Below are 57,671 nucleotides of genomic sequence, written 5' to 3' on the forward strand. Positions count from 1 at the left end.
TGCTCGTATCGAGCAGTTGTCTTTGATTACAGCTTCAACACATTGAAGCCTAAACTTGTAATCATACTTGTTTCTTTTGTTCATAAAAATGCCCCCAATAAGTGTCTAACTTTTTGGGGGCAGTCTACTTGGGGCCTCTTTTTTATTCTATATAAACCAAATTATTATAACCCCAGGTTTTAACCTGGGGTATTAAAAACTTAGTTCTCAAAGAAGAACTCCTTCAACGCATATAGCGCTTTCTCACCAGCTACTGGATTGACAAATACAAAGTATAAGTCGTTCACGCCTGCTGCATCAACTGGCATAGCAACCTGGCCTGCTTTCTGAATATCAACGCTACCCACTAATTTGCCAGTTGGGCTACCAAGGTGCAACTCAAGTTTTCCTCCAGCCGTTTGGCCTGCTAAAACAAAAGCAGAAACCTTGATTTGCTTAATTCCAGTCAAATCAATTTGATTGAAAGATGCATAACCTTGATCACCAAGGGCAACCAAAATCTCGCCAAGTCCATCAACTTTCGTTTTCATCGTTTTTGCATTCGCATCGCATGAACTAGCAGCTACTTTCGCATCGCGTAAGGTTACCACTTTTTGACCCGTAGCAGGAGCCATTTTGCCATTTCCTTTATCCGTATAAGATGCAGAGAAAATAAACGTTCCTGGCTTGCCTTTATCCGAAGTCACATAAGAACCTTTCACCGGTTGTGATGCTTTCTTCGCATCCGAAAGTCCTAAGATATAAATAACCATTTCACGCGCATCTGATTTGGAAACTTGTGGATGGGCTGCCATCACTTGTTCACCCCATACGCCGCCGCCGCCACTGATTACCTTCTTCGATAACTCATCGATGTTCTGAGAGCTCGCACGGTATTTCTTCGCGATTTCCTTATAAGCGGGTCCAATCGATTTCTTATCCAAGGCATGGCAAGTTTTACAATCGGACAAATCAATTAAACGCTTTCCGTTAGAGAAGGTTGTATTGCTTTTGTGTCCTTGTTCGATGATTGTTTTGTCATAACCTTCCAAGTAATTGATATTTAACACAACGTCTTCTTCCGCAATTTTACTTGCTGCCAAAGAACCATCTTCTTTATCGACTACCGCAACTTGGTAGTTGACCGTTTTGTCATTCCAATAGAAGGTTTTATTTCCTTCAATTTGAACATCGACTTTCGGTACATCATTTCCTACTTTAACACGAATCGAAGCCGTATTAGCATTTCCTTTGTTGTCCTTCACTTTTAAGACAACATTGTAAATACCCGCTTTGGTATACGTATAGGTAGGATTTGCTGCCGAACTTGTTTGGCCATTACCGAAATTCCATTGATAGGTGATCGGATCTTTATCAAAATCCATCGTACCTTCTGATGAGAATTTTACTTGCATTGGTGCTGCGCCTTCTTTTTTATTTGCGGATGCAACAACTTTGGGCGTACGGTTACCTGCATTGTATTCCAATTTAAATAAAACGGCCTCTTCGTTTTGCGCGAACCAGTTTGGACCATATTCCAACCCATAGATGGATCCTTCCTTCGAGAAGGCAAAGTCCATTGGATGCGAGAATGTCGTTCCTGGTAAGAAACGCTCCATACCCAAATAATCTCCATTAGCCTTCATGCTCACGGTATAGACCATATCGCGTGCCCAATCATAAGCAAACAATTTACCATCATAGTAATTTGGTAATTTCACCTTTGAATCCTTTGGATAGTCGCCACTATAATATACTCCGGCAGCCATCGCATTACGAGAACCTTTTCCCATCACTGGAAATTCCGGCGAATCGCCATATGGATAATAAATGAATGCTTTTTGTGCATTTGGCAAATGCGCCAAACCTGTATTGTGTGGTGAATCATTTACAGGTGCTTTGGGATTAAACTTAGCCCAAGTGCTGTCTTTTGCAAAATCACGTTGGTTGTACGGGCGATTATCAGCGACAAATAGAGGCCAACCAAAATAGCCGGCTTCACGTGCTTGGTTCACTTCATCATGTCCTTTTGAACCATATTTAGGAGAATCATCTCCCGCATCAGGTCCTACTTCACCCCAATACAAGAAACCGTTGTGCTGATCTACTGCAATCCGGTAGGGATTACGATTACCCATCACATAGATTTCGGGTTTTGTGTGATACATACCTTTAGGGAATAAATTCCCTTCCGGAATCGTGTATTTGCCATCATCCGTTGGCTTAATGCGTAAAATCTTTCCACGGTAATCATTCGAGTTCGACGATGTTGCACGTGCATCCCAACCTGAACGTTTGTCGCGGTTATCCATCGGACCGTATCCATTGGAATCAAATGGATTTGTATCATCACCGGTTGACAAATATAAATTACCCGTCTTATCCCAAGCAATCGAACCACCGGTATGGCAGCATCCGTCACGCTTCACAGGAACACGTAATAATACCTTTTCGCTATCCATCATTAAGGTGTCTTTCACGTCGTCATAGACAAAGCGAGAAAGGTGTTGTGCAGTATCCGCTTGACCCGTTTGTGGCGAATAGAATAAATAAATCCAATGATTTTTGTTGTAGTTCGGGTCAACATTCACACCCATTAAACCGTATTCGAATTTAGAAAATACGTTCAAGTCGGCAACCACTTTCACCTTCCCTTTCTTCGGATCATACATCTTCAGTTTTCCTTTTCTTTCCCCGTAGAATATTTTACCTCCATCCGTCAAAGCCAATTCCGTAGGCTCATCTAAGTTTTTATCTAAGATTGTTTTAGTAAAACGGTTGTCTTCTGGAAGTGGACCTGTACGTAAAGCCTTATTGAAATTAATGGCAGGACCTGAAGCCGCCCATTGCAAACCACCCCAAATATGTTGTAATACTAAAGGCTCATCAAAGGTCTCATGCGTATGTCCCCAGTTGGTGTAAAATGCACGCCCACCATCGAATTCGTGGTACCAGGCCATGGGGTGATAATCCCCCATTTTACCGTCTTTGTATGTTTTCTCATCCAAAGTCACAAGTACCTTTACATCCTTGTTGAAGTTTTTGAAATCGTAGAATTCATCGGTGCGATCAAATGTTGTAGGCATATGAGCCGTTGAGATGTGTGTCTTATCAACCGCCGTAAATGTCCCTTTTTGAACATTGGGACGCCCTGGATGGGATGCAAATTGGCCGCCAGCTAATTTGTTGTACCATGGCCAATCATATTCGGTATCCGTCGCAGCATGTACCCCAAAATAGGCACCACCTGCTTGAATGTATCGCTCGAATGCGTTTTGCTGTTGGTCGTTTAGGACATTTCCCGTCGTACTCATAAACACGACCACGCGGTATTTTTTTAAGTTTTTTTCCGTGAATACAGCTGGATTTTCTGTCGTATCGACTGAGAAACCTTTTTCCTTTGCCATTTTAAATAAGGCGATTTGACCTGGTTTAATGGAACTGTGACGGAAACCTTTGGTTAATGAAAAGACCAAAACTTTTTGACCTTTTAATGGGTTAGCCTCTTGAGCAAAGGCAATGGTGATCGATGTAATGCTAATAATAACAGCAAACATCACTCGGCCTAAGCCGAACAAATTCTTTTTCATAGTTGATAATTTTAACAATAGGTCTTGCAAGATAGCCTAAATGCCAATTTTATTCATAAATTTCCTCAAATATTTCTACCATGAACAAACTAGTCACAACAATTGCACTCATTTTTGTAAGTGTTTATGCTTTTGGTCAATCTTGCTGTTTCGTAACGAAAGACGAAATGCAATTGATGGCTTCGAACAAGGCCTTCCAACGCTCCCACAAATTACCAAAACCTTATCATCATGTGAGTCAAGCTGGCGGCGAGATGATCACGTTTTCGACGCCGGATGGCCAACAAGCGAATGCATTCTTCATTAAAGCTGCTAAGCCAACGAATTACACCTTATTCGTTTTTCAAGAATGGTGGGGGTTGAATGATCACATCAAGCGTGAAGCAGAGCATTTCTACACAACCTTAGGAAACGTAAATGTCCTAGCGATCGATATGTATGATGGCAAAGTAGCCACAACCCGCGAGGATGCTGGCAAATACATGGGCGGAGCCAATCCTTTGCGTTTAGAAAATATCATCAAGGGTGCTATCGACTACGCAGGACCTCAAGCCAAAATCGCCACAGTAGGTTGGTGTTTTGGAGGTGGACTTTCTCTAAAAGCATCCATTTTAGCGGGATCTCAGGCAGCTGCTTGCGTGATGTATTACGGAATGCCGGTGAAAGACGTGGACCAGTTGAAAACACTTCAGACGGATGTTTTAGGTTTATTCGCGGGTCGGGAAAAATTCATTTCTCCCGCTATCGTTGCTGAATTCGAAGCCAATATGAAGCTAGCAGGAAAAACAGTAGCCGTTAAATCCTTCGATGCGGAACATGCTTTTGCGAATCCGTCGAATCCGGCTTATGACAAAGTTGCTACAGAAGAAGCTTGGAACATGGCAATAAATTACTTCAAAGCCCGTTTAAAATAACATGCGCAAATTTATCCTCTTATTGATTCTGGGAATGTTTTTCGCGGGACCTACTTACGAGGCATCCGCGCGTGCGACCGTGTTTAGCTATGCCAAACCAAAGGTCTACAAGAAGAAAAAAGGCTTTCTCTGGGGACTATTCAAAAAGAGACCCAAAAAGTGCGATTGCCCTAATTTATAATCGGGTTTAACCAAGAGTCTGCTCGGCTACCTGCTGGCTTACTAGCCAACCAGCGTTTTCGGTCAGCCTCTTGGTTTTCATTTTGGGGTTCACATACCTCGATATCAGCATCCATAAAGATTATCGTCATTACTTCACGCATGGTTTCGGAATGATTCCCTGGCGCAGCATGAAGTGTCCAACCCATGTGAAATGTCGCATCTCCGGCGGCCATTGTTTTTTGAGCCACTATAGGGAATCCTTGATCATGAACAAAAGAAGCAATCGTCGCCTCTGATTCATCCGAAATAGGCATAGGGGGCAATTTCACACCTTGTGTACCGGAGGCAAACGTCAACATCCCCATTTCTTCTGTTATATCCACGAGTGGCATCCACATCGTAACGGTTTTCGGATTACTTAAGGGCCAATAGTATTGATCTTGGTGCCAGGGCGTATGCCCACCTCCCGCTTCTTTGAACAAGGCTTGGTCATGGTATAAGCGAACCTGCTGAACGCCTAATAAATCCGCGGCAATTTGACCAAAACGCTTTGCGAGGACAAATTCTTTAATCTTTGCATCCTCTTCCCACAAATTCATCATTTGTAAAAATGCTTTCCCATACGTATCACGTTCTTCCATGGGCTTTTGCTTCTTTCGAAAATCGTCGGCCCATTCCACGATAGCATCCCGATAGGTACTTAATGCTTCTTTAGGCATTAATCCTGACAAATAAATATGACCGTTGCGCTGAAAATCAGCAATTTGATGGGCTTGAAGCGGATAGTTTGTTTGCAACATAGAAGAAGATTTCCTGCAAAATTCTTGAAAATAGATGGCTTTGAACACATCAAACTTAGCAAAAAATAATGCAATTTTACCTAATAATGATTTACCGACTTATTAGTCAGCTAAAATGAAAGCGAGTTTAGAACATTTGGACCCTCTAGAAAACAGTTCTTTCCAACTGAAGGAAGTTATTCAAAATCGATTTGATGCCCCGTATCATTATCATCCTGCATTTGAGTTGACATTGATTATTTCCGGAGAAGGCAAACGTTTCGTAGGAAACCACATCACGGATTTTCATCCAGGGGATTTAGTTCTGCTGGGGGCAAACCTACCGCATTGTTGGCAAAATCACCGCCAAGACTGGCTAACGGAAACGGAAGATGCCCAACAAGCACAGGCATTAGTCATACACTTTACGCAAGATTTTTTAGGGGCTGACTTTTTTAATAAACCGGAGTGCCGGGCCATTAAGCAATTATTAGAGAAATCCCGTGGGGGCTTCGCTATCCAAGGACCGACGCAAGATCGCGTCGTGCGGGAAATGTTGGCACTGAAGGAATTGAATCCCTTTGCTCGTTTAATGTCCTTGTTGAATATTTTACATCTCATCAGCACGTCGGGTGCGGATACACAAGCGATTGATACGAATGAGGTAAACTATCAGCTATCAAGTACCGACTTGGATCGAATCAACCGTATTTATGCCTATGTGATTGCTAATTACACGCAGGAAGTCCATTTAGATGAGGTCGCACACTTAGCCAATATGACAGAAACGGCCTTCTGTCGGTATTTTAAAAAGGTGACGAAAAAAACATTTGTGTCTTTGGTGACAGAATTTCGCATTAAACATGCGTGTGAATTATTACGTTCCAGTAATAAACCGATGGTCGAGATCTGTTTTGAGAGTGGATTCGGGAATCTATCGCACTTTAATAAACAGTTTAAGCAATACATGAACGAGACGCCCTTGCAGTACCGAAAATTAGTTCGGGAATGGGAGGTGGAGTAAACGCTGCCGGGGTCTTCAGACCCCGGCAGCGTTAGCAAAAATCAGTTTTAAGATGAGAATCACCTAATAAAAAACTGATAATAAACTGATTATTTTTTCGCAGGAAAAAGAAGGCTCAAACCGATGCTCACGCTCAATATTCCAAGAATAACCCCAAGAGAAGCCAGGGTTCCAAAGCCCCATTGTTCCAAATAATGGTGCCCAATCATCTTCAATCCGACAAAACTGAGCAACACCCCCAAACCCATCGGCAGGAAGCGAAACAAACCCATCAAGCTCGACAAAAAGAAGAACAAAGACCGTAAACCCATCACGGCAAATACATTGCTAAAGAATACAATATAAGGATCTTTCGAAATCGAAAATATCGCAGGAATCGAATCCACGGCAAATAATATGTCCGTAAAAGCAATCACAACCACAATGACGAAAATCGGGGTAATGAATATTTTACCTGTATGCTTCATGCGTACAAAGAATCGACCAATCACATTTCGCTTGTATACATTAAAGTATTTAGACAACAGTTTGACAACCGGATGATCACCTGGATCAATCGACTCCTCGTGCTCTTTGGAAAATAAAATTTTCACCCCCGTGTACACTAAAAACGCCCCAAACAAATAAATAATCCAATCGAACTTCTGCAATAAAGCCGCACCCAGGAAGATAAAAATCAAGCGTAAAACAATCGCTCCCAAAATACCCCAAACCAATATCTTCTTGTAATAGCGCTTTTGAACGCCAAAAGAGTTGAAAATCAAAATGAAGACGAATACATTATCTGCCGACAAAGAGTATTCAACCAAATAGCCGGTGATAAACTCCAACGATAAATTATCCTGAAAAATGGCCAATTGATCGAAATAAGATCCAGACCCTAAATCAATGTGTGGCGCATAAGCCTGTTGAACCGCTTTCAATCCAGCCATATCCTGAATACCGTGAACCATCGCCCCATTGTAGCCCAAAAACACATAAAAAATAATGGCTAATAATACCCATGCTCCACTCCAAAAACCCGCTTCCTTAAAACTTACCTCAGCCGCACCTGCCTTTTTGAACACGCCCAAATCCACTAACATGACAGCAATAACAGCCACCGAAAAGACAAGAAAAAATAGCGTTTCACTCATAAATAAGTATTTTTACATTTTGAAGGCACAAAGGTCGTAAAATTTGGCCAATATTATATGTACGAAGGCAAAAAGGTAATCGTCGTAATGCCCGCTTACAAAGCAGCATTGACACTTGAAAAAACTTACAAGGAAATCCCGCACGATTGGGTGGATGAAGTCATTTTAGTTGATGACTACAGCCCCGATAATACGGTAGAAGTGGCCCAACAAATTGGCATCAAACACATCATCCGCCACGATAAAAACAAAGGTTATGGCGGAAACCAAAAATCATGCTACACGAAGGCATTGGAATTAGGTGGCGACATTGTGATTATGCTTCACCCCGATTACCAATATACTCCCATGCTCTTAAAAGCCATGATTTCCATCATCGGAAATGGCCTATACCCGGTCGTTTTTGCGTCGAGAATTTTAGGCAAAGGAGCCCTGAAAGGTGGCATGCCTATTTATAAATACATTGCCAATCGCATCTTGACATTATTCCAAAACATTCTGATTGATCAAAAGCTATCCGAATACCACACGGGATATCGCGCGTTTTCGAAAGAAGTACTCGAAGCCGTGGATTTCACGAAATGTGATGATGATTTCGTCTTCGATAATCAAATGATTTTACAAATCTTCTGGAAAGGTTTTGAAGTTGGCGAAGTAACTTGCCCAACTAAATATTTCGAAGAAGCTTCATCCATCAACTTTAAACGCAGTTCGATCTACGGGCTTGGCGTAATCTGGTATTCCATCCGATACCGCCTCGCAAAATGGGGTTGCAAATGGGAACTGATGAACTAAGTAAAAAAAGGCATTGCAATCGCAATGCCTTTTTTATTTATAAACGAACCGAAAGACCCATTAAGAAATTGAAGCCCGCCTGCGGATAATAAAAATTCTCCGTCGTCGTCGCTCCTGCATATTGATAACTATACGTATAGCCATTGGAGACATATTGCTCATTCGTAATGTTGTTCAACAATAAACTATAGGCAAATCGCTTCTTAAATCGATATTGAATGCGAATATCACGTGTTAAATAAGCCGGAATTGATCGAGCATCAGAAGACGTATTATCTAAATATTGCTTCCCTACATATTTACGTAATAAACTTGCCTCAAACGGACCGTTCGTATAAGTCCATGTTATACCTGCAATCATCGAGGGAGAAAAAGCAATATCCGTCGTTCCATGATCAATAACTACCGTTTCATAATTTTCATAATCAATCATTTTCTCCTGAAAATTCCTGATTCGATTTTGACTCAACGTCGCATTAGCCTCCAACTTAAACCGCTTCGACACCTGATAGTTCAGGATTGCTTCCAATCCCAAGCGGTAACTGGATGCCACATTTGTTCGAATCGCATCTCCTGTCGAGTTTACAGCACCCGTTAATACCAATTGGTCTGAATAATTCATCCAATACCCATTCAATTGATAGGCTATTTTCTTCCGTGCGCCTTGCAATCCTAACTCCAAATCTTGTAAAAATTCAGCACGCGGTGTTGTCCCTGGGTTATCGACAAAATCCTGTCGGCTGGGCTCCTTACTTCCCACGGCATACGATGCATAAACCTTAGCGCCCGGAGAAATTTGATGCGTCATACCAATCTTCGGATTCACGAATTGATAAGACCAAACTTGACTTATATCCTGCATCTTATCGGCCGTTCCAGCCATCTTATGCCCTACCGAACGGTATTGCAAATCCAAATAGGCATTCCAAGCAGATGCAATTGCCCAATTCGCTTTGGCATAGAGATTCAAATCCGTTTTCTGAGACCTACTACGATACCATTCATGTCCCGCATAGGCAAGCGGCTGAATCAATAAGCCATAATGCCGACCTACATAACGATTCCAAGCTCCCCCAAAGGTCAATTTAACCCGTTGAGAGCCTTCATATTTTAACGCAAAGGTCGAACCGTAAAAATCATTATCGAGCCACTTTTGGCGCACAACATCCACAATAGGTTTGTCCGCAATCCCATAAGCACTTAAATCCGCCGATGGCTTAAATTCCTCAAAATAACCGCGCCCATAGGTATAATGGAAGTTCCAATCCAAATCCCAGTTGGGCGATATCCGATGATTCGTCAACAACTGCAAATGATCCTGCGCATAATTATCTGTCTGATTCGCGTAGGTATAATAATTGTAGGTTCGGCCACTTGAAAGTAAATTATCGGCCTCCGCTGCCGATAAATAATTTCGGTCAATATATGCCTGCATATCTGCAACAGAACCTGAAACACGCGATTCCGGTGTACCATACCAAGACTGATAGGTCTTTTCCCGTCCCGTAAAATAATTCAAACGAATGAAGGAATTCTTCGCAAAATAAGCGGCCGATAAATATGCCGACTGCAAGTTTGACGATGCCCGATCGATGTAGCCATCAGAAACAATTTGCGACAAACGACCATCTACCGTAAATTTCCCATTCATCAAACCCGTCCCTACTTTTAAAGTCGTTTTCAGGGTCCCAAAAGAACCTCCTGAGGCATTTAAATCAGCATAGGCCTTCTCTTCAAAGGTATTCGTCTGCATATTCACAGACCCGCCAAACGCACCTGCGCCATTGGTCGATGTTCCGACCCCGCGCTGAATCTGAACAGAATTAACGGAAGAAGCAAAATCAGGCATATTAACCCAATAAGTACCTTGAGACTCTGAATCATTCACAGGAATTCCATTGATGGTCACATTCACTCGTGTGGCATCACTACCACGAATTCGAATACCCGTATAACCAACTCCGGCACCGGCATCGGAGGTTGTGACTACTGATGGCGCGAAATTTAACAACATTGGCATATCTTGACCCAAATTACTTTTCCCTAATTCTTGAGCGGAGACATTGGTATATGCCATGGCAGAATTTTCATCCGCTCGGGTAGCCTTTACGACAACCTCGTCCTGTAAATAACTCGAACGTTGAAGTAGAATCCGCGCAGCATTTGATGCTGCAACTTCTTGAGCTTGATAGCCCACAAACGAAACGGTTAATTTCGTTGCTGCCGAGAGGTCAGATAGGGCAAAATGCCCCTTGGAATCCGTCAGTACACCTCGTTGGCTTCCTTGAACGCGCACCGAAGCACCCCATAAAGGCGCATTCGTTTCTTGATCGATAACGATCCCTTCGACCTTTTGGCCGAATAATACATGCGTAATAAATATAAAAAACAGCGTCGTTAGCTTTTTCATTTTTTTGAAAAGTTTAACAACAGGTAAAGGAGTCAAATCCTGTGTGATTTAACAATAACCCTTATTTTTTTGATTTTTTCCGAGTTTTCAGCGCTAAAAACTCGACAAAATCCCTTCGACGGCATTACCCGTATCAGGTTCAATGGGTATAATCTCAGCCTTTTTTAGAGGCACCCCTTTTTGTGGATGCACAAAGTTACAAATTTTTCTACCTTTGCAAGCCATTCGCCTGTTCAGAATTTTATGATTGTCAAAGAGTTTCTTTCCCTATACAAATCAGACGGGATTGTTCAACACATCGCTGAACAAATTCATCGTCCTGAGCCACAAAACACCTACATCAAAGGGCTTTGTGGTGCCTTGGATACCGTCCTCATGGCATCATTGCTGAAAGAAAACAATCCTTTCTTAATTATCTGCGAGGCAAAAGAAGAGGCACAATATGTGCTAAATGACCTGCAATCCCTGTTGGGCGAATCCGCCGTCATCCTCTTCCCGATGTCCCACAAAAGACCTTACGAATGGGAGGAGGTCGACAATGCCAATGTACTCATGCGGGCAGAAGTCCTCAATGTACTGAGCAATTACAGCGGACAAGCCTTAATCCTTGTCAGCTATCCCGAAGCCATGACGGAAAAGGTGATTAACCGGAAATCATTGGTTAAAAACACACTTTCCATTCGTGTGGGGGATAAAATCGATCGGAATTTTGTCGCGGAAACGCTGAATGAATATGATTTTGAACGTACCGACTTCGTCTACGAAGCGGGCCAATATTCCGTACGCGGAGGTATTTTGGACGTATTTTCTTATGCGGCGGAATACCCTTACCGACTGGATTTCTTCGGAGATGAGGTGGATAGTATTCGTACCTTTCATCCAGAAACACAATTATCCATCCAATCCGTTTCGGCCATGCACCTCATTCCCGATGTGCAAACGAAATTGGTTCAGGAAACGAGGGAATCTTTCTTCACCTTTTTACCTGCGACGACACGCATTTGGTTGAAGGATTTTAGTATGCTCATCGATGCGATTGAGACGAATTTTGATAAGGGTGAAGCCGCTTATTTGGCGAACAGCAGTTCGGATATCAATGTATTGAACAAACCGGAGGAGCGCTGGGAGACGAATAAAAGTATCAAAAAATCCTTGCAGCAATTCAGCTGTGTGGAGTTTGGTAAACGGACACACCTGAAGAACAGCCAGGCGATTGTCTATCCTTCTAAAAACCCAGGTGTATTCCAAAAAGATTTCGAACGCTTAGCGAATACGCTGTTGGACAACCAAACAGCCGGATTTCAAAACATCATTTGCTCGGAATCGCCAAGGCAACTGGAACGACTTGACGTGATTTTCAACGAAATCAATACCAGTATCCAGTTTAAACCCTTGCAGATTTCCTTGCGGGAAGGTTTCATTGACGAGCAAACGAATATTGCCTTTTATCCCGACCATCAATTATTTGACCGCTTTCACCGCTCCAAAGAGAAAAATAAGTTCTCCAAAAGTAAAGCGCTTACCTTAAAGGAATTGCGCAGCCTGCAAGTGGGTGATTTCGTCACACACGTGGATTATGGAATCGGCCGATTTGCTGGATTAAATTTGATTGAAACGTCGAATGGCGAACAAGAAGTCATCCGACTGATTTATCGAGACGACGACGTGCTATCTGTTTCTATCCATTCTTTGCATAAAATTTCCAAGTATGCAGGCAAGGAAGGCGCCCCGCCGACCATGTCGAAGTTGGGAACGCCAGAATGGGAAAACAAGAAATCGCGCGTTAAAAAACAAGTCAAGGACATCGCGAAGGAATTGATTTCCTTGTATGCCAAACGTAAAAATGCCCCCGGTTTTGCCTTTTCACGTGACACCTATCTCCAAGCGGAATTAGAGTCATCCTTCTTATATGAAGATACACCTGACCAAGCCAAAGCTACAGCAGATGTTAAGGTCGATATGGAAAAACCTCACCCGATGGACCGTTTGGTCTGTGGCGATGTGGGCTTTGGTAAAACAGAAATTGCGATTCGTGCCGCATTTAAAGCCGTAGCCGATTCAAAACAAGTAGCGGTATTAGTACCAACCACGGTACTTGCCATGCAGCATTACCGAACTTTTCATGATCGTCTAGCGGCATTCCCATGCAAAGTTGAATACGTAAACCGATTCAAGTCGGCGAAGCAAATCAAGGAAACACTGGAACGGGTTACGAATGGACAGACAGATATTTTAATAGGTACCCACCGATTAGTCAACAAAGACGTGCATTTTAAGAATCTGGGCCTTATGATTATCGATGAGGAACAGAAGTTTGGGGTGAAGGTGAAAGACCGTTTAAAAGAAATGCGTGTGGATGTGGATGTGTTGACATTGACGGCAACCCCTATTCCTCGAACATTACACTTCTCCTTGATGGGAGCGCGGGATTTATCGATTATCGCGACCCCACCACCCAATCGCCAACCCGTTGAGACGAAATTAGTCGTCATGACCGATGAGTTATTGCGAGATGGCGTTCGAGATGAGTTGGCCCGCGGAGGACAAGTCTTTGTGGTCCACAACCGGATCAATGAATTAGAAAGCACGGCAAATCGCATTCTACGCTTAGTTCCCGATGCGAAGATCGGTGTGGCACATGGGCAGATGGAAGGCGATAAGCTCGAGAAAATCATGATGGATTTCATCGAGGGGAATTATGATGTTTTGGTCGCTACCAACATCATCGAGTCCGGATTGGATATTCCGAATGCCAATACGATTTTCATCATCAATGCGAATCATTTTGGCTTATCAGACTTACACCAAATGCGCGGTCGGGTTGGGCGATCCAACAAAAAAGCTTACTGTTATTTAGTTACCCCATCCCTATCCGCTTTAACAAGTGATGCGCGCAAGCGATTGAGCGCGTTGGAGGAATTTTCGGATTTGGGCGATGGGATCAAGGTTGCGATGCGCGATTTGGACATTCGGGGAGCGGGGAATTTATTAGGTGCGGAGCAATCAGGCTTTATCAATGATTTGGGATACGACATGTATCACAAAATTTTGGATGAGGCGGTGCAGGAATTGAAGGAGAATGAGTTTAAGGCCCTGTTTGAAACAGATTTAAGTGAAATTGCGGAGGCCTTGAAGGTCGATTGCCAAATAGAAACCGATTTACGGGTATTGATTCCGGAAGATTATGTGTCGAGTATTTCCGAACGATTAGGTTTGTACACACGCTTGGACGAAATCGATGACGAGACGAGTTTGACAGGATTTGTCACCGAAATGGAAGATCGTTTTGGTAAAATGCCTTTGGAAGTCCAAGACATGATTGACTTGGTGCGCTGCCGCTGGAAGGCACAAGTCTTGCGCGTGGAAAAAATCACCTTGAAGAGCAATATTTTGAAATTGTATTTCGTTTCAAAAGAGATTCCGCAGGAGATTGTGCTTAAGGTTATTCAATTTGTTAATGGCAAAAAAGGACAATGTCAGCTTCGTGAAAAATCTGGAAAAATGATTTTACAAGTGGACAGAATAAGCACCATTCCAGAATTAAACACTATTTTGGTGGATATTTTAGGATAGCATAGCAGGATTAAGTTGATTTTTATACCTTTGTTTTTCAAATTCTGACGAAAGAGCATATAGATGATTGCTAAATTATTAAACGTACTAGGCCTTTGTGCTAGCTTATTCATGTTGACTTCCTGCCCAGGTGGCTTGAAAGGTGGACTTGCGAGTGGATCGAAGCCTAACAGTGTCAATATCGGTAATGTTTCAACAACAACCGGATTAGCCTACAATACCAAAAACGGTTTTCAGGTAGACAAAAAATTCACCGGACAGTTAACCGGTCCTAACTTAGTTTTCATTGAAGGCGGTCGTTTTACGATGGGTTCTTTGGAAGAGGATGTGTTAGGATTACATGACAATATCGAACGTACAGTGTCTGTTCAATCCTTTTATATGGATGAAACGGAAATTGCCAACGTGCATTATTTAGAATATTTAAGTGCCGTTAAAAAGGATTCGACACAAGATTTTTACGAATCAGCGTTGCCTGACACAACGGTTTGGCGCAATGATTTGGCCTTTAATGACCCTTATGTAGAGCAATATTTACGTTTCCCTGGTTTCCGCATGTACCCTGTTGTGGGAGTTTCATGGAAACAGGCGACAGATTATTGTATTTGGAGAACGGCAGCTGTTAACAATAATTTAGCCGCAGCACCCGCTTCAAAAATGAAATTACCGAAGAAATCAGCGGCTGGCGCAGCAACAACGGCAGCGGCACCAAGAACCAATGCGAATGCGCGTTTGACAATCGAATCAGGGCGTGTGTTACCATCTTATCGTCTTCCGACAGAAGCGGAGTGGGAATATGCGGCGAAGGCGATGATTGGTACGCAGCAACAAGATGAGAATCAGGTAAACCAACGTATTTATCCATGGGATGGTCCATCCTTGCGTGAGTCATCGGGTAAAGGTCGGGGAACGATGCTTGCCAACTTCAAACGTGGACGTGGGGATTATGCCGGTATTGCAGGTAAGTCGAATGATGGAGCCATTATTACAGCAGAAATTTACAAATACGCACCAAACGATTTTGGTTTATACCAAATGGCAGGTAACGTGAATGAGTGGGTACAAGATTTGTATCGTCCATTATCTTTCCAAGACTTCAACGATTTGAACCCGGTTCGTCGTAATGATAAGGAAGATAAGGAGTCACGTTATGACAGCAAGAACAATCAATCCTTGATTACGAACAAAGTGCGTGTGTACAAAGGAGGATCATGGGCAGATGTGGCATATTGGTTAGCGCCAGGTTCACGTCGTTTCTTAGATGAAGATTCAGCAACGGCAACGATTGGATTCCGTTGTGCGATGATTTCAGCAGGAACAAACAAATAATAAAAGCTTATTTCAAGGCTGCTAGTGTGAAAAAGGAAACCTCCTTGGCACCAGCAGCCTTTATTTTTTCTGCTGCGGCTAATAAGGTTGCCCCTGTCGTTAACGTATCATCTACGATTAGGACATGTCTACCTCTGACATCAGCCAAGACTTCAAATGAATCTTTTAGGATTTCAAAACGATGTGAACGGTCCTGACCGATGAGTGAGTTCGTTTGGCTAAATTTCTGTAGGGCCTTCGGGAGGATGGGAATTTGCAATCCTTTGGCTAGGCCATTTCCAATGCATTCGGCTTGATTATATGAGCGCTCTTGTAGCCTTTTCGGGTGCAAGGGAATGGGAATGATGCAATCGACCTCATGAAAAAAATGGAACTTTTTCAATGATTGCCCTGCCCAAAGTCCCAAATATTCGCCTAAATCTTCTGCCCCTTTGTACTTAATCGCGTGCATGAGGTACTGCACGCGCCCTCCAGATGCGAAAATAAAAAAGGTTTGAACCTCCTGATAGACGAACAGTCCATCAAACTTCGCGCGCAGCCACCAAGGGGAATTTTGTGTGTAATCGACTCGAGCTAAGGAGATTCGGCAATAGGTACAGATAAATTCTTCTGACTCAAAAAGGGGGTCTTCGCAAGCGAAACAGAGCTTTGGATAAAGCAATTGTAAAAAGGCATTAAACATCTGAGAAATATTTTTGTATTTAATTAAGTTTCAGTAATTTTGCACCCCTAAACGAGTACCTAGACAAATCATTGTCCAAGTATTTGATTATTAACAAACGGATTAAAAAATCATTTCATAATTAACCTTTTAAAATGGCACGCGATTTAAAATTCACTAGAAACATCGGTATTGCTGCGCACATTGATGCGGGTAAAACCACAACCACGGAACGTATCCTGTATTATGCAGGGGTTTCCCACAAAATTGGTGAGGTACACGATGGTGCGGCAACAATGGACTGGATGGAGCAAGAGCAGGAACGTGGTATCACGATTACTTCTGCGGCGACAACAGTAGGTTGGAAATACCGCGATCAAGATTACCACATCAACATTATTGATACTCCAGGTCACGTTGACTTTACAGTAGAGGTAAACCGTTCATTACGTGTATTAGATGGTCTAGTATTTTTATTCTCTGCCGTTGACGGTGTAGAGCCACAATCGGAAACGAACTGGCGCTTAGCTGATAACTACAATGTAGCACGTATTGGTTTCGTTAACAAAATGGACCGTTCAGGTGCTGATTTCTTAAACGTGTGTAAGCAAGTGAAAGAAATGTTAGGTAGCTACGCAGTGCCTTTGCAATTGCCTATCGGAGCTGAAGAAGGATTCGAAGGGGTAGTTGACTTGGTTAACTTCCGTGGTATCAAATGGAATGAGGCAGATAAAGGAATGACATTCACTGAGGTACCTATCCCAGATGATATGTTGGAAGAGGCGACTGAATACCGTGAGAAATTATTAGAAGCAGTAGCTGAATTCGATGAGTCTTTGATGGAGAAATACTTCGAAGATCCAGCGTCTATCTCAGAAGATGAAATCTTAGCGGCTTTACGTGCAGCTACGATCTCTATGAAAATCGTTCCAATGCTTTGTGGTTCATCTTTCAAAAACAAAGGTGTTCAAACGATGTTGGATTATGTAATGGCTATCTTACCATCTCCGATGGACAAAGAAGGCGTAAAAGGAACTCACCCTGATACAGGTGCTGAGATCTTGCGTAAGCCAAGTGAGTCAGAGCCATTCGCGGCTTTGGCATTTAAAATTGCAACGGATCCTTACGTAGGTCGTTTATGTTTCATCCGTGCTTATTCAGGTGGATTGGATTCAGGTTCTTATGTATTGAACAACCGTTCAGGAAATAAGGAGCGTATCTCTCGTATCTTCCAAATGCACGCAAACAAGCAAAACTCAATCGAGCGTTTAGGTGCAGGTGATATCGGTGCGGTAGTAGGTTTCAAAGACATCAAAACGGGTGATACCCTTTCTGATGAGAAACACCCCATCATCTTAGAAGCGATGGACTTCCCAGAGCCAGTTATCGGATATGCAATCGAGCCTAAGAAAACGGCTGATGCGGATAACTTCTCGAAAGCAATCACGAAGTTGATCGAAGAAGATCCTACCTTACAAGTTGAATCAAACGAAGAGACTGGTCAAACGATCATCAAAGGTATGGGTGAGCTTCACTTAGAGATCATCATCGACCGTATGCGTCGTGAGTTCAAAGTTGAAGTTAACCAAGGTGCTCCACAAGTAGCATACAAAGAGTCTTTGACTAAGACAACTGAACACCGTGAGGTTTACAAGAAACAATCAGGTGGTCGTGGTAAGTTTGCTGATATCGTATTTGAAATCGGACCAAGAGAAGATGACAAACCAGGTTTAGAATTCGTTAACAATATCGTGGGTGGTGTGATTCCTCGTGAATTTATCCCGGCGGTTCAAAAAGGATTCGAAGAAGCCATGAAAACAGGTGCTTTGGCTGGATACCCAATGGATTCAATGAAAGTTCGTTTATTCCACGGTTCATACCATGATGTCGATTCAGATTCATTATCATTTGAATTAGCAGCTCGTATGGGTTACAAAGAATCAGCGAAACAAGCAGGTGCTAAGTTGATGGAGCCTATCATGGCTGTTGACGTAGTTACTCCAGACGAATATACTGGACCGATCACAGGTGACTTAAACCGTCGTCGTGGTATCATGAAAGGTATGGATTCTCGTCAAGGAGCTGTTATCTTGAAGGCTGATGTGCCTCTTTCTGAATTATTCGGTTACGTAACAGATTTACGTACGATGTCTTCAGGACGTGCAACAGCATCGTTAACGTTCTCTCATTACGAATTCGTTCCGCAAAACATTGCTGACGAAGTAGTTAAGAAAGCAAAAGGATTGTAAGATTCTTTGAGTATAGTAAAAGCCCGAACTTCACAGTTCGGGCTTTTTTTTGGCCTTGGAAAGCGTGGTGGGTAAACGCTGCCGGGGTCGCAGACCCCGGCAGCGTTACCGCTCAAAGCTACGTAAAGTAATGCAAGTAAACTTAGCTAAAACTGATAATTTTAAGCCAATTACAGCCAATTTGAGCCGAATTTACACCAAATTACTCCAACTAATTTATAAACCGTAAAGACCTTTAGTTGTATTGTAATTACTTAAGATTTCAGCCGCCGACAAGAATCCGTTGTATATCTGCAAAGCCCCCATTCCTCCAGCAAAGTTGGGATCACCGAAACCCCAGTTAGAACGACCGATATAGCAGTTATTACGCACAACATTTACAGGACGAGGTACCGTTGCGGAACCTGCAGCAAGACCATCGACATAAATGGTTGCTATCCGTGTATTGGTATCAAATGTTGCACAAACATGGTGCCAAGCATTCAGCGTCAAGTTTTTAGATGATTGAAACTGCGCACCCTCAACATATAAGCCAGGATTTCCGCTTGTTCCATACGTATTCGACAACAAAATATTATTTGATCCTGCGCCATTTCCAAAATCAATAATCCGATTCCAATTATAAAGTTGCATGGGGTAAACCCAACTTTGAATAGTAAATGAACCTCCATTAAAATAAACCCCGCTCTTTGCCTGAACATAATTTGCATTCCCTCCAGGAAAATTTAATGCTCCACCATTACCAGATCCGTAGGCCACCGTACCATAAATCGTGGCATCATTTTGGTTCCCAGACAAATCATACCAAGTCCCTGGTGTAGTTGTCCGAGCCAAGGAATTCACATTCCGAGCATCCAAATTTAAGACCAAAGTTGCCCCACTCGCTGCCGTTTCAATAACATCTATGGTAGTTGTTGCCGTGATATTCAAAACTTTCCCCTCGTCCGTTATACCTGTACCATTATTGGTGCCTCCGGCATTATTCACAAGCAACGTAGAGGTTGTAGGTACTATATTGCCTTCAGCGGTCATACCACAATCATAAAAAACAACTGATGCTGATGTATTTGAGCATGTTCCATCAGATACAATTACCTTAAAAGTTCCTTTAATAGCTGGTGCATATGATCGTAATGTCGCCCCTCCTATCACCACATTATCCTTATACCATGCATAGGAGACAAAACCATCTGTTGCCGTCATCGTCGACTTTTGAGCACAATTATTTCCAGAAACCGCAACGTTGACCGTTGGCAATTCAATCACCGTAATACTACCAACAGCTTCGACAACCCCACAGCCTCCCGTTGCTGTAACCGTATAAGGATAAGTCCCAAAAACAGATGCCGCGCCACTTATTGTCGCAACATTCGATGCATAAGTACCCGTGATTCCAGCTGGTAAACCCACAAATGTAACTCCCGTCGCACCGCTAGTCGTGTAGGAAATGGACACAATATTTGCATTCTTACAAATACGCTGCGCATCAGAATTGAGCGCGGAACTCAAGGCGATGACATTCGTCGCTTTGACCAAAATGGTACCACTTAAACTTGTTGTACCACAACCTCCATCTAAACTGACCGTGTAGGTATAACTTCCTGACAACGAAGCCGTTCCCGAAATAGTCACTACATTATTGGACCAAACACCACTTATGCCTGCTGGAAGACCCGTAAAAGTGGCCGAAGTAGCACCTGTTGTTGTATAAGTAATAGTCGTAAGGGCAGAATTTATACAGATGGTTTGGGCATTAGTTCCTGCACCAGAACTTAATACAAGCGTATTTTGGGGCCGAACCACAATTGACCCTGTCGCCGACACTGGTCCGCAGCCGCCTGTCAAGGTGACTGTATAATTAAAGGTGCCCGAAACAGTGGGTACACCCGAGATGGTCACAACTTGATTAGCCCAACTACCCGTTACCCCATTAGGCAATCCACTAAAACTTGCTCCCGTAGCAGATGTACTCGCGTAGGAAATGTTTGTAATCGCCGAATTCAAACAAGTTGATTGTGCATTTGTTCCAACAGCAGAAGTTAAGGCAATTGTGTTCTTCGGATTGACGATAAGTGTTCCTGTCGCACTAACATCTCCGCTGCAGCCTCCAGTCAAACTGATGGTGTAAGTGTAAGTCCCTGCAACCGATGGGGTTCCCGAAATCGTAATTGTTCCATTCGACCATGACCAATTCACACCCGTAGGTAACCCTGAAACATTCGCGCCACTTGCACCCGTTGCTTCATATACAATATTCGTAAGTACCGTCGAGATACATTTTGTTTGAGCATTCGTTCCAGCAGCTGATTTCAAGGTAATTTTTGATACAGAGGTTGATATCGTATTCGAATTTGTAGCACCATTTCCTCCCGTCGCCGCATAGTTTGCCCGTACTTCCTCCGCGCTTAACGCTCGGTTATACGATTGAAAATTCCGAATTCCTCCTTGCCAATTCCAATTATCTCCCGGACCAGCACCGCCAATGTATAAGGCTGTAGGGCTTGAACGCGTAGGCGACCAATAGGTTGCTGCTCCCTTAAAGACACCGTCAAAATACAATTTAGCATCATTTGTCACAGCATCTACGACAATTGTATATTGGTGAAACTCCGCGTCAATTATTGATGTAGATACAGTCCCAAAAGGAGATGCCTCAGAGTTCCAAATATTCCAAAAAATTCTACCATTGTAAAAAAACACATCAGGACCCGAGCCTGCATTCCCTGCATTAAATAACATCACAGCCTGCGGATTACTTGTTTTGGCCCAGGTTGAAAAGGTCATTGACGTTGTCTTGGGTAATGGCGCACTGATGTACGTGCTTGCTAATGAGAAATATTTCACTCCTCCCAAATTCGTAAATACGGCTGAATTCAAGGTGCCATGATTATTATTCCCACTTAAATCATACCATGTCGTTCCTGATCCTGCGTAGCTAATCGGATTAGAGGCTTCTAAGTACTGAAGCAATCCATTCGTATTAACACCCTCGCCACTTGTGCAGGTAGAAGCGTAACTCACATAAACAGCGTCACTATGGTTAAGCGTATTCGTTGTAAATGTACTATTGGTTTCACCCGAGATAGATAATCCATTTTTATACCATTGATACGTACCATTAGTTCCTGGATTTGTTACTGATGCCGTAAATGTAACAGGTGTCCCATAACAGATCGGGCTTGAACTTACATCTGATACAATGGATACGGCCGAACTTACCACGGTAATTGATCCCGAAATACTAACTACTCCGCAACCCCCTGTTAACGTTACCGTATAGGAATAGGCTCCTGTCGCAGTCGGCGTTCCACTAATTGTCACAACATTTCCAACCCAAGTTCCTGTCACACCCGGAGGTAATCCGGTAAAAGAAGCGCCAGTAGCTCCTACCGTAGCATACGTAATCGCTGTAATTTGCGATTTATTACAAATACTTTGCGCGTCTGTCCCATTTGAAGAGCTTAAACTTATTGAATTCTGAAGCACTTGTATTGTACCGCTTAAGCTAACACTTCCGCAACCACCAGTCAGCGTAACCGTATAAGAATAACTCCCAGCAAGCGTTGGCGTACCTGAGATAACAATCGAATTCGTATTCCAACTACCAATTACCCCGGCAGGTAATCCACTAAAAGTAGCTCCCGTAGCACCCATCGTTGAATAGCTAATAGGTGAAATAGCTGAATTCACACACACCGACTGGGCATTTGAACCTAGTGCCGAACTTAGCGTTGCAGCATTATTTGCCGAGGATACGATTGTTCCAGATGAACTTATCGTTCCACATCCACCAGTCAATGTTACCGTATAGTTAAATGTCCCAGATTCACTCGGTGAGCCTGAAATCGTCAGCGTATCATTTGCCCAAACCCCGGCCACACCCGAAGGAAGACCAGAAAAACTTGCACCTGTTACTCCTGTACTCACATAAGAAATCGGAACTAATGTAAGCCCATTACATACCGTTTGATTCGATGTACTGGCAGTCGACAAAAGGTTAAGTGTATTTGTGGATTTAATCGTTAGCAAACCCGACAGGACGGTAACATTGCCACAACTCGAAGTTAAATTAACCGAGTAGGTGAAGTTACCAGAAACACTTGGTGATCCACTGATTGTCACAACATTATTGGCATAAGAACCCGTAACTCCTGCAGGTAAACCACCGAAACTTACTCCTGACGCCCCCGAGGTATTATAGGTAATCGAGGTAATAGATGTATTTATGCAGGCCGTTTGTGCATCTGTACCCGTAGCAGAACTCAGCGTTGCTGTTGCCGCTCCGTTTGCGCGCATCGTTAAGCTATTCGATAAGGCTGTCAAGGGGCTGAGTTTAAACCTACCAGCTCGATAGTTTTGGGCAATTTCTGAAGTAGTTAATGCTTTCCCATAAATAAAGGCCGCGGCCATTTTGCTGTTGAAGTAGTTGGCCCCTGAGTTATCGTTGACCGTCGTCCCTAAATAGGTCCCGTTAGCAGGAACAGCTGGAGTTCCAGTTCTAGAACCTACGAAAATATCATTCACATACATAGATTCTGTTGTTCCTGAAATTGTCATGGTGACTAATTTCCAACCATAACCCATAACAACACCTAATGGCTGCCATGCAACAGCATTGAGAAGCATAGTCGCCTTATTCCCAAGTCCAAATCCATTTCCTCCTGCACCTGTACCAAATGAATAGCCTCCATTGCTTCCGTTCTTCATGAAGGGACCTACCGTTGAGGCATCTAAATAGACCCAACATTGCATGCTTACATTGTTAATCGAATTTGTTACCAGCGGCATGACAACCGGGTTATTTGTCCCGTCAAATTGAATACTTCCTCCCCCATCATAACTTTGGTGACTATTAAGGGTTGCATGATTATTCATCCCACTTAAATCGGCCCATGTGGTTCCGGTACCGGGATAACTTAAAGGGTCGGTCGCATCTAACTTTAGAAGCAAAGTATTATCACTAACAATCGTGGATGTCAAACTTGCCGAATTTTGGTACATCTCAACAGTAATCACATCATTATCCGCGATACTTGTGGTCGTGTAAGTTGCTGCCGTTTCGCCTGAAATAGAAGCGCCATTTTTCTTCCATTGATAAGTAGGATTTGTCGCATTATAAGGTGTTGCCGTAAATGTAACAGATTCTCCCGCACAGAGGGTATTATTGCTTTTGGAAGACGCTATACTAACAGAGGGCTCAAAGTATATGTTTTTTTGATTGGCTTCGAGTGTAGACTGCTCGGTTGCACTGATACTTTTTGGGAAAAAGATAATCTCAGCAATATTACCATCAAATTTTCGTGTACCTCCGGATCGAGTTCCGATATTGATTTGATCCGTACTTGTACTTGTAAAGGTACAAAATGTTGCCTTACTTGCCTTTAACGAACCAAAATCATAAATGTGAGAACTTACATTATTGTTGATAAAGGTGGTTAGCAATTTTGGATCTGTACTCGCCTCTCCGGTTATAGCATTGATACAACCCGCACCATCAACGTAATATCCAAAGAAGGGTGACGCTGAGCCATAACCCATTCCCCATGCACCACCGTCTCCGGCATTGATAATTCCAGAAATCCCACTCGTGCCATTACTGGCTATATTTTGTATGACTGTACTGTATGTACCTGAAGTTAAGGCGGTTAAATTAACGGTAGCTGTAGAACGGAAACCCTCCGAATTACCCGTTGTACCCGCGAAATAAAGAGATGGAACTCCGTTTAAATATTTCAATTTCCCTGCAACAACCAAACGAGGACCATTTGTCGATGCCGTAGTCACATGAATAGCATATCCACTTTGATCGTACCAAGTAGCAACATTCAAATTTGTTGCCCCGTCAGTGATGATAGAAGATAGTGCGTTAGAACTCGCTCCCGTTATCGCAGCGCTGTAGGCTATTGGGGAAGAAATTTTCGAATTTAGAGATAAAATTGAGGTGTTAGCATCCGGATAAACATCATAATAATTAACCCCATCCGTAATCCGAACTAAAGGACCCACGTAGCTCGTACTCAAGCGCCGAAGTGAATAAGCATAACGGGCTGGCGTAGAACTCGTTAGCCCGACTTTATCCAAGGTATTCTGAGCAAAAGTACCAAGCTGCGTTAGGAACAATAGACAAATGAGAATAAATCTGAAGTACGTAAATTTCATGTTACTCAGATTAATAAATGAAGTCAAATTGCACCCGATCGTTAAGTGTCAATACATAAGCGTTATTGCTAGCAGGAACATAGGTTAATGTGGCTCCGCTCCAACTGTAAGCCTCATTATTGGTTCGAATTCCATTGATGTACATATAGACCTGACAATCGGCACTTGGATTTTGAGACAAAGTAAATGATGTTTGACCCGCCGAGGCCCGAACTTGTTGGCGCGCTGATCGAAAGACCAATGGGTTCGTTGGAACCCAAATTGAACCATTATAAGTAAGAACTTGTCCGTTTGATGGAACGATACCACTCACAGTAATTCCTTGAATTTTGCTAACAGATGGGCTTGAAGCTGAGCCCGCCAAATCACCTGCTAATTGAATAATTCCTTTTGAATTAGCAGTTGCGTCATTTACGGTTGCTGATGCAATTGCTCCTTGAACATATGCTGTTGTGGCAATTTGAGTTGTGTTCGTACCTGCACTCGCCGTGGGTGCGCTCGGCGTCCCTGTAAAAGTTGGCGAAGCAATATCAGCCTTACCAGAAACTGTTGTGGCCAATGCAACACCTAGGGTTGCCTGATCTACATAATCCTTAACAGCTTTTACAGAGGGGTACTTGCTATCAGAAGCGCCATCAGATTGAATATTAGTCGATTTATTGGCTGCATTTTCTTTTAATGACAAAGCGGGAACAGTGGGTAATTGGGCTGTTCCACTTAAATCTCCAGCCAATTTAACCTTACCCGCTGTTAGTGTTGTTGCATTGGGAACTCCTGTGCCCACAGCTTCATAAATTGTATTATCTACATAGGTTTTGGTTGCCTTTTGCGTAGGATATAAAATATCAGAAGGATTCGCGCCACCTAATTCAGGCGATGATGATTTATTATCCAGCACTTCATAAGATCCTGAAAGGTTATTGACGGTTGATACAGTCTGATTAAGTTGAGATTGTATCCCGCCTAAATTATTAACAGCAGAATTTATTTGATTTTTATTGTCATAGATCTGTAATTGATGATCCTCTAGCAATGTATTGATATCAGTGATAGACTGCGTATGTTCTGTTATCATATTCTCCGTCGAACTGATGCTTTGATTAACGACGCGGAAAGTTGAATCTGTTTGTTGCTTTGTTTGTACAATTGTTTGATTCATTATGGCCAAATCTACCTTGATGGGATTCAAATCATTCGGAACCAAAAACCCCGCATCATTGGAAAATTGAGAGAGCTTCGTTGGTGCATTTAATACATTTTTGTATTCTACAGCATCAGCATAAAGCGCGTAGGGCGTATAAGTCAAGGATTGGGCACTAACTTGCTTGAAGCTTTGACAGCCGTCGTAACTAACGCTTACTTGTAAACTCTTTAAGTTTGCATTCCATACAATACTTTCAAACGAGCTGTATTGAGGAGTTGCTGAAATACTTTGCGCCGCCAAATTTGTCTGTCCAGCCCCAATGGATAGATTTACTAAACCATAATCATCCGTGATAGTTTTTTGATATTCCTCATACTCTAACTGTCCATTAGACCCTAAAATAGAAAACCTGATACAAACATTCCCTTTTGATAAGGCTTGCCCCGAAATACTTGAACCTGGAATATCAATCACTTTAGGATCAATAATGACAGCTTGATAGTTCAAAGACTTTTTGGGAATTTGAGCTTTAATCAAACTAAATGAACCAAGCAAAATGAGTAATGAATAGAAAAGTTTGTTCATAGGATTTAACTAGGGCTGTACATCTTTGATAATTGTTCTTGTAACGGGGTTCCCATGTTGGAATATTAGTAGCAAATATTTACCCGCACGTATTTCTGAAAAACCATCCAAAGAAATCTCAGTCATATTTTCTGGGTACAGACGCTCCCAAATCACACTAGCAGATGCGTCGTATAGTGTTAAGCGTGTTGGAGTACGAGTAGCTTCTGAAAAACGGAGAAGAACATGATCTACAAAAGGATTAGGGAAAACATCGACTTGGATTGGTACTAAAGGTTCTGAAACAACCATCGCGGCTGTTTTAAACGCTACATTATTTTTACTAATAAAAGGTTGCTTAAACCCCTGTCGGACAACCACATTTCCACTTCGAGCAGTCCCAACTACGATACTCGATTGACTTACCACATGGGAAAGATAGTAGTTGCCGTGACCGCCTCCCATACTTCCACCTGCCGATAGTGTGGCTGATTGTATGTATTGCCCTGAGCACCAGAAAGGTAGAATGAGAAAACTTAATTGATAGATGAAACGCATGTGATTAGATCAAAAAACGGATTCCAACCGAACCGGTGGTTGGTTTAAAATTCAATGTGGATTCTCCAGCTGATGTAGGTAAAAAAGTTTGCTGGTACTGATAACTGGCAAAACCGGCCAATTTCTCAGAAAATCTTTTTTCAACATCTACTCCGAATCCAAGCATCATTTTAAGTCCTGAAAATTGAGGATCAAGAGTTAAATCGATGTACCGATTCATTAAAAATTGATTCCCATGCACGATCTTATGAACACTTGCTATACCCTGAAAATTAATAGAAGTTTTTAGCGGCAAAGGAATACTTACACCCAATTTAGTCTGCAAGCCCAAAAAATCTGTCTGATAAGAAAATGCATTTTGTTGAATATCCCCCACAGCATTCATTTGAATAAAGGAAATCCCAACATCATAGTTTAACCAACTTAATAACTGTGCTAATCTTCGGTGCTGAGCCAAATAAATATCAACAGGTTTTTGATTGATTAAGTATTTAGTTGAATCGACTAAGTTTGCTTTATGGTAAGCTACTTGAAACGACAATCCAGAACCAGATTTCAAACCTCCAATAGACTGGCCTTCGTTGTTTGAGTAATCAAATTGAGTAATGGCAATACCTTGACTCAGTTTTACCTGTTGGGTGAATCCATTAAATTGAACCGCGATAAACAAGATTAAGCCTATCAGTAGTGATTTGTTATTCATAGTGAGATGGAAACGGTTTTGTGCTAGGGTTTCCAGTAGCAAAACAAAAAAAATAGGACCAACAATGGGTTGCTGCGAGGGAATAAATGGTTTAAAAAAATATTATTTAGACGTCAAGCATGACAACGAAGGGTTTAATAATAAATTTTTCATACTACATTTGATCAAATCCTAAGCTCAGCTTAGAAGCTCCAATTGTTGTTCTAAAAATTTATGATTAATACTGCCTTCATTTTGACCATTGTCATTTGTTCCATGCTGATTTTGTATCACTGGAAACATAATAAACCGATCGTACTTTTTGTGTACGTATTCTTAGCAATCAACCAAAGATCTCTGATTTATTTACTGTTCGAAAGTGGAACTGAACCAAAACTTTTGGCTTATTTATTTATCCACAATATTCCATTTACACTTTTACTTGGCCCCGCCTTATATTATTATAGTCTGAGTGTCATACATGGACACTTTTATATCAATCGATGGATATGGATTGCGATAATACCTACAATTTTAGCTTTTATATCCTTGGAACCCTATTTTGAAATTCCCATTGCTGATAAAATCCAATTTTTCTCCACGTCGGATACGGTAAATTATAACAGCGAGTTCCTAAAGAGTGCAAATAGTCGAATACCCGTACGATTCTTCCATAACGCGATGTTAATCTTCAATTCAGCCTATTTTTATTATTGCGTGTACTTGCTGATCAAGGCAAGAAAAACTGCAAATAAAATTATCAAGAAGCGAATCAATAACTTTCTAGGGGTACTAACGGGAATGACAATCATGACGTATTTACCAGCAATTTTGGTTTATATGTTTGTATTCTCAAATACAAATTTCATGTTGAATACGAATCTGAAGATGAATAACTTTCCACCGCTTCGCTATGTATCGATATTTACAGTACTAACCCCAATCATAATCCTATTTTTTCCAAACTGGCTATATGCCAATCAAATAAATGCCAACCAACAGAACAAATGGGATTTGTTTTTAGAAAAATATTTAAACCATTCAATTTCGGAGGTTAAAAAGACTGATTTCATAACAAATGATGAGGAGGAGGATTTGGCCCGAATAATGAATTACCTTAAAAATGAAAAAAAATATTTAAATCCTGGCCTTTCAATTCATGAAATATCCAAATCGCTCGACATTCCACAAGCGCGCGTTACTTACTATTTTAATAAGATAATCAAGACTCCATTCCCTAAACTTAGAAACCAACTCAGGATCAATCATGCAATTGAGTTAATTAGCCAAAATGCACATCAATCTCTTTCCATTGAAGGAATTGCTATGCAATCAGGATTCAAAAATAAATCAACTTTTTACCTCGCATTTAAAGATGAGAAAGGGATGACTCCACTTGAATGGATTAGCAATAAAAACTTGGATTAAACGCTGCCGGGGTCTGCGACCCCGGCAGCGTTACCGCTCAAAGCTACATAAAGCCCATTGCAAAACGTCCCAAAAAACTGATAATTTTAGGCGACAAAATAGCGCTTAAAGGCCTGAATCGGCAATTCGATCAAACGATACGACAAATAAGCTGATAAACCGAGTACCCCCACAGATACAATATGATAAGGTAGCTCAGGAATCGTTATCCCCATGCGACCAGCTAGTTGAAAAAACAAATCCGGCACCACCATGTGATACAAATATAGCCCATAGGACATTTGACCTATCAAACGTAACGGCCGCACAGATAAAACGCGCGACCAGAGCCCGGGCTGCATGGCATAAAACAACAACGCTACAGACACCATCGATGTAAATGTTCTAAAGAATAACTGCCTCACAAGATCAGCATCCGAATGTTTCAAACTTAACATCAAAAAGCAAAAGCCTACCGGAACGATCATTCGCTTAATCCATACTCCTACAACTACCTCATGACCTGCCCGCATGTAATGGGCCAACAAAGCTCCCCAGGCAAAGGTATCCACACAGGCAAACATGCTGACTCCTTGACCGCCGTTTACATGGATTGAAAAATACCGAAAAACGACTCCGAAGATGACTGTAAACCATAAAAAATAAGCACGAAAACGTGTCGCCAACAGCAACATGCAAAGCGGCCACAATACATAAAACTGCTCCTCGACCGAAAGCGACCAATAGGGCGATAGCGCATCTGCCCAATTCCCATGTAGCTCAATCCAATAATTCACTAAATACGACCAATAATAACCTGGATGCGCATAAAAATCAGTATTAACCACGACAGAAAAACGCTGTAAAACCAACAGTCCCAACAATACCAGAAAATAGATTGGGAAAATGCGCAAAGCCCGACGCACCACAAAATTCTTAAATGAACGAACAAAAGTCCCTAAGGTCTGTTGCTCCATCAAGATATTGGATATCAAATACCCACTCAACACAAAAAATAATGTCACCCCGATCGGACCATTGGGCATCACATTAATCCACTGTCCTTCCGGAAACCAATGGTATACCAATACCAACAAAATCGCCAAAGCACGTACGCCGTCTAGCGCAGGGATGTATTTCATAGCAACAAAACTAAGTAAAACCTCTTATCCTTCCTATAACCGCTTCATCCCCGCAAAATATCTTTCGTCGAAAAGTTCCCAGATTATCAACGGAAGCATGTATTTTTGATTCGAATTTTTCTGATACCATGACAAAAATTATTGAGACCAACCATATTTCCAAGCGCTACGTGATGGGAGAAGAGATTATCGACGCACTCAAAGACGTCACAATCTCCGTAAATAAAGGTGAATATGTTGCTTTCATGGGCCCTTCCGGATCAGGAAAATCAACCCTCATGAACATCGTTGGGTGCCTGGATACACCCAGCACCGGATCTTATATCTTAAACGGTCAGGATGTATCAACCATGTCGGAAAATGAATTAGCCGCCGTACGAAACAAAGAAATTGGTTTCGTTTTTCAAACATTCAACCTACTTCCTCGACAATCGGCCTTAGAAAACGTCGCACTTCCTTTAATCTATGCAGGTTATTCTAAGTCAGAACGTACTAGAATTGCCATGGAAACGCTTAAAGGGGTTGGACTAGACAATCGGGCACTTCATAAACCCAACGAGCTCTCAGGAGGCCAAAGACAACGTGTTGCCGTAGCGCGTGCCTTGGTGAATGATCCTTCGATCTTATTGGCCGATGAGCCCACGGGTAATTTGGATACGAAAACTTCCTATGAGATCATGGACCTATTCGATCAATTGCATAAAAAAGGCAATACCATCGTCATGGTTACCCACGAAGACGATATTGCCCAATATGCCCACCGAATCATTCGTTTGCGGGATGGTATCGTTGAATCTGATACGATTAACCAAAACGTACGCAAGGTTCAAAAAATCTAAGCCTTCACGCGGTCTGTTCCATAAGGTGCACGTTGCGAACGGCGTAACCAACTATTGGCCTCGGAATTATTCACGAAATGCTCTTTGCTAGGATCCCACTGCAATTTGCCGGGAACTTTCATGGCGATATGCGTAATTAAACACACCGTACAAGCCCGATGACCGATTTCTATCGGTGAAATAGGTTCCTTCCGCGATTCAATGCAATCCAACCAATTGCCATGTTGGTCATCTGAGTGATACAAATGCAGTTCATTCTCGCCGATTACAGATTCCAAAATCTTTGGATCTGAAGCATCCAATGCTTTCGAACGCACTTTAGCCGTTGGATCACTAGGTGTTGCTGCATATTCCCCACGTGACACAAAAATCCACCCTTCAGACCCTTCATATCGAATACCATTTTGGTAACCGCCTGATGTGTACATCGTGATGCCATTCGCATATTCAGCCTTAGCCATGAAATCGCCATGGACATTCCATAAACCTGATTTTGGGAATTCAGCTACCGCTTCTACCGAAATAGGACCTGTGTATTCCGTATCCATACCCCAGGCTGCAGAATCGTAATGGTGCTGGCCCCAACCGGTAATCATCCCCGCACCGAATTGCTCTAAGCGCAACCAACCAGGGCGATCATAGCCTTTTTGTGGATGCACGGCAATCTCGGTATAGGGCATATTGGGCGTAGAGCCCAACCACATATCGTAATTAAATCCTTTTGGTATAGGCATCGCAGGAGCGGCTGGTCCTGAAGGATCTCCCGGTAAACCCACCTTCACCGTATGCAATTTCCCGATCCGACCATTACGAACCAATTCCGCTGCGATGCGAAACTGAGCAGTAGACCGCTGTTGTGTCCCTACCTGCAAAATTCGGCCTGTTTTCTTGATGACCTCAGCCAGTTGTCGGCCTTCGTGAATCGTCAACGAAGTCGGCTTTTGCAAATAAATATCTTTCCCTGCCAAAGCCGCTTCCATGGCAGGCTGCGCATGCCAGAAATCCGGCGTACTAATCATCACAGCATCGATGTCTTTATTTAATAACATCTCACGGTAATCATCGTACATCTTGACATCCATGTAATTCGATTGCCCGGTTTTTTTCGTGTAATATTCCTCCACCAATTGCTTGGTCTCTTCCGTACGATGCCGATCTAAATCACAGACCGACATAATACGCGCCTTATCAAACTTCCACGTTCCCGGCAAATCATGCGTGCGGGCAATCCGACCACAACCGATTTGGCCTATATTAATCTTATTACTCGGCGCATCCTTTCCTCCCAATACATGCGCGGGAACAATCGTTGGGAATCCCAAGGTCCCCACCGCCCCAAGGGCTAAGTTGTTAATGAATTTTCTCCGTTTCATGCTTTGATGGATATGTTGGTGGCGTTTTTCTGTGCAATTAAAGCTAACTCGGTTGATAAGAAACAATGCGCCTGAGTCATGGCCGTTTCCGTGCGATTTAAGACGTCATTTACCAACAATTCTCCATGTGGCAAATAGACATCCTTGCAATCAATATACAAAGTCTCTTTGTTGTTCACGATATATAAATGACTTCCTGTTCCATGTGGCGATGCAATATCCGTATTCTTGCGAACCTCGATATAGCCATCCGTCCCCAAGATAGTCAATCGGCCGTCACCCCAGGTATTCAATCCATCCGGGGTAAACCAATCCACCCGGATGTAACCAGAACCTTTATTACTACGCAACATCAAGTCCCCAAAATCCTGAAATTTTGGATACTGAGGATGGTGATGATTCGCGATTTGTGAAGCAACAACCTCGCCTTGCGTCGATCCCGTAAAATGCAAAAATTGATCTACTTGATGGGAGGCAATATCCGTGATAATCCCACCATAATATTTCGTATCGAAAAACCAATCCGGACGGGAATTCACACTCATGCGGTGCGGGCCTGTACCCAAGGTCTGCATAACCTTTCCGATCTTTCCTTGTGCGACCAATTGGCTCGCCAACTCCGTCGCCTTATTCTCAAAACGCTCACTAAATGAAATTGAATATATACGCTTGGTTTCCTGTTGGACCTTCCGAACCTCTGCCAACTGCTCTAAACTGATAATTCCAGGCTTATCCACCATGTAATCCTTCCCATGTTGCATGACACGAATTCCCAAAGGTGCACGCTCATGCGGGGTAATCGAACTCAAAACCAATTTAATCGAAGGGTCTTCTAAAACCTCGGCCTCACTCTTAACCAATTTCACTTGCGGATAACGCTTCGCAAAATCTTTAATCAAATCGGGTTCTTTGGCGTAATAGGAAACAAATTCGCCACCCCCACGAATAATCGAATTCGCCATGGAATAAATGTGCCCATGATTGATGCCCACCACTCCGAATCGCAAACGCGGAGCAATAACTTTTTCAGGAGCAGCTGTAACAAAGGAGGAGGTAACGTCTTTTACGGATGGCATAAACGCCAATCCGCTTAATAGACTCGCGTCGTGAAGGAACTTCCGACGGTTCGAAGCATTCGATTTCATGTATGAATAGGTTTAATCTATCCCTAAAAGTAAAAAAAAATGCGAGCCTACTGAATATTAAACACAAAAAAAGCTGTCCATTTCTGAACAGCTTTCTTTTATATAAAAAAATCTCAAACCTATTTTTTCTTCTCTTTAACACGAGCAGCTTTTCCTTGCTTACCACGCATGTAGAATAAACGTGCACGACGCACTTTACCACGACGCAATACTTCGATTTTATCGATGTTTGGTGACAAGATTGGGAAGATACGCTCAACACCAATTCCGTTTGATACTTTACGCACAGTGAAAGACTCACCTGCACCTGAATTCTTACGTTGGATTACCAATCCTTGGAAAACCTGGATACGCTCTTTATTACCCTCACGGATCTTTACGTATACATTGATAGTGTCTCCCGCTGCAAATGCTGGATGCTCAGCACGACGCGTTGCGTTTTCTGCTTCTACAAATTTAATTAAATCACTCATCTGACTTTTTATTTTGTGTAATATCAGCACTCAGCGGTCACTTCGTACATAAAATTGCTGATTGGGTTGCAAAGATAGGAAAAATATTTCTTTCCAAAAACAATTGGCTACTTTTTACCTTTTATCGATTGAACAAAGTCAACAATCTCAGCATGAAGATCTTGCGCTTGGCCCAACAACTTCACGAAAGCGCTACCAATGATCGCTCCAGCCGCGGATTCTGAAGCCTTCAAGAAACTCGCGCGATCCGAAATACCAAAGCCAATTAATCGTGGGTTTTTCAAATTCATCGACTCAATTCGCTTGAAATAAGTCTCTTGATCACTCGAAATTCCGGTCTTTGCTCCGGTCGTACTTGCCGAAGAAACCATGTAAATAAAACCTTTGCTAATCGCATCGATTTGAGCGATACGCGCATCCGTCGTCTGCGGCGTGATTAAAAAGATGTTATACAGACAGTATTGCTCGAAGATTGCTTGGTATTCCGACTCATATTCCGCCATCGGTAAATCGGGCAAGATCAGTCCATCTACACCCACTTCCGCACATTTCTTACAAAAAGCTTCGACACCATATTGTAACACGGGATTGATGTATCCCATTAATAAAACAGGTACCGAAACCGTTTGACGCATATCTTTTAATTGCTCAAACAAATGAGCGACCGACATCCCTTGATCCAAAGACACTTGGTTCGATTGCTGAATCGTCTCCCCATCCGCAACGGGATCCGAATAAGGCATCCCGATTTCAATGATATCAACTCCACCGGCCTGCAAGGCATTCAAAACCGTCATCGTATCTCCATAATTAGGATAACCTGCCGTCGCATAAACATTCAATATAGGCTCAGTCGCCTCCGCAAATAATTTCGTAATCCTATTCATCCTAGTCATTCAATTTTAAGTGCTGTTGATACGTTGACAAATCCTTGTCGCCTCTTCCTGATAAATTAACCACAATCACCTCATTCGGTTTAGCTTGTAATTTACCAAATACAGCCAGCGCATGTGCTGTCTCTAACGCCGGGATAATTCCCTCCAACACAGAACATTCAACGGCAGCATCCAACGCCTCCGCATCCGTTATTCCAAAAAACAGTGCACGTCCTGTTATGGATAAATTCGCGTGCATCGGTCCAATCCCCGGGTAATCCAAGCCCGCAGAAATCGAATAGGGTTCAATTACCTGACCATCTTCTGTCTGCATCAATAAACTCTTGCTGCCATGTAAAACACCTGGTTTTCCTAAGAAAGTAGTAGCCGCTGAGTGACCTGAATCAACCCCTTTTCCAGCTGCCTCAGCCGCAATCAATTGCGTTCGAGGCTCATCCAAGAAATGGTAAAAAGCACCGGCTGCATTCGAACCGCCACCTACACAAGCTATTACATAATCCGGATAATCCCGACCTTCTTTTTCTTGTAATTGGCTACGCATTTCTTCGGAAATCACCGACTGAAACCGTGCAACCATGTCGGGATAAGGATGTGGCCCTACAACCGATCCAATAATGTAATGTGTATCAACGGGGTTATTAATCCAGTGACGCATCGCTTCATTGGTCGCATCTTTCAAGGTTTTTGACCCCGATTGAGCGGCAACAACTTGAGCGCCCAACATACGCATCCGCGCCACATTAGGCGCTTGGCGTTCGATGTCAATGGCACCCATGTACACGATACACTCCATGCCCATTAACGCACAAACCGTTGCCGTCGCCACACCATGTTGGCCCGCACCCGTCTCTGCCACAATCTTATTTTTACCCAAACGCTTCGCAACCAAAATTTGACCAATCGTATTGTTCACTTTGTGTGCGCCGGTATGGCATAAATCCTCCCGCTTCAAGTAGATATTTGTATTGTACTTCGCAGATAATCGTTCCGCCTTGAACAAGGGGGTCGGTCGGCCCACGTAGTCTTTCAACAACGCATGAAACTCCTCCTGAAAGGATGGTTCCGCGATGATGTCTAAATAGCGACTACGTAATTCCTCTACATTGGGATATAACATTTCGGGAATAAAGGCTCCGCCAAAATCTCCGTAATACCCACGCTCGTCAACTTGAAATGACTGATTCATATGTTTTGCATTATTTCTTTCACCTTCGTCAAGTCCTTTAAACCTGGACTCAATTCTAATTTACTGTTAAAATCCAGGGCATAAATACCTGGCAATTGCTTTGCTTCTTCAATACTCGCCTCATCCAATCCCCCCGCTAAAAAATAAGGAATATCGATTGCATAGGCCTTCAAGATAGACCAATCAAATCGCTCCCCCGTTCCACCTACTTGAGATCCTTTTTTCGTATCAAATAAGTAATAATCAGGCTTTAAATTCAAGCCTTTTACATCTTCCTTTGACGCGACGCTGACAGCTTTAATGACCGTCAATCCTTCTGCATGCAAGGCGTCAATCACATCCTGCCCCTCTTCTCCATGCAATTGCACAACCTGAAATCCAGCCTTTTTAGACAGCGAGATGATCGTATCGGTTGATTCATTCACAAACACACCCACGGCCTTCGTTAGGGCAGGAAGCGTAGGAATCACAAAATCAGCTCCTACATACCGGGGCGATTTCTCGACCCAAATAAAGCCCATGTAATCCGGTTCGCAAGTGGCTACTGCCTCGATATTAGTCAAATCCCGCATGCCGCAAACCTTCCACTTCATCTCTATTGCTTTAAGAAATCTGTTAATGCCTGTCCCGGATTGCTCGTTTTCATAAAACTCTCACCGATCAAAAACCCTCGATACCCGAAGCCTTTCAAATCCTTAATAATCTCAGGTCCTGAAATACAACTTTCCGAAACCTTCACAAATTGAGCAGGTATCTTATCCGCAAGGACTTTGGATGCCTCCACATTTTGTTCCGAAAAATTCTTCAAGTTGCGGTTATTCACACCCACAACAGAAATATAATCACCTAACGAACGATCCAATTCTTCCTGGTCATGAACCTCCAACAGGGTTTCCATACCTAATGAACGCGCCAAAGTCCCTAAGGTTTTGATTTCCGCAGGGCTTAATGCTGCCGCAATCAATAAAACGACATCGGCACCCATCGATTTGGCTTCCACAATTTGGTATTCGTCCACCATAAAATCCTTACGCAAAATAGGCGTATTAGGATTCGTACGGCGTGCTAAATCAAAATCAGCATAGGTCCCACCAAAATATTCCGTATCCGTCAGCACCGATAAACAAGCCGCTCCTGCCGCCACATATCCCCGCGTTACCTCATCAACGCCCATGGAATCATTGATGATACCTTTCGAGGGAGACTTACGCTTAAACTCTGCGATGATGCCGGTGGACGCTGGCTGAACCAAAGACATGGCCAACGAATGACAAGCCCGGGCAAAATAGCCTTGCTTTTCTAATTGAGATACCGAAACGCGTGCTTTCGCGGCAGCGACTTCCTCCCGTTTTGTGGCAATGATTTGATCTAAAATACTCATATCCTAATGTTGTAGAGACACGAAACATCGTGTCTATTTATTTGCGTGATACGCCGCGTCTAATTTTTTCACGCGACGCTCCTCGACTTAATCCATAATAAACTTCTTGAACACTTGGAAAGCTTTTCCACTTTCCAACGATTCTTTCGCCATGGCAAAGCCATCCGCTAAAGATGGTGCTTTCTCGGCAACCCAAAGTGCCGCACCTGCATTCGCAAGTACTGCATTCGTTTGAGCTGGCGTACCCTCTCGTTGCAAAATCTTATACAACATATTCGCCGACTCCTCCACATTCGCCCCTCCAAACAACTCGGACTGCTGCACATATTCACAGCCTAATGCTGTTGGTGTATAAACTTGTCGGCCTGCAGCCGTCTCCAACCGGAAATTAGAAGTCAAGGAAATTTCATCATACCCATCCTCTGCATAAACGATGCCGTATTTCTTACTCGAGTCTTTGAAAAAACCCGCATACAAATCGAACACCTCTGGCGAATAAACGCCGGTTAATTGCTTATTGACATTCGCTGGATTCAACAAGGGTCCCAGCAAATTAAAGAACGTTTTCATCCCTAATTCTTTCCGAATTGGCCCTACATAACGCATGGCAGGATGGAACAAAGGTGCATGCAAAAAGCACATCCCCGCTGTTTCCATTTTACGTTTCAAGATTTTGGGATCATTGTTGAATTTCAAACCTAAAAATTCCAAAACCGTCGAAGATCCTACCGAAGAAGATACCCCGTGGTTCCCGTGTTTGGCAATCTTTTGACCGGCACCTACAATAACAAAGGAAGAAGTCGTACTAATGTTGAAGGTATCCTTACCATCACCACCCGTTCCGCAAACATCCATGGCATCGAACTCCGACAAATCAATCGTAACTGCCAAGTCCAACATGGCCGAGACAAATCCCTTTAACTCTTGCACCTGTATTGGATGGTACCAATAAGATGATAAAAATGCGGCAATTTGGCTAGGGTTTACGCCGCCATTCCCAATTTGTAATAATACCTCATGCGACTCTTGTTCTGACAACGCCTCACCACTTACTCTTCTTTCTAGAACCTTCTTCATTTTATTTCATCCAATTTTTAATCATTTGTAAACCATGTTGCGTCAAATAGGCTTCCGGGTGAAATTGCACCCCACGAACATCAAATTGCTGATGCGCCTCCGCTAACACATAACCTTTATCATCTTGGGCCGTAATCTTCAAATCACTCGGCATTGAACCGGGAATCACGGTCCATGAATGGTAGCGACAAACCTCGAAACGAGATGGAATATCCAAGAATAAACGCTCTGTCGGGTCAATCACTTGACACTCCGTCGTCACGCCATGCAATACCTCGCCCATATTCTGCAATTCAGATCCAAAAGCCTCCGCAATGGCCTGATGGCCTAAGCAAACACCTAATATCTTTTTGGTCGACTTATATTCCTTCAACAAATCCATCATAATTCCTGCTTCCGAAGGAATCCCAGGACCTGGAGAAAGGAGAATTTGATCATATTTACCTACTTCCTCAAGGCTAATTTTATCATTGCGAAACACATCCACATTCGCACCTAATTCCTTCAAAAGGTATACCAAATTGTACACGAAGGAATCATAATTATCTAAAACCAATACGTTCTTCATGTTCTCTTATGCTAAGTTCTCCGCAACTTCCAATGCACGACGCAAAGCTGCTAATTTATTGTGTATTTCTTGCATTTCACTTGCCACGACCGATTTGGCAACAACCCCCATCCCTGCTTGGAAAAACAAGGTATTTCCTTTGCTTAAAAAGGTACGAATTGCAATGGCATGATTAAAATTCCCTTGAAAATCCATGAAACCAATCGCCCCACCGTAAATCGCACGGTTCGTTGGCTCTAACCGATTAATAATCGTCATCGCATTGTGTTTCGGTGCACCACTTAAGGTTCCGGCAGGAAACGTATCTGCCACCAATTGCAAGGGATTAACACCTTTTTGTAATCGGCCTGTTACCTTAGAAACCAAATGAATCACATGTGAGAAAAATTGGACTTCCTTGAATGTTTCTACTTTGACTTGGTCCGCACTTCTACTTAGATCGTTGCGGGCTAAATCGACCAACATCACATGTTCCGCAGTTTCTTTCGGATCTGCCAAAAGCTCTTGTGCAAGTTCCGCATCGCGGGCATCATCCCCTGAGCGTCGAAACGTTCCCGCAATGGGATGAATTTCAGCCACATCCCCATCGATTTTAATCTGCTTTTCTGGAGAAGCACCGAAAATCCGATATTGCTCATAATCAAAATAGAACAAATACGGTGAAGGATTCACGGAACGCAAGGCGCGGTAGACTTGGAAATCATCTCCTTTAAACCCTTGTGCAAAGCGACGAGAAGGAACAATTTGGAAAACATCCCCGCGCAAACAATGTTTGATACAGGTTTCCACAATCTCCTTTACTTGATCATCATTCAAATTACTGACCTCATCTCCTACGCGCTCGAATCGTTCCGAGTCGTAATGCGGCATATTTAATAAATAGGTAATCGTATCAAATGTAGGTTCCGTCCCATCGTAACTATGTGCATAAAGCGACATCTGGTTATTGAAGTGATTCACCGCAACGACGTACCTGTATACGTAATAGCGAATCGAAGGAATTTCCGTTTCAGGATTTTTCGCTTGAATCTCGATGTCCTCAAAATAGGTTACGGCATCATAGGATATATGACCAAATAATCCATTGGCCATCGGAGAGTCCCCTTTTTCTTTTGGAAAATCAAAGCGATCTGCAAATGCCTTTAGTGCTTGAACTGCATCCCGACGATTCGTCAAGGTGAAATTTTCAACAGACCCGTCTGGGAATTTTTGGGTAACCTGGGAATCCGTTAATTCAAATGAAGCAACAGGGTCAAAGGCAATATGTGAAAATCCATGCTCCCGACCGTGGTAATCGGCCGATTCCAGGATCACTGAATTTTTGAAATTTTTACGAATTTTCATGAAAATGCCAATTGGCGTGAGGGTATCAGCCAATAGGGTTTTTCTCGCAGTTCGTATTTGTATGGTAGACATGTTTTCTAGGGACAAAATTAAAAAAGGCTTACTGAGAACAGCAAGCCTTTGGTAAACATATCATGTACACACAGCGAAACTGTTCAAGGAAATATTAGCCTTGCCACCAGTTTTTGTTGTATGCTGCTTTTGTCATTTTTGTATTTATTTGATGCAAATGTAAACTGAAATCTCTTAATTCAAAATTTTAGCCAATTAAATCCCACAAATTTCCGTATAAATCCTCAAATACCAGCACTTTACCATATTCTTCGACCGCAGGACCGCGCACAATTTTGATGTTGTGTTTGATCAAATTTTGATGGTCTTTTTCGAAATCATCGGTATGTAAAAATAAGAAAACACGCCCGCCCGTTTGGTTACCCACACGTGATTTTTGCTCATCGGTCGCGGCTTTGGCCAATAACAATTGGCAAGAACCCTCACCGGAAGGCTGCACTAATACCCAGCGTTTCACATCACTCAAACGCGTGTCTTCTATCAAGGTAAAACCCAGCTTCTCCGTATACCAAGCGATGGCTTCGTCGTAATCGGCGACCACAAGGGCGATGTGCATTAATCGGTGATTCATAATTTTCAAGTCACTAGTCGCTAGTCACTAGTCGGGTTTTAGTTTTCGTCGCGTCCTACGAAGTTAAAAGGACTGATTAATTTCAATTCTGCCTTAATAGCATCCGAAACGGCTAATCCATCAATGAATGCGTGGAAAACAGCTTGGTCTATCTTGCCATGGTGACGTGTCAAATCCTTCAGCGCCTCGTAAGGTTTCGGGAACGCTTCACGACGCAAGACCGTTTGAATCGCCTCCGCAATCACGACCCAGTTATCTTCTAAATCTTGTTGGATTTTGCTGTTGTTCAATTCCAATTTACCCAAACCGCGTTGCAAAGAATTCAATGAAATTACGACATGTGCCAAAGGCGTACCTACATTACGAAGTACCGTCGAATCCGTTAAATCACGTTGTAAACGTGAGATAGGCAATTTCGCAGCTAAGAATTCGAAAAAGGCATTCGCCATGGCTAAATTCCCCTCCGCGTTTTCGAAATCGATGGGGTTAACTTTATGCGGCATCGCAGATGAACCGATTTCTCCCGCTTTGATTTTTTGCTTGAAATAACCCATCGAAATGTACTGCCAAATATCACGCGACAAATCAATTAAGATAGTATCTAAACGCTTTAGTCCATCAAAATAGGCCGCCAAATTATCGTAATGCTCGATTTGTGTGGTGTATTTTGAACGCGTAATCCCAAGATTCGCGTGTAAGTTGGCCGCAAATGCCGGCCAATTAATCTCCGGAAATGATACCTGATGGGCGTTGAAATTTCCCGTTGCACCCCCGAATTTTCCGGTAAAAGGCACTTGCGCCAATAAATCCAATTGGCGATTCAAACGTTCAACAAAAACCTTGATTTCTTTACCTAAACGGGTTGGAGACGCCGGTTGGCCATGTGTATGGGCCAACAAAGGAATCTCTTTCCATTCCGTCGCGTAAGCATCTAAAATCGAAACGACCGCTTGGTATGCAGGAAGAATGACTTGCTTGTGCGCCTCCGCGATGGAAAGTGGGATGGCTGTATTATTGATATCTTGAGAAGTTAGACCAAAGTGAATGAACTCAACATAAGGTGTCAAATCACCTGGTAAAGCCAACATCCTATCTTTAATGAAATATTCAACGGCCTTCACATCGTGGTTGGTCACCTTTTCTGTCTCCTTAATCCATTGCGCATCGGCTTCGGTGAAGTTGGTGTACATCGCCCGCAAAGCCGCAAAATGTTCCTTTGGAAAACTCGCTAATGGAGCTAAGGGGATTTCACACAAGGCGATGAAGTATTCGATCTCCACACGAACGCGGTATTGGATTAACCCAAACTCGGAAAAATAAGGTGCGAGCGATTGGGTTTGGCGACGGTAACGACCATCAACGGGCGAGATTGCCGTTAGCAGATTTAATTCCATAAGTTCTATTCAAAGCGCAAAGGTACAACATTTTAAAAAATTATCCGTAATTTCAAGCATGTTACAGCCCAGATATCTTTCGGTCGTTTTAGCATTGGTCATAGCCATCGTGACAACGGCGTTTCTTTCGTTTATTCCGAGTTCCGATTTGGTCACTATGACCATTGGATTTATCAGTTGCTTTATATTCGGTTCAGTCTTGATTTATTTTGCACTGGATTATTTGGTATTCCAAGAGGTGAACTCTTTGTATGACCGAATTAAGCAGATTAAAAAGAAAGATTTCAGTGTTACTCCGCGTAAACAATTAGTTGAAAAAGAGAACCCGATTGAACTCTTAAGAAAGGAGTTAAATACCTACGTCGCGACCAAAGAGGGCGAAGTACAAGATTTAAAAAAGGCTGCCAAGTACAGACAAGAGTTTTTAGCAGATGTTTCCCATGAGCTGAAAACACCCATTTTCGCGGCTCAGGGATTTGTCCATACGCTTTTAGACAATCCGGATGAGGATCTCGAAATTCGCACAAAATTTTTAGAGAAGGCCGCCAAAAGTTTGGATGGGCTAGACAGTTTGGTACAGGATTTGCTGACGGTTTCCCAAATTGAAACTGGGGCTATAAAAATTGAGAAAAAGAAGATTAATCTTCGCCCCTTGATCGAAGAGATTTTCGAACAAGTAGAAGCAAAAGCAAAAAAACGGGAGGTCTCGTTAAAACTCATCGCCCCGAAAGGCGAAATTCAAGTGAAGGCTGATACTCAGCGAATTTCGCAAGTCATCCTGAACCTCGTTGTCAATGCAATTAAGTACGGCAAGGAAAAAGGTCTTGTTCAAATTATTATTAATGAAAAGAAAAAGGCCTATACCATTTCAGTGGTCGACAACGGCCCAGGTATCCCCGAAGAACATTTGCACCGCATCTTCGAGCGATTCTACCGCGTGGACAAGAGCCGAGCAAAAAACTCGGGAGGAACGGGATTGGGTTTATCAATTGTTAAACACATCGTTCAGGCACACAACAGCAAGATTTCCGTACAGTCAGAAGAGAATAAAGGAACTCGTTTTGAGTTCAAGTTGGAGAAAGCATAATAGTAGATACGGGATAACGCGCGAGACCCCAGGCTGAAGCCATTTGTCAATTTGTAAGCTCAGACTTTAGTCTGAGAAATCGACGCAGTTCAAACTTCGCGTCTCTACCATTTCTATACCGCCCCTTCCGTCAAGCGTTCCGCATTTTCTGCGATACGTAATTGCTCGATGAATTCAGCAATTTCTCCATCCATGACCGTAGGCAAATTATAAACCGTCAAACCAATGCGGTGATCCGTTACGCGGCCTTGTGGGTAATTATAAGTACGGATTTTATCCGAACGGTCACCTGTGCCAACCATCGATTTCCGGTTGCCCGCAATTTCTGCATTCCGCTTCGCTAATTCAATTTCATATAGACGAGACCGTAATACCGTCATCGCTTTATCAAAGTTCTTAATTTGTGAACGTTCATCTTGACATTGCACGACCAATCCCGAAGGAATGTGTGTCACACGCACAGCCGAATACGTTGTATTTACGGATTGACCACCTGCTCCAGATGAACAGAATGTATCTTTTCGGATATCATTCATGTTGATTTGCACATCAACCTCATCTGCCTCTGGCATCACGGCTACCGTAGCGGCCGAAGTATGAATACGTCCTGCTGATTCGGTGGCAGGAACACGTTGAACCCGGTGAACACCTGATTCAAACTTCAATTTGGCATATACGTCTTCTCCTTGAACCGAGATAATGATTTCTTTATATCCACCGGCTGTTCCGTCAGTAAAGTCCATGATTTGGAAAGTCCAACCCTGCTTTTCCGCAAAACGCTGGTACATACGGAATAGGTCTCCTGCAAAAATGGAAGCTTCATCACCACCCGTACCCCCGCGGATCTCAAGAATACAATCTTTCGAATCATTGGGATCCCTAGGAATCAACATCTCTTTCAAGACTTCTTGCATTTCCTTTTCAGCAGGAACCAATTCTTCCAACTCCGCTTTCGCCATATCGCGGAAGTCTTCATCCTTTTCTGTTGCAATAACAGACTTCGCTTCATCAATGGATTGCAACAAATTTTGGTATGCGATGTATTGCTCTACAATTTTTTGCAAGTCTTTGTATTCCTTACTTAACGTCTTGAATTTCTTCAAGTCGGAAACAATTTCCGGCATCGCAATTTGTTGTTCTACTTCGATGAATCGTTCTCGGATGGCTTCTAGCTGCTCCAGCATGTCTAATCGGGGTTAAAAAATCTCCGCAAAGATAACAATTAAATTCATTGCCCTTTCTGCTCAAGATGAATACCTTTGTTCTTTCTCCTGAAACCCATGAAAAATTCCCTCATAGTACTGCTCGCTTTATCACTTTACGGCTGTGATTTTTCCAAACGAATTGATACCACAGCGGCCGTTAAGGAAATGCGCGAAAGACAAGTCAAACGCGTATTGCCGCAAGACATTGTGAATCAGGTCGACGTTTGGGGGAAAGAAATACAAACGGATTTAGAGAAAGGCGATTCGGCAGACACCTTAGGCCAGAAAAACAAGGTCTTTATTGCCTCGGGGCCTACAAATATTTTAAAACAAGCCATCAAAGACGCCAAAATAATCAACATGCTAGAGGCCATTGATTATGGCATCGCTCAAAAACAAGACATTCCACCAAGCATCCAAAAAAATAGTACGGGTGATAGTCTTTTCTACATGTTCCCCAACGCCAAAGGTGAGGTTACCGTCATTGGATTTAGCAAAAAACAAGTCATAATCCAGATGGATAAACCTTTGATTAAATAGGATTAGACTTTACAAGCGCCAACATATTTTTATAAATCTCCTGCATTTCAGGGCGAGACATAAATGCTTGTTGGTCGAAGACCACGCGAGAATCACTCAATTTCGCAATATCTTGGTCGGCATGTAAGGTCTGATTCGCAAAAAAAGCTTGCACATAATTTTGAACTACCCCTTGAATGAGGGTCTTGTCTAATTCGATGGACTCCAACAAGCTTTGTGCTTGTTGCCAAAGTTGTTGCGTGAATAATCCTGCCATGAGCATGGCCAAATGGATTTTCTTACGCTCTTCCCCATTCACTAAATAGATGGACTTCGAAATGTCTTTGGCTAAGTGCACAAGTGTAGCTTCGGTTTCCTCTAGGAGTACCTCGATACAAATGGGCACATTTGATAAACTAATTTTGCGTTCGGATTGCAAGTGTTGAACCGGGAACAACACCCCCATTTGATTCGTGCTTTCACGCAGAGGATCATACTGCATCATGGATTCCGTCAGCGATGCTGTACCCGCTACGAGGACCAAAGTTGCATATTTAGGAAGTAACAATTCCGGTAAAACCTGCGCATAAGCAGATTCTGGCACACAAAGGAAAAACACAGTGGAGCTTGATTCTGAAAAGTCCAAATGTTCCTGCACGCGGGCATTGTACAGATAACTAACTAAATCGCGCGCTTTTTCCGGGTCTCTACTAAAAACTTCCTGAACGCTATTTCCTGCATTTTCCAATGCTTGTGAAATATGCCATGCCACGTGCCCTGCACCGATAAATGAAATTTTAATCATTACTGAATTTTTTCGTGTTTCGCCCCGACAAAAGGCATCCATTGATTATCCAAAATTCCGGAAAAATTTCGCAAAAACATAACGAAGGATGGTTTGAACGGTTGGCGATTCAAATGCATCCCAGCTTCCTCTGGCGTTTTGTCACCTTTTTTTGAATTACAATATTTACAAGCGGTGGTCAAATTGTCCCATGAGGTTCTGCCTTGACGTGATTTGGGCAACACATGGTCTAAGGTAAGGTGATCAGACGAACCACAATATTGGCAACGATTTCCGTCCCGTTTAAAAATATTTTGCCGCGTTAATACAACCCCTTTGTAAGGAAAATATACGTAGCGATTTAATCGAATGACAGATGGGAAAGGGAAAGATTGGCTGATGGAGTGAAGTCGGGCCGTACTTGATTCGGCAATGAGTTCGGCTTTATTGAGGTAGACCAACAAAAAAGCTTTAGGCATGGAACAAATTGTCAATGCACTGTAATCTTGATTAAGCACTAAAACTTTCTGACTCATAGACTTCCAATTTTATAAGGTTATCCCTGCGCAAATCCATCACATGCATTAAAGTTAAAGAAAATAATCATCTGATAAACAAGTACTTGACATAAAATTTTGAGCGGGTTTTGGCGGATTAAAACGGCATTCTAAGCCCTTTTTAGTAGATTTGTAAAAAATAACGCAAAGGCCCATGGCATCCCTGGTAGAAAAAATCAAATCCTTGTCCAATTCATTAGCACAAGAGACCGTTGGCAATCGCCATCATCTCCATATGCACCCAGAATTATCCTTTCAGGAAACGGCAACGCAAGCTTTTGTAGAAAAACAATTGAATGCATGGGGTATTGCTACGAATAGACTCGCGAATACGGGCGTCGTTGCCATCATCGAAGGTAAAAATCCAAGTAAAAAAGTTGTTGCATTGCGTGCCGACATGGATGCTTTACCCATCATTGAAACGAATGATGTACCCTATAAATCGCAAAATCCGGGGGTAATGCATGCCTGCGGACATGATGTGCATACTTCTTCCCTATTAGGAACAGCACATATATTGCAAACAATCAAAGACGAGTTTGAGGGGACGGTGAAGTTGATTTTCCAACCTGCAGAAGAAAAAGCACCAGGCGGAGCCAGCATCATGATCAAAGAGGGTGTTCTAGAAAACCCGAAACCGGTGAGTATTTTCGGCCAACATGTAGCCACAAACGTTCCCGTAGGCAAAATCGGTTTCCGTGAGGGCATGTATATGGCAAGTACGGATGAATTATATATTAAGGTAATCGGCAAAGGAGGCCATGGCGCTATGCCAGATGCTTGTATTGACCCGATTGTGATTGCCTCGCACATCATTGTGGCGATGCAACAAATTATATCTCGCAATAAGAATCCTAAGTTTCCTTCGGTGTTGACTTTTGGTAAGATCGAAGGATTGGGTGCTACGAATGTGATTCCTGACGAGGTCAATATTGCGGGTACATTCCGTGCCATGGATGAAACATGGCGTGCGGAAGGTTTGGAGAAAATGAAAAAATTGGCTGAAGGCATCGCGGATGCGATGGGTGGTCAGGCGATCTTTGAAGTACTAAAAGGTTATCCCTTCTTACAAAACAATCCTGAATTAACACGAAAAGCGAAAGCTGCAGCAATCGCCTACATGGGTGAAGAAAACGTCGTTGACTTAGACCTTTGGATGGCCGGGGAAGATTTTGCTTTCTACACGCACCATGTGGATGCGTGTTTTTACCGCCTAGGAATTCGTAATGAGGCCAAAGGCATTACGAGTGGTGTTCACACACCTAGCTTTGATATCGATGAAGATGCTTTGGCAATCGGGCCAGGACTGATGGCATGGTTGGCCGTGAATGAGCTAGTCTCTTAGTTGAGAGTTGAGAGGGAGGCAAAATATTGGGACATAAAAAACCCCAGGTTTCAACCTGGGGAATCTACAAAAATTAAATAAAGGTTGGCAAATCAATACGTTTTGCCAACGAAAATACCTAAAACTCCATCGGATCTGGCCATTTGAAATCGTAGCTTAATTCCTCTACGATTTTATCCCCTGAAACAATTTTACCCCCTAAACATGGTTGGCTTGAGTCCCAATACCCTGGATTCATCCCCCGTTTCTCACAGTCGTTCATCCCCACATCTTGCTTCGTAGGATGCTCAGGAGCAACAATATTATAAATTCCGGATTGAATTTTATCGCAAGTCAATGCAATCAAATTTACCACATCGTCCTTGTGTACGTAATTGACAGGGCAATTCGCGCCATCATTACGCTTATTGGCAAAATATTTGGCAACAAAACGATCTCCACCCATTAAACCGCCCAAGCGTAAAATAATAGAGGTAACCGGAGAAGCAGCAACAATCGCTTCGGCCTGCGCCATTAAGGAATTCGTATTTATTTCAGCCGTTTCATCCACAATCGCAGAGACATTCGCGTAAACAGATGTAGAGGAAAGGAAAATAATTTTCTCCACTTTTTGAGGATCCAAGCCATCTACCCAAGCCTGAACGATACGTAAGTATTGTTCTTCTGAATTTTTCTTTCTACGGGGAGGAATCGCCCAAACTTGAATGGCCGATTGATTTAACAGCGCCCAATCCCCTTCTGTGGTTTCGTCAGTTGCGCGAAAATCAACGACCTGAACTTTGGGATGCTTTGCTTGTTGGTGCACCTGAGATGCCGAAACCTTTACTTCAAAATCCGCTAATGCTAGTTTAAATGCCAATGGTGCGCCTACCCAACCGCCTCCGTAAATACTTATATTCTTTTTCATAATTTTATGCACCTTTGGAACAAATGCAAAACAAAGATAGTTTATAAGCCATGAATAAAATGTTTTTTGTGCCCTTAATCACCATCATATTAGTTGGTTTAGACTATTATGTATGGATGGCGGTTAAAACGGCCCTTCGAAATTCCCGAAAAAGTATTCGCCAAACGGCAGCCTATGTTTACTGGGGATTTACTGCTTTCGTATTATTGGGAATCATATCCTACAATGCACTTCCTTTACATGCTTGGAAAAATGAATTCCGCATCACCTTCATGGCGCTCGTTATGATATCAGTGATCAGTAAGATATTCATCATTTTGTTCTTGCTTTTAGAAGACATCACCCGATTCTTTCGTTGGGGCACCAACAAGATTCGCAAAAAAGACCCGAGCGCGATTAGTCGGCATGAGTTCTTATCGCAAGCAGCCTTGGCAGTAGGCGCAGTTCCCGCTGCGACATTTGCTTTTGGTATTTTATCAGGAGCGCATGATTACCGCATCGAACAGGTGAGCTTAAAGATACCTAAACTACCCAAAGAATTTCGTGGCATGCGCATCGCGCAAGTCTCTGACATTCATTCGGGAAGTTTTTTCAATAAGACAGCCGTTCAAGGCGGCGTCGATATGTTGATGCGCGAAAAGACCGATTTGGTATTCTTTACAGGCGACTTGGTTAACAATGAGTCCAAAGAAGTGGAAGATTATTTCAACATGTTTTCTAAAATCAAAGCCCCTTACGGTGTTTTCAGCACGTTGGGAAATCATGATTATGGCGACTATGTAAAATGGAAAAGCCCTGAGGCCAAAAAGCAGAACTTAAAAGATTTGATGAAGGCACATGAACTGATGGGCTGGAATCTGATGATGGATGAGAATCATATCATCACTGAATCTGGCGAAAAATTAGCCATTATTGGTGTTCAAAATATTGGGATTGGCCGATTCCCCTGGTATGGTAATTTGTCCAAAGCCTATGAAGGTACGGATGAAGCAGCAACTAAACTTTTATTATCCCACGATCCGACGCACTGGAATGCCGAGGTAACGAAGAACAATAAATTCCATGACATTGATGTGGCATTTGCGGGTCATACCCATGGAGCGCAGTTTGGGGTCAAGATTCCAGGCTTTGAAAAATGGTCACCGGCTAAATACATTTACAAGCAATGGGCGGGTTTATATGAGGAAAATGGCCAACAACTATATGTGAATCGCGGATTTGGGTATTTGGGATACCCGGGTCGTGTGGGGATGCCGCCAGAGATTACGGTGTTTACGTTGAGTTAGACGTTGGAGTGAAGAGTTGAGAATGAAGAGTTAAGAGGTAAGAATTAAGAGTGAAGAGTTAAGAGGTAAGAGGTAAGAATTGAGAGTTTAGTCTTCGGACTCTAGACGAAGGTACCACTCCCTTCGGACACCGGACTAGCTACAAGCTCAGGACAGTCAACTCACTCCTGCCTAGCGACTGACGACCGGTCACTGATCACCGACACCGGACTAGTGACTAGCGACTAGTGACTGATTACCGTCCACTGACATCTGACCTCTTCCTTCGGACTAGTGACTGACAAGCGGTCACTGACCACAGACCACTACCCTTCGACTTTTTTTCGCATTCCTTTTGCTCCTTTCTAAAAAAAAGCTATTTTTGCATCCCAATTAAATTGGTTTCGTGGCCGAGTGGCTAGGCAGAGGTCTGCAAAACCTTCTACAGCGGTTCGAATCCGCTCGAAACCTCAAAAAACCTTCCACAATGGAAGGTTTTTTTGTTTAACTCCATTTTGTACAAATCCCTCTAAAAAAATTACACTTTCACTTTGGGTTTATTTTGAAAGATTCTAAATAATCGATTAAACCTTAAAAAAACCTGAAATTGTTTCTCCTATAAATTGTTTCCTAAAAAATCGGAACGTAGTTTTGCGCACTGAATTAAAATGTGAAAACCAACATGATGTTTTGCAAAAAATCAACACTCGTTAAAACCTTTTTATCCTTTGCGATACTCTTAGCTAGCGTTAGCGCAACATTTGCGCAAGATGCAGCAGAAGGCGAAACCTTATTCAAAAACAACTGTGCAGCTTGTCACAACACATCTGATGAGGTGCTTGTAGGCCCAGGTTTAAAGGGAATAGGCGAAAGACGTCCTATCGAATGGATTGTTAAGTGGGTTCACAATCCACAAGCAGTTATCGCCTCAGGTGATAAGTACGCAAACGACTTGTACAACAAGTTCAACAAGGCAGCAATGACGCCTTATCCAAACTTCACAGACGCTCAAATCAAAAGCATCGTAGCTTATGTAGATGCTTCAAACGCAGCTCCAGCAGCTCCGGCAGCGGGTGCGGCTCCAGCAGCAGATGGCGCAGCAGCTCCAGCAGCTCAAAGCTCAGGTGGAATGTTAGAAGTATTATTAGTAGGTCTTTTAATCATCATGGTATTAGTACTGATTGCCTTACTATCTATTGTAAGCACATTAGGCAAAATCACAAAAGGTGAAGCTTCAGAGGATAATCCATTCATGCAACGTGTAGGAGAAAATTTGAAAGCGATGGCTGCTAACTCATCTGTAAAAACAGGTATTTTGGTTTTGGCATTGTTATTAGGCGGAAAAGCAACAATTGATGCAGCATACGGCGTAGGTATCCACCAAGGATATGCTCCCGAGCAGCCGATTAAATTCTCGCACAAATTACATGCGGGTCAAAATCAAATTAACTGTAACTATTGCCATACAGGTGTATATGAGGGAAAAGGTGCTAACGTACCTTCTGCAAACATTTGTATGAACTGCCACAACGCGATCAAACGCGAATCACCAGAAATTCAAAAGATTTACCGTGCACTTGAAAACAACGAACCTATCCAATGGGTACGTGTGCACAACTTGCCGGATTTGGCGTATTTCAATCACTCCCAACATACAAACGTGGGTGGTTTAGAGTGTAAAAACTGCCACGGTGAAATTGAAAAAATGGAAGTAGTTGAGCAACGTTCATCATTAACAATGGGCTGGTGTATCGATTGTCACCGCGAAACAGATGTGAACGCGAAAGGAAATGCATACTATGACAAATTAGTTGAGGTGCATAACAAAGACAGCAAAACACCACTTAAAGTGCAAAACATTGGTGGCTTAGAGTGTTCTAAGTGTCACTATTAATCATATTACAATAGATTCAAAATTAGTCTGAATAAGAAAGATTATATGGAAAATTCGAACAAGAGGTATTGGAAAGGAATTGAGGAGTTAACCAATGAGCCATCGTTTGTAAAAAATATCCACAATGAGTTTGGCAATATGCCCTCAGAAAACGATGCGAAAGGCGAAGCCCTAGTAGACGGTTCTGGAACTCATCGTCGTGACTTTTTAAAGATGTTGGGTTTTGGAGTAGCAGCTGTTTCATTAGCGGCATGTGAAGCCCCAGTTAAAAACACCATTCCTTACTTGAACAAGCCGGAGGATGTTGAGCCTACGATTGCCAACTGGTACGCGTCAACATACGTAGATGGTGGCGATTACGCTTCTATCTTAGTTAAGACGCGCGAAGGTCGTCCGATCAAAATCGAAGGAAATACCTTATCATCCGTTTCTAAAGGAGCTCTTTCAGGCCGTGCGCATGCATCTGTTTTGAGTCTTTATGACAACGAAAAATTAAAAGGTCCACAAGCGGCTGGAAAAGCAACGGATTGGAAACAATTGGATGCTGAATTCACGGCAAAATTAGCAGCAGTAGCAGCTAAGGGTGGTCAAATTAGAATTGTTTCCAATACAATTCTTTCGCCAACAACGAAAAAGGTTATTGCTGATTTCGCGGCGAAATATCCAACAACACAACATATCTCATACGATGCGAATCCAGCTTACGGATTATCTGCTGCACATGGTGGCATTATCCCAAGCATCGATTTCAGTAAAGCAAAAACAATCGTTTCTGTAGGCGCTGATTTCCTAGGATCATGGATTGCTCCAAGTGAATTCTCTTCTCAATGGGCTGTTACACGTCGTGTAAGCTCAGAAAAAGGAGGCAAAAAAGATATGTCACGTCACTATCAGTTTGAGACAATTATGTCGATGACAGGTGCGAACGCAGATTACCGTGCAACTTACAAGCCATCTCAAGAAGGTTTAGTTACCGTTGCATTATACAATGCGGTAGCCAAATTAACAGGTGCTGCAGGAATTGCAGGTTCAGCTGTTAAAGTTGAGCATTTAGATAAAGCTGCGAAAGATTTAGTTGCATCAAAAGGTGCTTCCATCATCGTCGCAGGTTCTAATGACCCAGAGGTTCAAAAAATCGTTGCAGCTACAAACGCTTTAGTTGGCGCTTATGGTTCAACATTAAATACAGCTATTCCATTGAACTACCGTCAAGGTAATGACATGGCAATGGCCAACTTCATTAAAGAAGCAGGTGCAGGTAAAATTGGCGCAGTTATTTTCTACAATGCCAACCCCGTTTACAATCACCCAATGGGAGCAGCGTTAGCAACAGCTTTACCGAAAGTTGAAGTTAGCTTAGCAACCAACGAGCGTGCCGATGAAACAGCATCTTTATGTCAATTCATCGCACCCGATTCTCACTTCTTAGAGTCTTGGAATGATGCAGAGCCAAAAGCTGGTTTCTACTCATTAACACAACCGACTATTTCTACGATCTTCAAAACACGTCAAGCTCAAGCAAGTTTCTTAACTTGGGCAGGTTTGGCTGGTGATTTTGCTGCATACTTAGAAAGCAATTGGGAGAACAACATCTTAAAAGGTGGTAAAGTAGCTTGGAACAACGCATTGCACAATGGTGTTTTTGAACCCAATGCAGGTAGCATTTCAGCTTCTAGCCCATCGGTAGACGTAAATGCTGCAGCAGCTGCGATTGCAAAAGCTTATTCAGCTACATCAACAGGATTAGAAATTGCCGTTTACGAGAAAGTAGGTTTAGGTACAGGATCACAAGCGAACAATCCATGGTTACAGGAATTCCCTGAGCCAGTTTCAAAAGCTTGTTGGGACAACTATGCTGCCATTTCACAACCAACAGCAACAGAATTAAAATTAAAACAAGGCGACTTAGTCAAAGTAAGCGCTAAAGGATACGAAGTTACCTTGCCGATCTTGGTTCAACCAGGTCAAGCACAAGGAACGATTGCAATCGCAATTGGTTACGGACGTACGAAGGCAGGTAAATCTGCTGACGGAGTAGGTGTTAACGCTTATCCATTTATTTCAGAAATCAATGGCGCTTGTGTAGGAACATGTACACAAGGCGTATCCGTAACAGCTACTGGTGAAACGAAAGACATCGCACAAACGCAAACGCACCAAACGGTGATGGCGCGTCAAGCGGTTGTTCAAGAAACAGTCTTAGCTGAATTTGCTAAAAACCCATTAGCAGGAAGCTACAAACCAAGAGTTAAGACATCTGAAGGCGAAAAAGACGCAACAGATTTGTCACTTTGGAATGGTCACGAATACAACAACCACGCGTGGGGAATGGTGATCGACTTAAATACATGTACAGGATGTTCAGCTTGTGTTATTTCATGTAATGCTGAAAACAACGTACCGGTTGTAGGTCGTCAAGAAGTAATCAATCGTCGTGAAATGCACTGGATGCGTATTGACCGTTATTACTCATCTGACGCTGAAGTAGAAGATTTAAAAGGATTGGAAATTGCTTCTGATAACCCAGAGGTTGTATTCCAGCCGATGTTATGCCAACACTGTAATAACGCTCCATGTGAGACTGTTTGTCCAGTTTTAGCTACAACACACTCAACAGAAGGATTAAACCAAATGACTTACAACCGTTGTATCGGTACACGTTATTGCGCAAATAACTGTCCATACAAAGTACGTCGTTTCAACTGGTTCCGTTATTTCCAAACTGATGACTTTGATTTCCACTTCAACAACGATTTAGGTCGTATGGTGATTAACCCAGACGTAACAGTTCGTTCACGTGGGGTTATGGAAAAATGTTCGATGTGCGTTCAACGTATCCAAGAAGGCAAATTAACAGCGAAAAAAGAAAGTCGTCGTCCAGTAGATGGTGAAATTCAAGTAGCTTGTGCGCAGTCTTGCCCTACGAACGCAATTACTTTTGGAGATATGAATGATCCTAAATCAGCTATCTCACAATTGTTATTAGTTGAACAAGAAGGACGCGCTTACCACGTAATTGAAGAAATTAACGTGAAGCCTAATATTTCTTACTTGAAGAAAGTTCGTAACAAGGATGCTAAAAAAGCATAATTTTTTAATCGTAAAACAGTAAATAAAAATATGTCGCACGTTGTATCACCCATAAGAGAGAAACTAGTTACTGGTGGAAAATCTTATTCCGATGTTACCCACGATATCTGCAAACAAGTAGAGGGAGAGCCTACGAAAGAATGGAAAATTGCATTCGGGATCTCAGCACTTGTATTCATTTATGGTGCTTATTGCCTATTCTACACTTGGTGGCAAGGTATTGGCGTTTGGGGATTAAATAAAACCGTAGGTTGGGCTTGGGATATCACTAACTTCGTATGGTGGGTTGGTATCGGTCACGCAGGTACCTTGATTTCTGCCGTATTATTATTGTTCCGTCAAAAATGGAGAACATCAATTAACCGTTCTGCAGAAGCCATGACAATCTTTGCCGTACTTTGTGCTGCTTCGTTTATCTTAGCTCACATGGGACGTCCTTGGTTAGCTCACTGGGCTTTACCGCTTCCAAATGCCTTCGGTTCTTTATGGGTTAACTTTAACTCACCATTGGTTTGGGACGTTTTTGCAATCTCTACGTATTTATCCGTTTCTTTATTATTCTGGTACATGGGTCTTGTGCCGGATTTGGCAACGATTCGTGACCGTGCTACTACAGCAGGACGTAAATTCTGGTATGGTTTGTTCAGCTTAGGTTGGACAGGTTCTTCAAAGACTTGGGCACGTTATGAATACATGTCATTGATTTTGGCAGGTATCTCTACTCCCCTCGTACTTTCTGTACACACGATTGTATCCATGGACTTTGCAACGTCGGTTATCCCAGGATGGCACACGACAATCTTCCCTCCATACTTCGTAGCAGGAGCAATCTTCTCAGGTTTTGCCATGGTGCAAACCTTGTTGTTAATCACGCGTGTGGTTTTCAAATTAGAAGATTACATTACCATCGAACACATCGAAATGATGAACATCGTTGTAACTGTTACAGGTTCAGTCGTAGGTATTGCTTACTTGACTGAATTCTTCATCGCATGGTATTCGGGAGTTGAGTATGAGAGTTATGCATTTATCAACCGTGCAACAGGTCCATACTGGTGGGCATATTGGATGATGATGACATGTAACGTAATCTCTCCACAATTATTTTGGTCAAAAGCGATCCGTACAAACTTGATGGTTTCATTCTTCTTATCAATCGTGGTAAACGTAGGTATGTGGTTTGAGCGTTTCGTAATTATCGTAACATCCTTACACCGTGATTACATCCCATCTTCATGGGCTATGTTCTCGCCAACGATGTATGATATCGGTGATTACATTTTCTCATTCGGTTTATTCTTTACCCTTTTCTTCTTATTTGCTAAGTTCTTACCAGTGGTAAACATGGCAGAGGTGAAATCAGTAATGAAAGGCGTTTCGACGGAATTTACAATCAAGCGTATCAAGCCTACTAAAAAAACAGAAGAGTAATTTTCTAATAAGCAAATTCGAAATTAAGACAATATGAGTTCGACAACTAACTACATTTTGGGAGTATACGACGATGAGGACGAGGTTTTACACGCAGTAAGTGCCGTAAAATCGAAAGGTATCAAAGTTGAAGATGTATATTCTCCATTTCCAATTCACGGATTAGACGTAGCCGTAGGACATGAACGTACACGTTTACCTATCGCTGCATTTATGTTCGGAACCTTAGGGATGATCTGTGCTTTTGCATTAATCAGCTATACGATGGTTTTTGACTGGCCTATGATCATTGGTGGTAAAGATTTCTTTGCACTTCCAAACTGGATTCCTATCGCATTTGAAGGAACTGTATTATTCACAGCCTTTGGTTTAGTATCAACATTTTGTGCATCCAACAACTTATACCCTGGCAACAAGGTAGAGCCATTGGATTTGCGTATCACGGATGACAAATTTGTGATGGCAATCAATGTTGACAAAAACAAAGTTAGTGCCGCTGACATCAAGAAAGCCTTGAAAGATTCTGGCGCAATAGAAGTAAATACTAAATAATTAACCAAGAACAATTGTTCATGAAGAAGCATAACAAGATGTTTAATCCAAGAATTAAATTCGTTTTATTAGCTGGTGTAGTTGCGGGCTTAATGTCATGCGGTTCAGACCCGAACGATACAGGAACAGAATTTGCTCCAAACATGTATCACTCGGTAGGATATGAACCAATGTCTCAAACCCAAGGTGACACCAATACCATCAACCCATTAGGCATGAACATGCGTTTACCTGTAAAAGGTACTGTTTCACGTAAGCGTTATACAGGTTCTGATAGTTTAAAGCAAGCTTTCTTAGCACAAGAAATGATTGCAAAAACAATCCCGAACGATAGCATTTCATACTCAGAAAAATCTTTGTATAATCCAATCGCTGCAACACCAGAGAACATCGAAGCAGGAAAAACTCAATATGAGCGTTTTTGCCAACATTGCCATGGTGAAGCTGGAAAAGGAGATG

The 57,671-nt window shown here is 42.6% G+C and carries 44 protein-coding genes, 1 tRNA gene and 1 riboswitch (1 of these 46 running past the window's edge); of the genes, 19 read left to right on the forward strand and 26 right to left on the reverse strand.

All coding sequences use genetic code 11. The features are described from left to right. Positions 1-200: 200 nt before the first annotated feature. On the reverse strand, positions 201-3,569 hold the full coding sequence (locus PQG45_RS10565; RefSeq protein ID WP_316070845.1) for a ThuA domain-containing protein: 3,369 nt from the start codon (positions 3,567-3,569) through the stop codon (positions 201-203). A gap of 80 nt (positions 3,570-3,649) precedes the next feature. Here PQG45_RS10565 and PQG45_RS10570 point away from each other — a divergent pair, with 80 nt between their 5' ends. Together PQG45_RS10570 and PQG45_RS10575 are read left to right on the forward strand one after the other, a co-directional pair. Next, positions 3,650-4,483 carry a dienelactone hydrolase family protein gene (locus PQG45_RS10570; protein WP_316070846.1) on the forward strand — a complete coding sequence of 278 codons (834 nt, stop codon included), beginning with the start codon at positions 3,650-3,652 and terminating at the stop codon, positions 4,481-4,483. Position 4,484: 1 nt separating this feature from the next. Beyond that, positions 4,485-4,664 carry a hypothetical protein gene (locus PQG45_RS10575; RefSeq protein ID WP_315577597.1) on the forward strand — a complete coding sequence of 60 codons (180 nt, stop codon included), beginning with the start codon at positions 4,485-4,487 and terminating at the stop codon, positions 4,662-4,664. Here PQG45_RS10575 and PQG45_RS10580 read toward each other — a convergent pair. Continuing rightward, positions 4,654-5,445, reverse strand: coding sequence for a phytanoyl-CoA dioxygenase family protein (locus PQG45_RS10580; RefSeq protein ID WP_315577596.1), 792 nt, complete (start codon positions 5,443-5,445; stop codon positions 4,654-4,656). The two genes, PQG45_RS10575 and PQG45_RS10580, sit on opposite strands and share 11 nt — an antisense overlap. 115 nt (positions 5,446-5,560) lie before the next feature. Here PQG45_RS10580 and PQG45_RS10585 point away from each other — a divergent pair, with 115 nt between their 5' ends. Beyond that, entirely contained in the window at positions 5,561-6,448 is an 888-nt protein-coding gene (locus PQG45_RS10585) for an AraC family transcriptional regulator (RefSeq protein ID WP_315577595.1), read from the forward strand. A gap of 89 nt (positions 6,449-6,537) precedes the next feature. Here PQG45_RS10585 and PQG45_RS10590 read toward each other — a convergent pair whose 3' ends face one another. Then, positions 6,538-7,584, reverse strand: coding sequence for a TerC/Alx family metal homeostasis membrane protein (locus PQG45_RS10590; protein ID WP_315577594.1), 1,047 nt, complete (start codon positions 7,582-7,584; stop codon positions 6,538-6,540). A gap of 57 nt (positions 7,585-7,641) precedes the next feature. On the opposite strand from PQG45_RS10590, the gene PQG45_RS10595 reads away from it, so the two are divergent. Continuing rightward, a complete protein-coding gene (locus PQG45_RS10595) occupies positions 7,642-8,379 on the forward strand; it encodes a glycosyltransferase family 2 protein (protein ID WP_315577593.1) in 738 nt (245 codons plus the stop codon). A gap of 37 nt (positions 8,380-8,416) precedes the next feature. Here PQG45_RS10595 and PQG45_RS10600 read toward each other — a convergent pair whose 3' ends face one another. Then, a complete protein-coding gene (locus tag PQG45_RS10600; protein WP_315577592.1) occupies positions 8,417-10,789 on the reverse strand; it encodes a TonB-dependent receptor in 2,373 nt (790 codons plus the stop codon). A 93-nt stretch (positions 10,790-10,882) separates the two neighbouring features. Next, positions 10,883-10,977, reverse strand: a riboswitch (TPP riboswitch). A 55-nt stretch (positions 10,978-11,032) separates the two neighbouring features. Between PQG45_RS10600 and mfd the strand changes: the two genes are divergently transcribed. Together mfd and gldJ are read left to right on the forward strand one after the other, a co-directional pair. Then, positions 11,033-14,362 carry a transcription-repair coupling factor gene (mfd, locus tag PQG45_RS10605; RefSeq protein WP_315577591.1) on the forward strand — a complete coding sequence of 1,110 codons (3,330 nt, stop codon included), beginning with the start codon at positions 11,033-11,035 and terminating at the stop codon, positions 14,360-14,362. A gap of 111 nt (positions 14,363-14,473) precedes the next feature. Beyond that, positions 14,474-15,691 (forward strand): gliding motility lipoprotein GldJ, encoded by a 1,218-nt coding sequence (gldJ, locus tag PQG45_RS10610; protein WP_315577590.1) that lies wholly within the window; start codon positions 14,474-14,476, stop codon positions 15,689-15,691. Between the two features lie 7 nt (positions 15,692-15,698). Here gldJ and PQG45_RS10615 read toward each other — a convergent pair whose 3' ends face one another. Further along, a complete protein-coding gene (locus tag PQG45_RS10615) occupies positions 15,699-16,373 on the reverse strand; it encodes a ComF family protein (RefSeq protein WP_315577589.1) in 675 nt (224 codons plus the stop codon). A 134-nt stretch (positions 16,374-16,507) separates the two neighbouring features. Here PQG45_RS10615 and fusA point away from each other — a divergent pair, with 134 nt between their 5' ends. Next, positions 16,508-18,601, forward strand: a complete 2,094-nt coding sequence (fusA, locus tag PQG45_RS10620; RefSeq protein ID WP_315577588.1) for an elongation factor G — start codon at positions 16,508-16,510, stop codon at positions 18,599-18,601. 216 nt (positions 18,602-18,817) lie between these two features. Here fusA and PQG45_RS10625 read toward each other — a convergent pair whose 3' ends face one another. The 4 genes from PQG45_RS10625 to PQG45_RS10640 are packed head-to-tail and all read right to left on the reverse strand — an operon-like array spanning position 18,818 to position 27,729. Next, positions 18,818-24,760: a LamG-like jellyroll fold domain-containing protein gene (locus tag PQG45_RS10625; RefSeq protein ID WP_316070847.1), complete on the reverse strand. Its 5,943-nt coding sequence runs from the start codon at positions 24,758-24,760 to the stop codon at positions 18,818-18,820. A gap of 10 nt (positions 24,761-24,770) precedes the next feature. Beyond that, on the reverse strand, positions 24,771-26,489 hold the full coding sequence (locus PQG45_RS10630; protein WP_315577586.1) for a hypothetical protein: 1,719 nt from the start codon (positions 26,487-26,489) through the stop codon (positions 24,771-24,773). A gap of 9 nt (positions 26,490-26,498) precedes the next feature. After that, the gene (locus PQG45_RS10635) at positions 26,499-27,026 is read right to left on the reverse strand and encodes a T9SS type A sorting domain-containing protein (protein ID WP_315577585.1); all 528 of its coding nucleotides are present in this window, start codon (positions 27,024-27,026) and stop codon (positions 26,499-26,501) included. Positions 27,027-27,030: 4 nt separating this feature from the next. Further along, positions 27,031-27,729 carry a hypothetical protein gene (locus PQG45_RS10640; protein ID WP_315577584.1) on the reverse strand — a complete coding sequence of 233 codons (699 nt, stop codon included), beginning with the start codon at positions 27,727-27,729 and terminating at the stop codon, positions 27,031-27,033. A gap of 846 nt (positions 27,730-28,575) precedes the next feature. Here PQG45_RS10640 and PQG45_RS10645 point away from each other — a divergent pair. Continuing rightward, on the forward strand, positions 28,576-29,136 hold the full coding sequence (locus PQG45_RS10645) for a helix-turn-helix domain-containing protein (RefSeq protein ID WP_315577583.1): 561 nt from the start codon (positions 28,576-28,578) through the stop codon (positions 29,134-29,136). An 86-nt stretch (positions 29,137-29,222) separates the two neighbouring features. On the opposite strand, the gene PQG45_RS10650 is transcribed toward PQG45_RS10645, so the two are convergent. After that, positions 29,223-30,257, reverse strand: a complete 1,035-nt coding sequence (locus PQG45_RS10650; protein WP_315577582.1) for an acyltransferase family protein — start codon at positions 30,255-30,257, stop codon at positions 29,223-29,225. 128 nt (positions 30,258-30,385) lie between these two features. Here PQG45_RS10650 and PQG45_RS10655 point away from each other — a divergent pair, with 128 nt between their 5' ends. Continuing rightward, entirely contained in the window at positions 30,386-31,096 is a 711-nt protein-coding gene (locus PQG45_RS10655; RefSeq protein ID WP_315577581.1) for an ABC transporter ATP-binding protein, read from the forward strand. Here PQG45_RS10655 and PQG45_RS10660 read toward each other — a convergent pair. The 12 genes from PQG45_RS10660 to purB form a co-directional block, all read right to left on the reverse strand. Beyond that, the gene (locus PQG45_RS10660) at positions 31,093-32,469 is read right to left on the reverse strand and encodes a Gfo/Idh/MocA family protein (RefSeq protein WP_315577580.1); all 1,377 of its coding nucleotides are present in this window, start codon (positions 32,467-32,469) and stop codon (positions 31,093-31,095) included. The two genes, PQG45_RS10655 and PQG45_RS10660, sit on opposite strands and share 4 nt — an antisense overlap. Then, positions 32,466-33,614, reverse strand: coding sequence for a Gfo/Idh/MocA family protein (locus PQG45_RS10665; protein ID WP_315577579.1), 1,149 nt, complete (start codon positions 33,612-33,614; stop codon positions 32,466-32,468). Before PQG45_RS10665 ends, PQG45_RS10660 begins: the two co-directional genes overlap by 4 nt. Positions 33,615-33,733: 119 nt before the next feature. Then, positions 33,734-34,087, reverse strand: coding sequence for a 50S ribosomal protein L19 (gene rplS, locus PQG45_RS10670; protein WP_315577578.1), 354 nt, complete (start codon positions 34,085-34,087; stop codon positions 33,734-33,736). A gap of 107 nt (positions 34,088-34,194) precedes the next feature. After that, positions 34,195-34,974 carry a tryptophan synthase subunit alpha gene (gene trpA / locus PQG45_RS10675; RefSeq protein WP_315577577.1) on the reverse strand — a complete coding sequence of 260 codons (780 nt, stop codon included), beginning with the start codon at positions 34,972-34,974 and terminating at the stop codon, positions 34,195-34,197. Position 34,975: 1 nt separating this feature from the next. Continuing rightward, positions 34,976-36,169, reverse strand: coding sequence for a tryptophan synthase subunit beta (gene trpB, locus PQG45_RS10680; RefSeq protein ID WP_315577576.1), 1,194 nt, complete (start codon positions 36,167-36,169; stop codon positions 34,976-34,978). Then, positions 36,166-36,762, reverse strand: a complete 597-nt coding sequence (locus tag PQG45_RS10685) for a phosphoribosylanthranilate isomerase (RefSeq protein ID WP_315577575.1) — start codon at positions 36,760-36,762, stop codon at positions 36,166-36,168. Before PQG45_RS10685 ends, trpB begins: the two co-directional genes overlap by 4 nt. 2 nt (positions 36,763-36,764) lie before the next feature. Beyond that, positions 36,765-37,550 carry an indole-3-glycerol phosphate synthase TrpC gene (gene trpC / locus PQG45_RS10690; protein WP_315577574.1) on the reverse strand — a complete coding sequence of 262 codons (786 nt, stop codon included), beginning with the start codon at positions 37,548-37,550 and terminating at the stop codon, positions 36,765-36,767. 87 nt (positions 37,551-37,637) lie between these two features. Next, a complete protein-coding gene (gene trpD, locus PQG45_RS10695; protein WP_315577573.1) occupies positions 37,638-38,627 on the reverse strand; it encodes an anthranilate phosphoribosyltransferase in 990 nt (329 codons plus the stop codon). 1 nt (position 38,628) lies between these two features. After that, entirely contained in the window at positions 38,629-39,195 is a 567-nt protein-coding gene (locus PQG45_RS10700) for an anthranilate synthase component II (protein ID WP_315577572.1), read from the reverse strand. Positions 39,196-39,201: 6 nt separating this feature from the next. After that, on the reverse strand, positions 39,202-40,611 hold the full coding sequence (locus PQG45_RS10705) for an anthranilate synthase component I family protein (RefSeq protein ID WP_315577571.1): 1,410 nt from the start codon (positions 40,609-40,611) through the stop codon (positions 39,202-39,204). A gap of 187 nt (positions 40,612-40,798) precedes the next feature. After that, positions 40,799-41,182 carry a VOC family protein gene (locus PQG45_RS10710; RefSeq protein ID WP_315577570.1) on the reverse strand — a complete coding sequence of 128 codons (384 nt, stop codon included), beginning with the start codon at positions 41,180-41,182 and terminating at the stop codon, positions 40,799-40,801. Positions 41,183-41,220: 38 nt separating this feature from the next. Further along, a complete protein-coding gene (purB, locus tag PQG45_RS10715) occupies positions 41,221-42,576 on the reverse strand; it encodes an adenylosuccinate lyase (protein ID WP_315577569.1) in 1,356 nt (451 codons plus the stop codon). 58 nt (positions 42,577-42,634) lie between these two features. On the opposite strand from purB, the gene PQG45_RS10720 reads away from it, so the two are divergent. Next, positions 42,635-43,663, forward strand: coding sequence for a sensor histidine kinase (locus PQG45_RS10720; RefSeq protein WP_315577568.1), 1,029 nt, complete (start codon positions 42,635-42,637; stop codon positions 43,661-43,663). A 113-nt stretch (positions 43,664-43,776) separates the two neighbouring features. Here PQG45_RS10720 and prfA read toward each other — a convergent pair whose 3' ends face one another. Next, positions 43,777-44,847, reverse strand: coding sequence for a peptide chain release factor 1 (prfA, locus tag PQG45_RS10725; RefSeq protein ID WP_315577567.1), 1,071 nt, complete (start codon positions 44,845-44,847; stop codon positions 43,777-43,779). Between the two features lie 96 nt (positions 44,848-44,943). On the opposite strand from prfA, the gene PQG45_RS10730 reads away from it, so the two are divergent. Further along, positions 44,944-45,408 (forward strand): hypothetical protein, encoded by a 465-nt coding sequence (locus PQG45_RS10730; protein WP_315577566.1) that lies wholly within the window; start codon positions 44,944-44,946, stop codon positions 45,406-45,408. Here the strand turns inward: PQG45_RS10730 and PQG45_RS10735 are convergent. Together PQG45_RS10735 and PQG45_RS10740 are read right to left on the reverse strand one after the other, a co-directional pair. Then, positions 45,401-46,192, reverse strand: a complete 792-nt coding sequence (locus tag PQG45_RS10735; protein WP_315577565.1) for a DUF2520 domain-containing protein — start codon at positions 46,190-46,192, stop codon at positions 45,401-45,403. The two genes, PQG45_RS10730 and PQG45_RS10735, sit on opposite strands and share 8 nt — an antisense overlap. Continuing rightward, positions 46,192-46,707, reverse strand: coding sequence for an HNH endonuclease (locus PQG45_RS10740; protein WP_315577564.1), 516 nt, complete (start codon positions 46,705-46,707; stop codon positions 46,192-46,194). The genes PQG45_RS10735 and PQG45_RS10740 overlap by 1 nt, the downstream gene beginning before the upstream one ends. A 175-nt stretch (positions 46,708-46,882) precedes the next feature. On the opposite strand from PQG45_RS10740, the gene PQG45_RS10745 reads away from it, so the two are divergent. Continuing rightward, the gene (locus PQG45_RS10745) at positions 46,883-48,073 is read left to right on the forward strand and encodes a M20 metallopeptidase family protein (protein ID WP_316070848.1); all 1,191 of its coding nucleotides are present in this window, start codon (positions 46,883-46,885) and stop codon (positions 48,071-48,073) included. 118 nt (positions 48,074-48,191) lie between these two features. On the opposite strand, the gene PQG45_RS10750 is transcribed toward PQG45_RS10745, so the two are convergent. Next, positions 48,192-48,980 carry an NAD(P)H-binding protein gene (locus tag PQG45_RS10750; RefSeq protein ID WP_315577562.1) on the reverse strand — a complete coding sequence of 263 codons (789 nt, stop codon included), beginning with the start codon at positions 48,978-48,980 and terminating at the stop codon, positions 48,192-48,194. 50 nt (positions 48,981-49,030) lie between these two features. On the opposite strand from PQG45_RS10750, the gene PQG45_RS10755 reads away from it, so the two are divergent. From PQG45_RS10755 to PQG45_RS10785, 7 genes are all read left to right on the forward strand, one after another. Then, positions 49,031-50,266, forward strand: a complete 1,236-nt coding sequence (locus PQG45_RS10755; protein WP_316070849.1) for a metallophosphoesterase — start codon at positions 49,031-49,033, stop codon at positions 50,264-50,266. Positions 50,267-50,645: 379 nt separating this feature from the next. Next, positions 50,646-50,716: transfer RNA gene (locus PQG45_RS10760), tRNA-Cys, on the forward strand. A 214-nt stretch (positions 50,717-50,930) separates the two neighbouring features. Then, positions 50,931-52,139: a cytochrome c3 family protein gene (locus PQG45_RS10765; protein WP_449224124.1), complete on the forward strand. Its 1,209-nt coding sequence runs from the start codon at positions 50,931-50,933 to the stop codon at positions 52,137-52,139. 45 nt (positions 52,140-52,184) lie between these two features. Then, positions 52,185-55,229, forward strand: coding sequence for a TAT-variant-translocated molybdopterin oxidoreductase (locus PQG45_RS10770; protein WP_315577559.1), 3,045 nt, complete (start codon positions 52,185-52,187; stop codon positions 55,227-55,229). A 30-nt stretch (positions 55,230-55,259) separates the two neighbouring features. Next, complete coding sequence (gene nrfD / locus PQG45_RS10775; protein ID WP_315577558.1) at positions 55,260-56,660, forward strand: NrfD/PsrC family molybdoenzyme membrane anchor subunit; 1,401 nt, start codon at positions 55,260-55,262, stop codon at positions 56,658-56,660. Between the two features lie 33 nt (positions 56,661-56,693). Next, entirely contained in the window at positions 56,694-57,212 is a 519-nt protein-coding gene (locus PQG45_RS10780; RefSeq protein WP_315577557.1) for a DUF3341 domain-containing protein, read from the forward strand. Between the two features lie 20 nt (positions 57,213-57,232). Further along, positions 57,233-57,671, forward strand: partial view of a c-type cytochrome gene (locus tag PQG45_RS10785; RefSeq protein ID WP_315577556.1) — the 5' portion only. 188 nt of this gene lie beyond the right edge of the window; the window shows 439 of its 627 coding nt (coding positions 1-439); its start codon is at positions 57,233-57,235; its stop codon lies off the right edge, out of view.

This window comes from Aquirufa regiilacus (genome assembly GCF_032470275.1).
Taxonomy (GTDB): Bacteria; Bacteroidota; Bacteroidia; order Cytophagales; family Spirosomataceae; genus Aquirufa; species Aquirufa regiilacus.

What these genes read in the sequence shown, in the direction of transcription:
- PQG45_RS10565 (WP_316070845.1), bottom strand. Translation starts at nt 3,569, where the DNA reads ATGAAAAAGAATTTGTTCGGCTTAGGCCGAGTGATGTTTGCTGTTATT.
- PQG45_RS10570 (WP_316070846.1), top strand. Translation starts at nt 3,650, where the DNA reads ATGAACAAACTAGTCACAACAATTGCACTCATTTTTGTAAGTGTTTAT.
- PQG45_RS10575 (WP_315577597.1), top strand. Translation starts at nt 4,485, where the DNA reads ATGCGCAAATTTATCCTCTTATTGATTCTGGGAATGTTTTTCGCGGGA.
- PQG45_RS10580 (WP_315577596.1), bottom strand. Translation starts at nt 5,445, where the DNA reads ATGTTGCAAACAAACTATCCGCTTCAAGCCCATCAAATTGCTGATTTT.
- PQG45_RS10585 (WP_315577595.1), top strand. Translation starts at nt 5,561, where the DNA reads ATGAAAGCGAGTTTAGAACATTTGGACCCTCTAGAAAACAGTTCTTTC.
- PQG45_RS10590 (WP_315577594.1), bottom strand. Translation starts at nt 7,584, where the DNA reads ATGAGTGAAACGCTATTTTTTCTTGTCTTTTCGGTGGCTGTTATTGCT.
- PQG45_RS10595 (WP_315577593.1), top strand. Translation starts at nt 7,642, where the DNA reads ATGTACGAAGGCAAAAAGGTAATCGTCGTAATGCCCGCTTACAAAGCA.
- PQG45_RS10600 (WP_315577592.1), bottom strand. Translation starts at nt 10,789, where the DNA reads ATGAAAAAGCTAACGACGCTGTTTTTTATATTTATTACGCATGTATTA.
- mfd (WP_315577591.1), top strand. Translation starts at nt 11,033, where the DNA reads ATGATTGTCAAAGAGTTTCTTTCCCTATACAAATCAGACGGGATTGTT.
- gldJ (WP_315577590.1), top strand. Translation starts at nt 14,474, where the DNA reads ATGTTGACTTCCTGCCCAGGTGGCTTGAAAGGTGGACTTGCGAGTGGA.
- PQG45_RS10615 (WP_315577589.1), bottom strand. Translation starts at nt 16,373, where the DNA reads ATGTTTAATGCCTTTTTACAATTGCTTTATCCAAAGCTCTGTTTCGCT.
- fusA (WP_315577588.1), top strand. Translation starts at nt 16,508, where the DNA reads ATGGCACGCGATTTAAAATTCACTAGAAACATCGGTATTGCTGCGCAC.
- PQG45_RS10625 (WP_316070847.1), bottom strand. Translation starts at nt 24,760, where the DNA reads ATGAAATTTACGTACTTCAGATTTATTCTCATTTGTCTATTGTTCCTA.
- PQG45_RS10630 (WP_315577586.1), bottom strand. Translation starts at nt 26,489, where the DNA reads ATGAACAAACTTTTCTATTCATTACTCATTTTGCTTGGTTCATTTAGT.
- PQG45_RS10635 (WP_315577585.1), bottom strand. Translation starts at nt 27,026, where the DNA reads ATGCGTTTCATCTATCAATTAAGTTTTCTCATTCTACCTTTCTGGTGC.
- PQG45_RS10640 (WP_315577584.1), bottom strand. Translation starts at nt 27,729, where the DNA reads ATGAATAACAAATCACTACTGATAGGCTTAATCTTGTTTATCGCGGTT.
- PQG45_RS10645 (WP_315577583.1), top strand. Translation starts at nt 28,576, where the DNA reads ATGTTGAATACGAATCTGAAGATGAATAACTTTCCACCGCTTCGCTAT.
- PQG45_RS10650 (WP_315577582.1), bottom strand. Translation starts at nt 30,257, where the DNA reads ATGAAATACATCCCTGCGCTAGACGGCGTACGTGCTTTGGCGATTTTG.
- PQG45_RS10655 (WP_315577581.1), top strand. Translation starts at nt 30,386, where the DNA reads ATGACAAAAATTATTGAGACCAACCATATTTCCAAGCGCTACGTGATG.
- PQG45_RS10660 (WP_315577580.1), bottom strand. Translation starts at nt 32,469, where the DNA reads ATGAAACGGAGAAAATTCATTAACAACTTAGCCCTTGGGGCGGTGGGG.
- PQG45_RS10665 (WP_315577579.1), bottom strand. Translation starts at nt 33,614, where the DNA reads ATGAAATCGAATGCTTCGAACCGTCGGAAGTTCCTTCACGACGCGAGT.
- rplS (WP_315577578.1), bottom strand. Translation starts at nt 34,087, where the DNA reads ATGAGTGATTTAATTAAATTTGTAGAAGCAGAAAACGCAACGCGTCGT.
- trpA (WP_315577577.1), bottom strand. Translation starts at nt 34,974, where the DNA reads ATGAATAGGATTACGAAATTATTTGCGGAGGCGACTGAGCCTATATTG.
- trpB (WP_315577576.1), bottom strand. Translation starts at nt 36,169, where the DNA reads ATGAATCAGTCATTTCAAGTTGACGAGCGTGGGTATTACGGAGATTTT.
- PQG45_RS10685 (WP_315577575.1), bottom strand. Translation starts at nt 36,762, where the DNA reads ATGAAGTGGAAGGTTTGCGGCATGCGGGATTTGACTAATATCGAGGCA.
- trpC (WP_315577574.1), bottom strand. Translation starts at nt 37,550, where the DNA reads ATGAGTATTTTAGATCAAATCATTGCCACAAAACGGGAGGAAGTCGCT.
- trpD (WP_315577573.1), bottom strand. Translation starts at nt 38,627, where the DNA reads ATGAAGAAGGTTCTAGAAAGAAGAGTAAGTGGTGAGGCGTTGTCAGAA.
- PQG45_RS10700 (WP_315577572.1), bottom strand. Translation starts at nt 39,195, where the DNA reads ATGAAGAACGTATTGGTTTTAGATAATTATGATTCCTTCGTGTACAAT.
- PQG45_RS10705 (WP_315577571.1), bottom strand. Translation starts at nt 40,611, where the DNA reads ATGTCTACCATACAAATACGAACTGCGAGAAAAACCCTATTGGCTGAT.
- PQG45_RS10710 (WP_315577570.1), bottom strand. Translation starts at nt 41,182, where the DNA reads ATGAATCACCGATTAATGCACATCGCCCTTGTGGTCGCCGATTACGAC.
- purB (WP_315577569.1), bottom strand. Translation starts at nt 42,576, where the DNA reads ATGGAATTAAATCTGCTAACGGCAATCTCGCCCGTTGATGGTCGTTAC.
- PQG45_RS10720 (WP_315577568.1), top strand. Translation starts at nt 42,635, where the DNA reads ATGTTACAGCCCAGATATCTTTCGGTCGTTTTAGCATTGGTCATAGCC.
- prfA (WP_315577567.1), bottom strand. Translation starts at nt 44,847, where the DNA reads ATGCTGGAGCAGCTAGAAGCCATCCGAGAACGATTCATCGAAGTAGAA.
- PQG45_RS10730 (WP_315577566.1), top strand. Translation starts at nt 44,944, where the DNA reads ATGAAAAATTCCCTCATAGTACTGCTCGCTTTATCACTTTACGGCTGT.
- PQG45_RS10735 (WP_315577565.1), bottom strand. Translation starts at nt 46,192, where the DNA reads ATGATTAAAATTTCATTTATCGGTGCAGGGCACGTGGCATGGCATATT.
- PQG45_RS10740 (WP_315577564.1), bottom strand. Translation starts at nt 46,707, where the DNA reads ATGAGTCAGAAAGTTTTAGTGCTTAATCAAGATTACAGTGCATTGACA.
- PQG45_RS10745 (WP_316070848.1), top strand. Translation starts at nt 46,883, where the DNA reads ATGGCATCCCTGGTAGAAAAAATCAAATCCTTGTCCAATTCATTAGCA.
- PQG45_RS10750 (WP_315577562.1), bottom strand. Translation starts at nt 48,980, where the DNA reads ATGAAAAAGAATATAAGTATTTACGGAGGCGGTTGGGTAGGCGCACCA.
- PQG45_RS10755 (WP_316070849.1), top strand. Translation starts at nt 49,031, where the DNA reads ATGAATAAAATGTTTTTTGTGCCCTTAATCACCATCATATTAGTTGGT.
- PQG45_RS10765 (WP_449224124.1), top strand. Translation starts at nt 50,931, where the DNA reads ATGTTTTGCAAAAAATCAACACTCGTTAAAACCTTTTTATCCTTTGCG.
- PQG45_RS10770 (WP_315577559.1), top strand. Translation starts at nt 52,185, where the DNA reads ATGGAAAATTCGAACAAGAGGTATTGGAAAGGAATTGAGGAGTTAACC.
- nrfD (WP_315577558.1), top strand. Translation starts at nt 55,260, where the DNA reads ATGTCGCACGTTGTATCACCCATAAGAGAGAAACTAGTTACTGGTGGA.
- PQG45_RS10780 (WP_315577557.1), top strand. Translation starts at nt 56,694, where the DNA reads ATGAGTTCGACAACTAACTACATTTTGGGAGTATACGACGATGAGGAC.